Genomic DNA, 57671 nt, shown 5'->3' on the forward strand with positions numbered 1-57671 from the left:
CTGGCCGAAGCCGCGTGTCGTCGAGACAGGAGAAGCAGCATGAAAATCTTTTATGATCTGAACTTCTTCGTAAAGCTCGCGGCAGCATTTCTGGTCATGCTTGCGGCCTGGCTCGTGCCAGGCTGGAAATATGGCGTGCCATTGGCGCTGGTTACGGTTGCCTTTCTGGTGCTGGTCAAGGTGCCCGGGTTGCGTGGCTATCTTAAAGGTGCCGTGCTTCTGACGCTCCTTGTCATGGCGAGCTGGATTCTCAACCTCGTCCTGCAAGGCATGGCCTTTGTTGATACCTTGCCCATTGCAGCCGGTATGGCGGCGCGTCTGGTGACAACGACTGCAGCTTTCTATTTCGTGATGGAAACCAGCACGCCCGGCTCTATTCTTGCTGCTGCGAGTGCTGCACGCCTGCCGCCCATGGTGACACTCGTCTTGTCGCTCACATTCGGCATTATTCCGATGCTGCGCGAGGATTTCGAGCGTATTGCAGATGCTCAGCGCGCGCGTGGTATGGAAATTGACGATGTTTCCTTCCCCATGCGTCTGCGTTTTGCGCTGGCGCGCGGGGTGCCTCTGCTGGTTCAGGCTATCCGTATGGCCCATGCGATTTCGCTGTCCCTTGCCATTTACGGCTTCGACACTAAGCGCAAGCGAACAACATGGCGTAATGTCGGCCTGTTGGTCGAATCGAGACTTACAGCGGTTCCAGCCAAGAATGAACCGTTGAAACCGTTGTAACTGTTTGTTTTTTCGCATTATCCGACGCAAAACCGCTTCGCACTTTTGCTGGAAATGCTATAATCCCAAGGATGCAAAGCGATGACTGAAGACAGCGCTAAACTTTCTGGAAACGGTCAGGTCTGGACCGTTGATGTGGCGGGGCGCAAGGTCGATCTGCCGATCGTGCCGATCAATCCGAACTTCGCCATATCCTTGATGATGGTCATCGATCTTGGTGTTCGCTTCGGCGAACATGTGGGCAAGGCGCTGGCCGAAAAGCTGGCCCCACTGAAGCCTGATGTGATCGTCGGTGCTGCGACACTTGGCATTCCGGTGGCGATTGAAGTGTCACGGGCTCTTGGCCTCGATGACTATGTGATCTTGCAGAAATCGCCAAAGATTCATCTTGGCGATGCACTCGTTCAGACGATCTCTTCCATCACCTCCAAAGGCGAGCAGCGCCTGCTTCTTGATCGTCAGGCAATCCCACTTCTTAAAGGCAAGCGTGTGGTTGTGGTAGACGACGTCGTTGCTTCCGGGTCAAGCCTCAAGGGATCGGTCGAGCTGGTGCGCAAGGCGGGTGGCGAAGTTGTGGGTGTTGGTGTCATCCTCACCGAAGCAAGGGACTGGCAGGAAGTTCTTGGCGATGATGTGAAGCTGCTTCACAGTCTCGCGCATATTCCGCAGTTCGATAATCAGGATGGCGAATGGAAGCCTATCCCGGATAGCTTTCTGTAACTCGGCTCCATCGTGAAGATTGAAACGCCGCGCTTGTCGCGGCGTTTTTTGTTTTTCGCTTTATTGCTTACGAAGGCTGCTATCCGCAATTGTCCTTCGTCAAAGCGCATAAATCTTTTCAGAAAACATATAGAAATTTTTATTGACCAATTTTGTATCCAGGATATTGTACCCGAAAAGTTGGGAGGCTTTTCTTTTGGCAGCTTTTGAATGGCGTAGTCAGACCCGTTTGCTGGACGAAGTTGCGGAAGCGCTTCGCGAGAGAATCTATGCGGGCGTCTATGCGCCGGGTGCCATTCTCCGACAGGAACATATCGCTGCCGAATTCGGTATTAGCCGCACGCCTTTGCGCGAAGCTTTGCGTGTTCTGGAACGTGATGGGCTGGTGATTCACTTGCCGGGCCGGGGCGTTCGCGTGGCCTCCGCTGATCTCACACGCCTGATTGATGCATATGCAGTGCGGGAAGTTCTCGACGGCGTTGCCGCACGCTTCGCTGCTGAGCGTGCAACAGACGAGGATATCGCAAAACTGCGGACCCATGTTGCCGGGCAGGGTGCAGTCGTCGATCCTTGGGATCCGAAGGCCTATACCCAGACGAATGTCGATTTTCATATGGCCGTGATGAACACAGCGGCCAATGCCTCGCTGATTGCATTCGTTCCGCTGTTGCGCATGACGTCACAGGTTTTCGCGCCGTCCTTTTCCCTGTCCGTTGATAGAGCGCGCGATGCAATCCGTGAACATGCTGAAATTGTTGAAGCCATCGCTTCGCGTGATGGGGAAGAAGCCGAGCGGCTGGCGCGGGCACATATCCGCGCAACCACGGCAAGACTGGAGGCGGAAATGCCTCTGCGGGAGAATGAAAATGAAGCATGAAAACAAATCGGGCGGTTCTGGCCTTCTTCGTTATGGCAATTTTATTGCTGGCCAATGGCAAGACGCCCTGGGCGGTGAGCATATTACGCTCCGTAATCCTTCCGATGGTAGCGATCTGGCTCTCATCGCGCGCGGCACGAAAGCGGATATCGATCTGGCTGTAGCTGCAGCGCGCACCGCACTTTCCGGTGAATGGGGCAAGCTGACGGCGACCGAGCGCGGTCGGGTGTTGCATCGCCTTTCAGAAGAGGTGCTGAAAAACATTGACCTGTTGACTGATCTTGAATCGAAGGATGTTGGCAAGCCTGTAACTCAGGCGCGCGCCGATGTTGTGGCGCTGGCGCGGTATCTTGAATTCTATGGCGCGTCCGCTGACAAGGTTCATGGTGACACGCTGCCTTATCAGAACGGTTTCACGGTTCTGTCGATCTATGAGCCGCATGGCGTCACGGGCCATATCATTCCGTGGAACTATCCAATGCAGATTTTGGGTCGCAGCCTCGGCGCAGCACTGGCCATGGGTAATGCCGCCGTGGTCAAACCCGCAGAAGAAGCCTGCCTGACCATTCTGGAATTTGCGAAGATTGCTGAGAAAGCCGGTCTGCCGAAAGGCGCACTCAATGTCGTAACCGGACTTGGCGCAGAAGCGGGTGCAGCACTTTCGGAACACCCAGACGTGAACCACATTTCTTTTACCGGCTCGGTGCGTACAGGCGAAGCAGTGCAGGCGGCAGCTGCAAAGAACACCGTTCCGGTGACGCTGGAACTTGGTGGCAAGTCTCCGCAGATTGTTTTTGCTGATGCTGATCTCGACCGTGCCATTCCGTTCCTCGTCAATGCAGGCATTCAGAACGCCGGTCAGACCTGCTCCGCATCCTCGCGTATTCTGGTCGAACGCAGCGTGTATGAAGATGTTGTGGCGCGCATGAGCGAACGCTATCGCGCATTGAAGGTTGGCCCGGCGGGTGATGATCTTTCTGTCGGTCCCGTTGTATCGCAGCGCCAGAAGGCGATTATTGACGGCTATCTTGATCTTGCAAAGGAAAGTGGTCTGGCGATTGCAGCGCAGGGCGTGCTGGTGGACGATGCGCCGGAAGATGGTGCTTACGTGCTGCCCACGCTCATTCGTGATGTGCCTGCCGATCATCGTCTGGCTCAGGAGGAGATTTTCGGTCCAGTTCAGGTCATTTTGCCCTTCGACACCGAAGAAGAAGCCATAGCCATTGCAAATGGGACTTCATATGGCCTTGTTTGCGGCATCTGGACCAATGATGGCGGGCGCCAGTTCCGTTTGGCCCACGCCATCCATTCAGGTCAGGTTTTCATCAATAATTACGGCGCCGGTGGAGGTATCGAATTGCCGTTCGGTGGGGTGAAGAAATCCGGTCATGGTCGCGAAAAGGGTTTTGAGGCGCTTTACGGTTTTGCCTCGCTGAAGACCATTTCGGTCTGGCACGGATAAATTTAGCATTTGGGAGAATTGCAGTGTCGCTTGAAGGTAAGGTCGCGCTCATCACTGGAGCAGGTTCGGGGTTTGGCGAAGGCATGGCAAAGCGCTTTGCTAAAGGCGGTGCCAAGGTGGTCGTTGTGGACCGCGACAAGGCAGGCGCTGAGCGCGTCGCAGGCGAAATCGGTGATGCGGCGCTGGCTGTCGCTGCCGATATTTCCAGGGAAGCCGATGTTGATGCAGCGGTAGAGGCCGCACTGTCGAAGTTCGGTAAGGTCGATATTCTTATCAACAATGCTGGGATCGGCCACAAGCCGCAAAATGCTGAGCTGGTTGAGCCGGAGGAGTTTGATCGCATTCTTGGCGTCAATGTGCGAGGCGTTTATCTGATGACGCGCAAGCTCATCCCGCACTTTAAAAGCAATGGTGCCAAGGGAGAGGAATGCGTCATTCTCAATGTCGCTTCGACTGGCGCAGGCCGACCTCGTCCGAATCTCGCCTGGTACAATGCGACCAAGGGCTGGGTGGTTTCTGTGACCAAGGCGCTCGCTATCGAGCTTGCACCGGCAAAAATTCGTGTCGTTGCGCTGAACCCCGTTGCGGGCGAGACACCGCTACTCACCACCTTCATGGGTGAGGATACCGAAGAAATACGCAAGAAGTTCCGCGATTCCATTCCGATGGGCCGCCTGTTGAAACCTGATGATTTGGCTGAAGCTGCGGCATTCCTTTGCTCACCTCAGGCTTCAATGATCACAGGGATCGCTCTTGATGTTGATGGTGGGCGTTCAATCTAGTGAGTAGCTCCCAAAAATTATGAGAGATGTTAAACAGGATTATGCCTACAAGTAACAAGTCAAAAATACTTTAGGGCAATTTCGAGGGAAGCATATGATCAGGGGAGCCAAGGGGAAGCGATGAGTAAACTGCTGAAAGCCGGGCTGATTACAGCCACGATGCTTGCATCGATCAACGGTGCCTTCGCAAAGGATACGCTGGTGGTCGGTGAGGTGCTTGAACCGCCGGGCCTTGATCCGACGGCAAATGCTGCTGCCGGTATCCGGCAGGTTACTTATGCCAATCTCTATGAAGGTCTGGTTCGTATCGTCGAAGACGGCACAGTAAAGCCACAGCTGGCAGAAAGCTGGACAGTTTCTGACGATAAGAAGACTTACACCTTCAAGTTGCATCAGGGTGTGAAGTTCCACGATGGGACGACGTTTGATTGTTCGGTTGTAAAATTCTCCTATGAGCGTGCGGTGGCTCCCGATTCCACCAATGCGCAAAAGGGTCTATTTGAACCAATCGCCAGCACCGAATGTCCTGATCCAGCTACTGCCGTTGTTACGTTGAAGCGGCCAACCTCGAACTTTCTGTTCAATATGGGGTGGGGCGACGCGGTTATGATCGCTCCGAATTCGGCAGCCGATAACAAGACCAAGCCTGTCGGTACGGGTCCATTCAAGTTCAAGCGTTGGGTGCAGGGCGATCGTGTCGAGCTCGACCGAAACCCGGACTATTGGGGCGAGCCCGCAAAGCTTTCTGCGGTGACCTTCCGCTTTGTGAGCGATCCTTCGGCAGCAGCCGCTGCAATCCTTGCTGGCGACATTGATGTCTTCCCGATGTTCCAGGCGCCGGAACTGATCAGTCGCTTCAAGAGCGATGATAAGTTGCAGGTCGAAGTCGGTGATACTGCAGGCAAAGTTCTGCTTTCGCTTAACAATGCCAAGGCTCCCTTCGACAATGTGAAGGTGCGTCAGGCACTGGCCCATGCCATCGACAGCAAGGCGCTGATCGAAGGTGTCTATTCCGGTTTTGGCACATCAATCGGCTCGCATTATGCGCCGGTCGATCCGGGTTATGTCGATCTTTCGGAAACCTATCCGTATGATCCGGCAAAGGCGAAGCAGCTGCTGGAAGAGGCGGGTGTTCCGGCTGGCACGTCAATCACCATCACGCTTCCACCTCCGGCCTATGCGCGTCGTGGTGGTGAAATCATCGCAGCCATGCTGGCGGAAGTGGGCATTCAGGCCAATCTCGTTCCAATCGAGTTTGCACAATGGCTGGATCAGGTATTCAAGCGCTCGGATTTCGATGCCACGATCATTGCACATACCGAAGCGCGTGATCTCGATATCTATGCCCGCGACAAATACTATTTCAACTACAACAACCCGGAATATAAGGCGCTCTATAAAGCCTATGCCGAGGCCGGTAGTGACGAAGAACAGCTCGAACTGGTGAAGAAGCTTCAGGAAAAGCTTGCTGCAGACGAGCCGAATATCTTCCTCTATGCGCTGCCAAAAATCGGCGTTTGGAATAAGAACGTCCAAGGTCTGTGGAAGAACATGCCGATCCCGGCTGATGATCTGACACAGGCTTACTGGGCCGAATAAGAACATTTCCGCTCCGGCTTTTTTTGGGCGGGGCGGTTTTACGCAAATAGCCGTGCAGCGATAACAATCAAGGGGCTGCGGCACGGCCAGAAATGGAATGTGGAGTGAATGGCGTGAAGCGCTCATTCCTGCATTTTTATGATGCACAATCTTGTCTGAAAGCCGGACAAGTTTTCGGGATTGTGCTTAGGAGGTCGCCTTGCTGGCTTATATTTCCGGGCGAATAGTTTCGCTCTTGCTTACGACGCTTGCGGCCTCCGTCATCGTCTTCCTGTTGATGCAGGTGCTGCCGGGCGACCCTGCCGCAGTCATCCTCGGCATCAATGCGCAGCCTGAAACTCTGGCAGCACTTCACAAACAGCTCGGCCTCGATCAGCCGCTTTGGTGGCGGTATATTTCGTGGATTGGTGGCTTTCTGAAGGGGGACTTCGGGACCAGCTACACCTATTCCGTGCCGATCAGTGAATTGCTCGGACCACGCATTATGGTCACGCTGCCGCTGGCGCTTTTGTCCATGGTTCTGTCGGTCGCGGTAGCTATTCCCGTGGGCGTTTATGCGGCCTCCAAACGCGGCAAAACCGGCGATGTGCTTTCCATGGGCGTGGCGCAGGTGGGTGTGGCTATCCCGAATTTCTGGCTCGGCCTGCTTTTGATCCTGTTGTTTGCTTTGCAGCTCGGCTGGTTTCCAGCTTCTGGCTTTGCTGGCTGGGAAGGTGGATTCTGGAACGGTATCCGCTCGCTGTTTCTGCCCGCGCTGGCTCTTGCCCTGCCGCTTGCCGCTATTCTTGCCCGCGTGACGCGTTCCGCCGTCATCGAAACGCTGGGTGAGGATTTCGTGCGGACAGCGCGCGCAAAAGGTCTTACCCGTAACGCGGCACTTTGGCGTCATGCGGTGCCAAATGCGCTGATCCCGGTTGTCACGATTATTGGCCTGCAATTCTCATTTCTGTTGGCTGGAACCATCATCATCGAAAATGTCTTCAATCTTCCCGGCCTTGGAAGGCTGGTGTTTCAGGCAATCGCCCAGCGCGACCTGATAACGGTGCAGTCGCTGGTGACACTGCTTGCGGCTTCCGTGATTACGGTCAATTTCATTGTCGATCTTGTCTATGGCTTCATTGATCCGCGTCTTTCGACGGGAGGCGGCCGATGAGTGACGTTCAGACAATTGCAAAGCCAAGCCGCTTTCGGACGCTGTTTTTAAGCCGCAGCCTTGTGATCGGTTCGCTTGTTACCGCTATTCTGGTAGCTTTGGCTCTCGTCTCCTATTTCTGGACGCCTTATTCGCCCACCGCCATGAATTTCCGGGACAAGCTGCAAGGCCCGAGCTTCAGCCATCTGTTCGGAACGGATAATTTCGGTCGTGATGTGTTTTCCATGATCATGGTCGGTGCGCGCAATTCAATTGCCGTGTCGATTATTGCTGTGCTTGTTGGTGCGGGTATAGGTATTCCTCTCGGTGCCTTTGCTGCAGCGCGCGGTGGATTGGTCGATGGCTTTGTCATGCGTATGACCGATCTGGCCTTTGCCTTTCCGGCGCTACTGACCGCAGTCATAATCACGGCCATTTTCGGTCCCGGTGCGGTCAATGCCATGATTGCAATCGGTATTTTCAATATTCCGGTCTTCGCCCGTGTCACACGCGGTGCATCTCTCGGGCTTTGGAAGCGCGAATATGTGCAGGCAGCGCGTTGCGCAGGGCGCGGCGATATCTCGATCACGCTGCTACATGTTCTGCCCAACATCAATCATGTGCTGATCGTTCAGGCGACGATCCAGTTCGCACTCGCCATCGTGGCGGAAGCAGGCCTCTCCTATGTGGGGCTTGGCACACAGCCGCCAATGCCGAGCTGGGGCAAGATGCTCAACGATGCACAGACCTTTATTTATGATGCGCCATGGCTGGCGATCTTCCCCGGTCTTGCAATTACACTCGCAGTCCTTGGCCTCAACATGCTGGGTGACGGTCTGCGCGACATACTTGATCCCCGCGTAAGGAGGCAGAGATGATAAAAGCTTTGCCAAAAACACCTCTTCTTGAAATGGACAATATGTCTGTCGAGCTGCCATTTGGCACGCGCACTGCAGATATCGTCTCTGGCATTACATTAACCCTCAACCGTGGTGAACGCCTGGGCGTTGTGGGTGAATCTGGCAGTGGCAAGTCGATTACCGCACTTGCTGCCATGGGCTTGCTGCCTGACCGGATGCGTGTGCGTGGAACCTTGCGTTTTGATGGGCAGGATCTGGCAAACAAGCCGGAGTCCGAACTCTGCAAAATGCGCGGCCGTCGTATGGCGATGATCTTTCAGGAGCCAATGACAGCGCTCAATCCTGTTAAGACCATTGGTGCGCAAATTGCCGAGGGCCGCCGTTTGCATCTTGGCGAAAGCCGCACTGATGCCGAACGTAAGGCGCGTGAGTTGCTGGATCGCGTGGGGCTGCCTGCGCCGCGTTTTAACCTCGATCTGTATCCGCACCAGCTTTCCGGCGGGCAACGCCAGCGCGTGATGATCGCCATGGCGATTGCCTGCGAGCCTGATCTGCTGATTGCTGATGAACCGACCACGGCGCTTGATGTCACCGTGCAGGCACAGATTCTTGATCTCATGGATGAGTTGATCGACGAAACTGGAACAGCGCTGATGCTCATTACCCATGATCTTGGTGTTGTGTCGGAAATGACTGATCGTATCGCAGTGATGTATGCCGGGCGGATCGTCGAAACGGGGCAAACCGAAGCCGTGTTCAATCGTATGGCGCATCCTTATGCGCGCGGGCTGTTTCAGGCTTCTCCACATGGCGCTAATCTGGTTCGCGACCATGCGAAGCCGCGCCAGCGCCTCGCGGCTATTCCCGGTGTTGTGCCGGATCCGCTGGCCCGCCCGCCATACTGCAGCTTTGCGGATCGCTGCGCATTCGTTGAAGGCGATTGTCGAAAGCTCATTCCGCCGCTCGATCTAATCGGTGAAAGCGAAGGTATCGCCCATCGCGCTGCCTGTCTGCATCCACGCGATGGCGGGGTGCTGGCATGAGCAAGATGATTTTGCAGGTTCGTGATGTCGTGCGTGAATATCAGCTCCCGCGCCCATCTTTCCTTTCAAAGCCGGGGTCGTTGCGCGTTCTCCACGGTGTGAATGTCGAGATTGAAGCAGGGCAAAGCCTTGGTATCGTCGGCGAAAGCGGTTCGGGCAAATCAACACTTGCGCGTGCTGTGATGGGGCTGGAACGACCGCAATCTGGCCAAATCCTTATCAATGGTCAGGACATCTACGCGCTCGACCGTTCAGGCCTGCGTGAAGCGCGTAAAGGTTTCCAGGCGATCTTTCAGGATCCTTATGGCTCGCTTGATCCGCGCCACACGGTAAAGCGGATCATTTCGGAGCCGATTGTTTCACTGGAGCGTGGGACAAGCAGCAAGGAACGGGATGAGCGGGTGGCAGAGGTGCTGGAAGCTGTCGGCCTCCCAAAAGCATCTGCCGAAAAATATCCGCATGAGTTTTCCGGCGGGCAACGCCAGCGTATCGCTATTGCCCGAGCCCTGATCACCAAACCGGCGCTCATCGTTGCTGACGAACCCGTTTCAGCTCTTGATGTCTCCATTCAGGCGCAGGTTCTCAATTTGATGATGGATCTGCAGGAAAAGTTCGGCCTTTCCTATCTTTTCATCAGTCACGATCTCGGCGTCGTGCGCGCAATTACCGATCGTGTAGCGGTGATTTATCACGGCAATATCGTCGAGCAGGGAGAGACCAACGCAGTCTTCGATAATCCGCAACATGAATATACGCGCGCATTGGTTGATGCTGTGCCGAAGCCGTTTTCAGGGCGGCGCAAACGTGCCCGCAAGCTCAATTCTACAATCAAACTGCCAGAATGAAATAAGGGAACACCATGTCTTCACTTGCCGATTTGTCAGCTGTCGATCTTGTTTCTGCCTATAAGGCGAAATCGCTTTCGCCGGTTGAAGTTACGGAAGCTGTAATTGAGCGCATTGAGGCCTATGAGGCGAAACTGAATGCGCTTTGGTCTTTTGATCCGGAAAACGCGAGGGCATCTGCGAAGGCATCGGAAGAACGTTGGGCAAAAGGTGAGCCTGCTGGCCCCATTGACGGTGTGCCGCTGACGATCAAGGAAAATATTGCCACGCAAGGTACTGCTGTTCCGCTTGGCTGTGCGGCACTTCCTCTCAATCCTGCAGCCGTTGATGCGCCGCCCGCAGCCCGCACCCGCGAGGCTGGCGGCGTGCTTCTGGCTAAAACAACCATGCCTGATCTCGGTATGTTGTCCTCTGGGCTTTCGAGCTTTCATAAGCTTGCACGCAACCCGTGGGACTTGAACACCAATCCGGGCGGTTCAAGTGCTGGTGCAGGTAGCGCTGGTGCTGCTGGTTACGGGCCACTGCATATAGGCACGGACATTGGCGGCTCCATCCGCCTGCCTGCCGGGTGGTGCGGTCTGGTTGGCCTGAAGCCGTCCTTCGGGCGTATTCCGATCGATCCTACGTTTCTCGGTCGCGTTGCCGGCCCGATGACGCGTACGGTTGCCGACAGTGCACTTTATATGTCGGTGCTTTCGTGTCCTGATCGCAGAGACCCAATGAGCCTGCCATATCAGGATATCGACTGGATGAACCTTGATATCGATGTAAAAGGTCTCAAAATCGGCCTTTGGCTCGATGCCGGTTTTGGTGAGCCGACGGGCGATGAAACACGCGCGGCTGTGGAAGTTGCAGCGAAGCTGCTCGCGGATGCTGGCGCGATAATTGAGCCGGTTGCTCCATTCCTCAATCGAACCATGATCGATGGGCTTGATCGCTTCTGGCGCGCACGTTCCTGGGCCGACGTCTCTAAGATGACGCCGGAAAACCGTGCGAAAATCTTGCCATACATCTATCAATGGACTGAAACCGCTGAGGGTTTGACTGGCGAGGAAGTCTATTCCGGCTTTTCCCAAATAGATGCGATGCGCCATGCAGCCCTTACGGCGTCGAAGGATTTCGATTTCATCATTTCCCCGACCGCTCCAATGCCGACCTATCCGGCGGAATGGGCCTCTCCGATTAATGATCCGCAGCGGCCCTTCGAGCACATTGCGTTCACTGTCGCGATGAACATGTCGGAACAGCCAGCGATTTCGATTAATTGCGGCTATACGTCAAAGGGCTTGCCGATTGGTTTGCAGATTTTCGGCCAGCGCTTTGACGATCTGGGCGTGCTGCGACTTGCAAAGGCCTATGAGGATATGCGGCCAGAGCAAAGGCCATGGCCGACGGTTTCTTGATATAAAAAGGCCGCTCGATGCGGCCTTTTCTTTATTTTGATCTGAGTGGCGCGCGTTCTTTATAGCGATCGACGGCAGTGAGTTTCTGAATCAGTGGCTCTGCATCGCGCCAAGGATAAATCTCTGTGCGCAGATATTTGAGTTCGGCTTCGAGTTCATCTTCGTCAATTTCTGTCCACCATGATTTCGGACGCCCGTCGCTGCCATCAGACCAGCGGTAGCGGCGCTCCTTCAGCTTGTCCTTCATTTCAAAAGGGCTGTTTTCTGCATAAATGCGCAGACGCGATTTCTGGCTTGCCTTCAGCAATTCTGCAAAAGGTGTCGTCTTGCCGGATTGTTCCTTCAGCACCGCGAGCAATGCCTGACAGTCGTCCTCTGCGCGGTGGCCATTATGGAAATAGCCGCTCTGGCCGATCAGATAACCAAGCTTGGTGCCTTCAAAGCCGCGGGCCGTCCAGTCAATCTCCTTGACCGAACAAGCCCAAGGCTTGTTTTCAAAGACTGGTGAAAAACGTTCCAGAAAGGGCCGATCAAAACCTGCATTATGTGCGATGATGAGATCTGCATTGCCGATCAGTGCTTCAAGCTTCGCCCGCGGAATGATCTGTCCGGCGACCATTTCATCGGTAATGCCTGTGATACGCGTAATATCGGCTGGAATTGGCTTTGAAGGTTCCTGCAAGGCGCCAAAAGTTGCACAAACATCGCCAATCGAGCCATCGTCAGCATAGCGGAACGCAACGGCGCCAATCTCGATAATTTCTTCCTGCGCAGCACTCAAGCCCGTCGTTTCGGTGTCAACGACTACCCCAAGCCGAGGAAATGCAATCGTGTCTGCATCCGGTACTGTCGGCGGTGGGTCAAGTCGCTGCAAGATACGATAGCGTCCGCTGTCTTTCAGATGTTGCACCATCTCCGCTTCGTCAGGACCGTTCGTCTTTCTGGATTTTGGGCGCGCTGGGCGTAGTTCTGCCTTTTTCTCCCCGGTGGAGACGGGGGGAGCAAATAGGTCGAACTGATGGCGCATATGTTTTCTCCGCATTGGGGCTGTGCGTAGCCCTAAAATGGCACTTTGAGGCACGAGGTCCAACCCCTGAATAATTTTAGTAACAATTAATGCAGCTTTCAAAGCTGCTTAAATAAGCTGATCTCCAAACAATTTTCGCCCGCCATTAAGAGGAAGTGGGCGAGAATATTTTTGTCTCAATGCCCGGTGTAAAGACTTTGGTTACCATAATTCTTCATATTCAAAGCACTCTCTAATTCGCGTCTCTGGTCATGATTAGTTCGTGTTTTCGCCGAACTCTCGTGCAATGCGGTGGCGTGAGCCCTTATTTTACTCAGGACGATTAGTATGGCGTTCGTCTCAGATTTTTATGGTTTGCAATCCAGCCCATCGTTCAGGGTAGCGCTGCCTTTTCATCTTAAAGGTATTGTACGCTTTGCGGCTATGGCAACTGGCGCTATAATGGTTGCTGGTTGCATGGTGGTCACGTTGGGAATGGTTGAGGCTGTGCTTCCCGCTTTTATGCCCCTGGCTCCTGTCATGCGCCGTTTGCCGGCGAAAACACCGCAACAATTGACTGTAGTTGACCAAAAAATCGGAATGGGGCCTGCTATTCGGCAGGGCTTTATTCAGGCTTATACGGCGGATGCACCATATTCGAATTTGGATTGGCGCCGAAATAATTTGAAAGATGCTGATATCATTGCGGATATAGGACCAGAGGCGGTAATTGAAGCTTCGGTTGAAGTGCCATCACATGTGGTTGAGCCGCGTGAAGAGCGCGTCACACCGTTTGCGCAAGTTCAATTTGTGGTGTCGCCGGATGTGATCGATACTGCTGCAAATGCGGCTCAATATGCATCTCGTGATTTCCTTGCATTAGATAAGATTGCACTGCCTACAGCACGCGTTACGCCCGTGCCTTCGATTAATCCTGCTGCCAAAATTGCCGATGCGAGTGTTGTAGCCGAAACAGCAGTAGCTTTACCTGATGTTGTGCCTTTCCCTGGCAACAGGCCAAGGATAAAGACTTCCGAGAATCCGAAGCAACCACAACTCGCTTATGCACCTGCAAACGGTCAGACTGAAGATGTTCAGCGCGGCCTCGTCCAGCGCTTATTCGGTCATACTGCCCGCAACAAAACTGCGATTTATGATATTTCTGCTGCTACCGTTTATATGCCCAATGGTGAAAAGTTAGAGGCCCACTCTGGTATCGGCTATATGCGCGATAATCCTAAATTCGTTGATCAGAAGATGCGCGGCGCAACACCGCCGAGCACTTATAACCTTCGTATGCGGGAAAGCCTTTTTCATGGAGTGGAAGCTGTTCGTCTGCTCCCTGCCAATGGACGCAATCCCCACAATAGAGATGGTCTGCTTGCGCACACCTATATGTTGCGCCGTCCCGGCGATTCCAACGGTTGTGTCGTATTTAAGGATTATGCTCGCTTCTTGAGGGCTTTCAAAAGAGGTGAGATTGATAAAATGATAGTTGTCGAAAGTAGTTCTAATATTTCTAATAAAAGATATATGTAGTATATTAACATTAATAATATTTGTTAAAATATATTGTTGATTTTGGAATCATAATTCTGATTTATTATTCAAATTGATATTTTGAATTTATTTCAGAAGGATGCTGTCGTGAATATCAAGAAAGAATCTTTAGGGGTTTATGGTATATTATCTCGCCGTTCCTTCTTGAAGGCGAGTTGTACCGTGCCTGTCGGAGGTGCTTTATTCGCGTGTGGCTGTGTCCCGCATCAAGTTTTTTCCGCGGAAGAAACGCAGTCTGATGTATTGACGACCCTGGATAAGTCTATTGTGCCTGGTGAATACCTGACTAAGGGCAAGCGCTACAGGCAGCTAGCATATGATAACGGTTTACCACTAATTGTGCGGGAAGACTTAGCATCTGCACTTGATAAGCGCGATTCTAGTAGAAAAGCTCTTGTCGCCTTTGCACAGATTACAGACTTGCACATTATCGACGCAGCTTCGCCTGCTCATGCCGCGTTTATGAGGCAGTATGGTGGGCCAAACGGAAATCTTGATGGCGCTCCATTGGCCAATGCCTGGCGCCCGCAAGAAACGCTGACCATTCAGGTCTTGGATGCTATGATCCGGCGCATTAATCAAATAGGTGCTGGCCCAGTATCAAAGCGTAAATTTGATTTTGCAATATCGACTGGCGATAGCGCTGATACGCGCGCAATGCATGAACTGATGTCTGTACTCACCGTTTTAAATGGTGGCTCTGCGACAATGTCTGCCAGTGGTGCTGCTTATATAGGTGTTCAAGACAATAATGTTTTTTCTGACCAAACTTACGATGCTTATTGGCATCCTGAGCCGATCACTGGAAATGTAAAGGCGGACATTTGGAAGCGAGCTTTTGGCTTCCCGGAAGTTGAAGGATTTCTGTCTTCTATTAGTCAGCCAATAAAAGCCGAAGGCTTGAAAATGCCGTGGTACTCAGGTTTTGGAAATCACGATGTACTTGATTACGGTGTCTTTGGCGGTGGGGGCATTTCTGATTTTATATCAAAAATTAGCACTTCTAATCGAGTTCTGATGGGGTTGCCTGGAGGAATGCAGCCAGAGGTTTTCCTAGGTGAGTTGAGCAAAACTGCACCAACGCAATTAACTCAGTTAATGGCAGAAGTGCCCAGTATTCAAACTACCCCTTCAGAGTTGCGCCGTCCGTTTACAAAATCGGAATTTATTCAGCAGCATCTGGCCTCAAAGGGCCCCTTTGGTCCAGACGGCCATGGCTTTACACAAGAAAACTTTGATCAACAAAACGCCTATTATAAGTTCGATATGGCGGATGGTGTCGTAGGCATCATGCTTGATACGACTAACCCAAACGGTGGCCCGGATGGATCTCTGGATATAGATCAAGCTAAATGGCTTGAAAATCAGCTTCAGAATTATTCATCATCTTACTATTTAGATGATGGTTCAATTGTCAAAACCGGTAATCGAGATTCTCTTATTACAATTTTCTCTCATCATAATTCTATTACTTTCGATAACTTGAAGCGTGCGCCCGCAGGAATGCCGGATTCGGAACGGCTAGGGTCAGCGGCCTTTTTAAGTCTGATAACGCGTTATCCAAATGTTGTTCTTTGGGTGAACGGGCACACGCACTGTAATCGTATATGGAGCCATTATGACCCGTTGAATAACGGTCATGGCTTGTGGGAGATTAACACTGCCGCACATATCGATTACCCGCAGCAATCCAGGTCGATTGAAATACTGGATAATTGCGATGGCACATTGTCGATCGTAGCAGTTGTTATTGATCACTCTTCGCCAGATTCGATCAAACGGAACGGTTTACAGACATCACAATCGCTAGCGGCATTAAGCCTAGAGCTGGCCATGAATGACCCGGCACTTGATCGTGCATTTCGTTTGGGTGCTCCAGAAGATTTAAATGTGGAACTTATTATCAAAAAGCCTTTTGTTTGACTATGAATGGGTGAATTTCATACTTCACGCTTATCTAGCCTTCCTTTATGTAGATATCGCAAAGACCGTCTATTTGGATTATTGATTATCTACATTGTGCTTTTTATTCTGTTGTAGGCTTTCGCTGCTTTGGGGAGAGTTTTGCAAACACGGTAAGCAGGTAAGAATGCGTGGTTTGAAAGTGAGTTGGAATAAGTCTTATCTGGCTCATCGTCAGGCAAGCTTTCATGAAAATTCTCGGGTAGTTGCTGAAGAAGTGCCTGTCGCCATGAGCTACAATGGCACAACCCACGCTGTGATGATGGCGACGCCTGCTGATCTGGAGGATTTTGCTGTCGGATTCAGCCTTACGGAAGGTATCATTTCCAACATCTCCGAAATCGAAGAGCTGAGCATTGAGGTTTTTGAAGCAGGCATTGATGTGCAAATGCGACTGTCTGCGGAGCCGGGGGATGCGCTGGCCGCGCGACGCCGGTTTATGGCCGGACCTGTGGGCTGCGGCTTGTGCGGGATTGATTCAATAGGTCAGGCTCTACGGCCACTTTCAGCGCTTTCTCCTGACAGCTTACAGTTTAAATCCGGATCAATCACTGATGCTATGAACGCTTTGGCCGGCGCGCAAAAGCTGAATGCAGAAACACGGGCCGTGCATGGTGCGGGCTTCTATATTCCGGGTGAGGGGCTTTTTGCCGTTCGCGAGGATGTAGGGCGACACAATGCTTTGGATAAGCTCATTGGTTCAATGGCGCGTGCTGGCCGACCTGCGATGCAGGGCCTGGTGGCGATAACCAGCCGCGTATCTGTCGAAATGGTGCAAAAAGCCGTCATTCTTGGCGTGCCTTTGTTGGCCGCAATTTCGGCGCCGACCGCATTGGCAATCCGCACAGCAGACGAGGCCAATCTGACGCTCGTAGCGCTTGTTCGGGGCAACGACTTCGATGTCTACACGCATCCCGAACGTATTTTAAGCGAGTAACCGACCTCGCAAGGGCAAGGTCGGTTATCTTGATTATGCGTCTACTTTGCTGAGTGCCGCGATGCGTGCGCGTTCGCTGACGATTTGCAACGCCGCATGTGCAGCTTCCACGCCCTTCTTCTTGAAATGGTTGAAGAAAAACTCGTGGTGCTCTTTGCTGTCATGATAATGATGCGGCGTTAGTGAAACGCTGAGAACTGGAACTTCGGTCTCCAGCTGCACCTGCATCATTCCATTGATAACGGCAGTCGCTACGAAATCATGACGATAAATACCGCCATCGATTACGAATGCGGCACCAACGATTGCCGCATAGCGACCGGTCTTGGCGAGTGTCTTGGCATGAAGCGGAATTTCATAAGCGCCGGGAACATCGAAGACTTCAACTTCGACACTGCTACCGGTTTTGGCTTCCAGTTCAGCGATAAAGCTCTTGCGTGCTTCATCGACGATGTCGGCGTGCCAGCGCGCCTGAATGAAAGCGATTTTGAAGGATGTCTTGTTCGGATAGCTCTGGTTCATAGGTTCCTCGCGAAACTAGAATCAGGGCGCACAAAGGAACGCAATCCCGCACAAAAGCGAGATTAAACGCTCTTTCGCTCTCTTCCATCCGGACTGTAACCGTCGGCTCCGGCATCTCACCGGATCTGCTGACCCTGAAAACACACGCCAAATGACGCTTGTTACAGGCGCTCGCGGGCTCGAAGATCGCTCTTCATACCGCCGGTGGGGAGTTTCACCCCGCCCCGAGAACAAACCCGCACACCATTGTACGAGCAGCTGGAAATTATGCATTTCAGAGCGCGATGTCCAGTGCACTCACAGGAAATTTATACTGCTGCGAGTACTGCATGCTGGCAGTTTTTGGCCAATTTCCAATATATGACAAACGCTTGCCGTCAGAAATATTTCCATCGAATTAAGTCACTATTTTTGCTTGATTAATTAGATGAAATTTTCAGCTTCGGTTTCAATGGAAGGGTTATTGGGCTGGTGAAATGACGTTCGCCATCGGCTCGGAAGTGCTGACCGAACCCGATGGTGCGGTTCAGAGGAAAGAAAATTGTGATGTCTTGTCCAATGCTGCAGGCCTTGCCTTCCATCTCCACATGGCGATAGCTTCGATCCCAAAACCCAAGCTTGCATGCTTTGAAGAATGAATTGTGAAGAAAGGGAGGGGATATGCGACACTATTTGCGAAGAGAATGCTGGTATAACTCAATGAAAAAGGCGTTCCCAAACGAATAGGAACGCCTTTTTTCATATTTGCCTGGAGGGCAAAATTAAACTGCAATTGTTTCGCGCTCAGCGTAGGAAGTCTAGCCCAAGAAGACCAATCGCCAGCGCCGTATTCAATGAAACGATCATCATTCCATAAACGAGTGCGGTTCTAGTAATGTCATTCATTTTCTACCTCCTTGAACCACGACGCTGCTACATCGGATTCTAAAGCTCGAGAACTATAACGAAATGTAACAGCCCGTTACGCATTGCGCAACCCATTTTACAGAAATGTGAATGAATGTAATGTGGCGTGAAATGAATGGCTTTCCCACAATTGAGTATGAAACGCATTGTGACGCAGGATGAGCTGATCAATTATTTTCCTGCATTCCATAAAAAGCGAGATATAATCTGCCAGCAAAGACGTGTGTAATTCCCTGCTTTTATTCGGATTTCCCGTGAATCGCATTGTTCCCCTTGTGCTGGCTATTGCTCTTTTCATGGAGCAAATGGATTCGAATGTTATTTCGACCTCACTGCCGGCGATTGCTGCTGATATCGGTACAAGTCCCATTGCGTTAAAACTTGCGCTTACAGCCTATCTTGTCGCACTGGCGGTTTTCATCCCGATAAGTGGGTGGATGGCTGACCGATTCGGTGCCAAGAACGTCTTCCGGGCCGCGATCGCAGTGTTTGTGGTTGGTTCAATTGCCTGTGCAGCTGCAAATTCACTGACAGCTTTCGTTGTTGCGCGGTTCTTGCAGGGCATGGGCGGTGCGATGATGACGCCAGTTGGTCGGTTGGTACTCATTCGCTCGACACCACGCAGTGAACTCGTTTCTGCGATGGCATGGCTGACCATACCAGCAATGGTGGGTCCCTTGGTGGGTCCGCCGGTTGGTGGTTTCATAACGACTTTTTTCTCGTGGCACTGGATATTTCTCATCAATGTACCGATCGGTGTCGTCGGCATTTGGTTCGCCACGCGATTTTTGCCAGACAATGACGAGCGTATTAGAAAGCCGCTGGACTGGCCGGGCTTTGTATTGTCGGGTGTTGCAATGTCGGGCGTGGTGTTTGGTTTGTCGGTGGTCAGTCTGCCAGCGTTGCCGCCGGTTGTGGGTACCATCATCGTGGCCGTGGGACTTGTTTGCGCTGCCCTTTATATTATTCACGCAAGGCGCATTTCCGATCCGCTTCTCAATCTGAAACTCTTCGACAATCAGGTTTTCCGGTCGGCTGTATTCGGTGGCAGCGTATTCAGGCTGGGCATTGGTGCAATTCCGTTTTTGCTTCCCCTGATGTTTCAGCTTGGATTTGGAATGACACCTTTTCAATCGGGCATGATGACTTTCGTCTCTGCAATAGGTGCCATCAGCATGAAGTTTGGAGCAAAACAGGTATTTAATCTGTTTGGCTTCCGAAAAACGCTGATGTACGGATCGTTGATCTCAGGGGGCTTCATCGCAGCCAATGGGCTGTTTTTCCCGCAAACGCCCTACGGTGTGATCATAGGGTTCTTATTGATCGGTGGCTTTTTCCGTTCGCTTTTCTTCACCGGCGTCAACGCTCTGGCTTTTGCTGAAATTCCAGATAGCAAGACTAGTCAGGCGACACCAATTACAGCGGTCGCACAGCAGGTTTCAATCGCAGTTGGCGTTGCGCTAGCGGGTGGAATTTTGGAGCTCAGCACGGCTTTTCGAGCGGCACCCCTTCAACTCGCCGATTTTCACATTAGTTTCTTTATTGTGGCCTTTGTATCAGCGACAGCTTGCTTCTGGTTTGCGCGACTGGCGCCGGATGCGGGACATGAGCTTTCAAGCTCTGGAAAATTCAAGCAAAAAAGTAATGAAACTGTAGTCTTGGAAGAAGCCGGTATTTCAAACGATAAATAATAAAGAAGGCTATGAAAGCCAGCTTTACAACCTGTATGAGCGCGCGCCCCGACAAGTGCGAAACGCTCATGCAGGGAAATCATAACACTCGTCCGATTGCTGGCGCGCTTCGATCAGATAAAGATGCACACTGAAACAGATAATTAGAGCGCCATTCTGATCCGATCAGATCGAAACGCGATCTAGCCTTTGAAATCACGAGCGAGCAGATAAAGTTCTACGGATTCTGCACGTGATGCCGGCGGTTTGATGTGGTGCACAGATTTGAATTTCTGCTTGAGCATGGCCAGAAGTTCATTCTCGGTGCCGCCCTGGAATGTTTTGGTCAGGAAATGGCCGCCCGGCTTGAGAACCGATACGGCGAAGTCCGCTGCAACTTCACAAAGATGCACGGTGCGCAAGTGGTCGGTGCGGCGATGACCCGTAGTCGGGGCTGCCATATCTGAAATCACCAAATCAGGTTTGTCGCCCAATGCTTCCATGAGTTTCTCGGGCGCTGTGTCGTCGAGAAAATCCATCTCAAGCAGAATGACACCCGCCAACGGATCAACGTGCAGATAATCGATTCCGACAACCTGCGGATTTTCGTCGGTCGAGCCGACAATCTTGGCTGCAATCTGCGACCAGCCGCCCGGTGCGGCACCCAGATCAATAATCTTCTGGCCTTTTTTGAGAAGGTTATAGCGATCATTGATTTCGATAAGCTTGTAAGCTGCGCGTGAACGATAGCCATCTTTTTTAGACTGATGAACATAGGGATCGTTCAGGTGGCGTTGCAGCCACCGACGTGACGATTCCTTGATCGTTCCGGCTTTTTTCTTAACGCGAACGCGAAGATTGCTGGTTCCGGCACCGCCGCGTCCACCTGTTTTCGTGCCGCCTTTGTTTCCGCCTGCTTTACTCATCTTAGTGCCTGTTTCTTACGTCGGTTTTGCCACCAGCTTTGGCGGTTGGCGCGCGGTTTTGGCGCCAAGCACCGTCACGCGACATGAGTTCGGTCAATATGCCCTCGCGTAAACCGCGATCAGCAACGAGAAGTTTTTCACTTGGCCATACGTTACGTATAGCATCCAGAATGGCACAGCCTGCAAGCACCAGATCAGCACGATCAGATCCAATGCAGGGATTGGCGACGCGTGCTTCAAAGTCCCATGACAGCAGACGTTGCGTCATTTGTGTTACTTCGTTGGCTCCCATCCACATACCATCGACACGCCGTCTGTCATAGCGCTCAAGCCCGAGGTGGATGCCCGCGAGTGTCGTCACAGTGCCAGACGTGCCAAGCAGATGAAACCGTGAACTTGTAGCCAGATTTCCAAGGCTGTTACGTTCTGCAAATCCAGACAGCAGTTCCGTCACATGACCGACCATGGCGTCAAAACTTTGCTGCGTAACATCGCGGCCACCGAAACGTTCTGCGAGCGTTACAACGCCGACGGGCAGGGAGGTCCACGCCATAATATGCTCTGCAAGCCGTGGGGAACGGCGTTGTGAGACGTCGATCAGTGCAATCTCGGAAGAGCCGCCACCAATATCGAACAACACCACCGCATCTGTTTCACGCGTAACAAGAGTTCCACAACCAGAAACGGCAAGCCGGGCTTCCGTTTGGCGGTCAACAATCTCCAGTTCCAGACCTGTTTCTGTGCGAACGCGCTCCAGGAACTCTTCGCCATTGGAAGCTGAACGACAGGCCTCGGTTGCGATGAGACGTGAACGTCTGATCTTGCGGGCCGCCAGCTTGTCGTGGCAGATTTTCAACGCCTCGATAGCGCGTTGCATGGCTTGATCGCTCAATCGTCCAGTTGAACTCAAGCCTTCGCCAAGCCGTACAATCCGTGAAAACGCATCAACAACACGGAACTGGCCTGGACGGGTTGGTGAAGCAATAAGCAGTCGACAATTATTCGTGCCAAGATCAAGTGCAGCGTAAAGCGGCACTTCCTGAGTATGATTACGCCCGTGTTGATGGTCGACAAAATGGCGTTTTGGTAGTGGGGAAGCGTTGCCAGTCGTTTCCGTCCGGGCAGCACTGTTTGGCTGCTTTATTGCGGTATCGGCATGAACAGGCGCACCTGTCTGTTGGCGAGCCTGCTTTTTCTTGCGAGCACGCCTGCGGCGATTCGATATTTTACCTGACGGCTTTCCATCCGCAGGCCTGACCTCTGAGGCTGTTGCTTCAACCGCTGCCGGCTTTTGACCATGCACATCGGCGCTGCGGGATGTTTTGCCCCGGTTTCGACGGCGCGCACGTTTCCGCTGGCTTTGTGAGCCCTTGTTTTCGGTGTCTGAGCGTCCTGGATCGGAGGCATTCTTTGCCTTGCCGACTTCTGGAACGGCTTGCTTGCGTGACTTACGCTTGCCGTTCCCGGACGGATTCCGGGCTTGCTGATTGCCCGATGATCCGCCAGACGCCCCTTGTTGCGCCATTCCTGCGGGGCGCTCCTCGGGGTTTTTCAAGGTTTTTATCCTTATGGCGCCGCGCGAACCTGTAAAGGACGCAAGCAATGCGCTTCAATTTTTACGTTGCCCTTAATGTAGCAGCGCTTTGGATATTTACCAAGGGGCAGGCGAGAGGCAGCCAAGGGAAAATTGACAAACTACGCATGATTCTTGAAAGGCGATTATGAAAAGGGGCTCCTGCTGTTCGCAGAAGCCCCTGTGACAAGAATCAAAACCGATCACCAGTGGTCAGATGTCGTAGCTATGAGCAGCGTTAATCGTTGCTACAAATTGCTTTGTTCTTTCTCGCGTGGGATTGACGAAAATATCATGCGCGCTGCCTGTTTCGACAATATTGCCTGATTCCAGAAACACGACATTTTGTGCAATTTTTGAAGCAAGGCGCAGGTCATGCGTCGCAATAACCATGGTTGTGCCTTCCTGTGCGAGCTTGCTCAGTACGTCAACAACTTCAGAAGCAAGCTCAGGATCAAGAGCCGATGTCGGTTCATCACACAGAAGCACACGCGGAGAAGGTGCCAGTGCGCGTGCAATAGCAATGCGCTGCTGCTGTCCACCCGAAAGGGTCGATGGCCACGCATCGGCTTTATGTGCCATGCCGACTTTTTTCAGTAACTCCATCGCGCATTCTTGCGCTTTTGCCTTGGGCCATTTGAGAACCGTGACCAATCCTTCCATAACATTCTGGATAGCGGTCTGATGCGGAAAAAGCTGGAAATTCTGAAATACCATGCCGGTTTGACGGCGGATCGACTGGATTGCTTGCCAGCTTGGCTTGCGGTCGGGATCGAGTGTTATGCTCTGGCCGCCGAGCGTCAGTGTGCCGGAGGTGGGGATTTCGAGTAGATTGATGCAGCGCAGCAGCGTGCTTTTACCACCACCTGACGGGCCAACCAGCGCTGTGACAGTCCCTTCGGCAATCTTAACATTGATATCATTGAGAATTACAACATTATCAAAGCTTTTGAAGATGTTTTTCAACTCGATCATGAATTTGTCTCCAGTGTTCCGCCATAGCGTCTAAAACGCTTTTCAAGCCGTCCCTGAAGGTTGGACAGGATCGTGCTGAGCACCAAATAAATGAGCGCGGCTTCAATATAAAGGACAAGCGGCTCATAAGTGGTTGCAACGATACGCTGCGCTGACTGGAACAGTTCAGGCACCGTAATTGCTGCAGCAAGGGATGTATCTTTTACCAGCGAGATGAAGGTGTTTGACAATGGCGGAACCGCGGTGCGCGTCGCCTGAGGTAATACTGTGCGTGTTAGCGCCTGACGCCAGCTCATGCCGATCGAATAAGCCGCTTCCCACTGACCTTTCGGAACAGCAGAAATTACCGCACGAATGACTTCAGAACTGTAAGCGCCAACATTGAGGGAGAAGCCGATGACGGCCGCAGTGAAGGCATCAAGATAAATACCGGCGCTCGGTAGTCCGTAGAAAATGACGAAGAGCTGCACCAACATCGGGGTGCCGCGGAAAATCCAGACATAAAAACGCGCGACAAGCGATGCCCAGATGGGTGCAAACAACCGTACAAGTGCTGTAAGCAATCCGAGTGACAGCCCAAAAATGAAAGACAAAATTGTCAGTGGGATGGTGAACTTGATCCCGGCCCAAAGCAGGGTGGGCAGGGAATCCGCCATGAGTTGAAGCCAGTAGGGCACGTCTCGAATTCCTTAGTTGGAATAGGTCCTGAACACTGAATTATCAGGAAGTAACATATACATCATGAAAGAAAGCCGGAAACGGGTTCCGGCTTTCTTTAAACGCACTATCCAGAGCTTACTTTGAAACGTCTTGACCAAAATATTTCTGCGAAATCTTGTCGTAAGTACCCTCAGCTTTGATTTCGTCGAGAGCCTTGTTGATGGCACCAACGAGATCGTCATCGCCCTTGCGAACGATAATACCGGAAGCAGTAGCATTTTCCTGTTCGGCAACGACTTTCACAGGAGCATCTGGCTGCTGCTTCTTGAAGTCCAGGAAGGAAAGGCTGTCATTAAGCGTCGCATCCGCGCGGCCAGTCAGAACAAGCTGAATAGACTGGTCGAAGCCGTCTGTTGCTACCAGTTCAGCACCGGCTTCAGTTGCAAGCTTGCCGTAGTTGCTTGTTAGTGACTGTGCGGCTTTCTTGCCCTTCAGATCAGCAAAATCCTTTATGGTATCGTTCTTGTCGTTGACGATAAGTACGACCTTGGAAACGATATAAGGATTTGAGAAGTTGAACTTCTTTTGACGTTCTTCAGTGATGCCGACCTGATTGATCACAGCATCATAACGGTTGGCGTCCAGCCCAGCAATCAGGCCGTCCCACTTGCCTTCTACGAACTCAGGCTTAACGCCAAGCTTGGCAGCGACAGCTTCGCCGATCTCCACATCAAAGCCCACGAGCTTGTTGTCTTTGTCGTGGAAGGTGAATGGCGCATAGGTGCCTTCTGTGCCGATCTTTAGAACGCCCGCTGACTTGATGGCGTCAAGATTCTCGCCTGCCATAGCGGTAGAGAAGAGTGTTGCCTGGAGAACGCCGACTGTTGCGAGGATTTTTGCGAACTTCATTTGTAAGGTCACCTGTAAAAAATATTCGATGAGATTAAAATACAGGAATTATTTTCTAATGATGCGTCGAAAATGACTGAATGAACACTATTAGGAAAAATTCCTTCTAAATTTTCAAATTTAGAAGGAATATGAATCCGTATAGGGGTGAATTGTAATTTTTGGTTCTAGTCGGGTTTAAAGATAGTAAATGCAGATGCGATTGCCGCCAATGGTTTCGACGGCAATTTCCATCTCATAAATATCGCGCAGAATGTGCGGCTGAATGAGTTCTTCCGGCGATCCCTGATGCACCACCTTGCCCTTGCGCATGGCAACGATATGGTCAGAATAGCAGGATGCGAAATTGATGTCGTGCAGCACCAGTACGACGGTCTTGCCCAGTTCATTCGCCGCACGCCGCAGCAGTTTCATCATCGAAGCCGAGTGCTTCATGTCGAGATTGTTGAGCGGCTCGTCTAGCAGTACATAATCTGTGTTTTGGCACAGAACCATTGCAACGAATGCGCGCTGTCGTTGCCCACCGGAAAGCTCATCGAGAAAGCGGTCGCCTAATTCTTCAAGTCCGAGATAGCCGATTGACTGATCAACGTGGGTAAGGTCTTCGCGTGTCGGGCGGCCTTTTGAATGCGGATAACGCCCAAAAGTCACGAGATCCCGCACGGTGAGACGCGAATTAATGGCATTGTCCTGCCTTAAAATTGAAAGCCTTTTTGCTAGCACATCACCCGATGTAGTCGATACATCCAGCCCATCAATGATGACGCGACCCTTATCCATGGGAAGCAAACGGCTGACCATCGAAAGCAGAGTGGATTTTCCGGCACCATTGGGTCCGATAATCGAGGTAATGCCGCGTGCAGGCAATTCCAGCGTTACATCATCAACGACGACCGCATCACGATAGGATTTACTGACCTGGTTTATTTCGATCAACGTGCGTTTCCCCTGACGAGAAGGATGATAAAGACGAGCCCGCCCAGAAACTCGATAATGACACTGAGCGCGGTATTGAACGAGAAGACGCGCTCAAGAATGGTTTGTCCGCCGACAATGCAGAGGATTGCCAGCAATATGGCAATGGGCAGCACGATTCGATGCTTGGATGTGCCCGCAATCATGTAAGCCAGATTGGCGACGAGCAGGCCGAAGAAGGTGATCGGGCCAACGAGGGCAGTCGAGACTGAAACTAGGATCGTGACGATCAGCAGAATGCGATGCACAACACGGCTATGATCGACACCCAAATTTATTGCAGGATCGCGTCCAAGCGATAAAACATCAAAGACATTGAGAAAACGCAGGCCGTAAAGCGTGACCACCGCCACGATAATTGCTGCGAGCAATAAAATATCGGCGTTGACGCTGTTGAAGCTTGCAAAAAAGCGGTCCTGAAGTACGGCGAATTCGTTCGGATCGATCATGCGCTGCATGAGGTTCGACAGGCTTCGGAAGAAGACACCAAACACAATGCCGACGAGCATAACCAGATGCAGACTGCGCGCAGCACCCGAAAACAGCCAAGCATAAAGTGTGCTGGCAAACATCACCATGATTGCCGTCTCGGCGAAGAAGCGGCCATTCGGACCGATCCCGTTTACATGGATAGCGCCAAAGGCGAAAACTGCAAAAGTCTGGATCAGGATATAAAGCGCATCGAACCCCATGATGGAGGGCGTGAGAATGCGGTTATTGGTGACGGTCTGAAACAGCACTGTTGAGACAGCAATCGAATAGGCGACCAGCACCATAGCCGCAAGCTTGATCCCTCGGAAGGTAAGAATGAAAGACCAGCTGCCTTTTGCTCCCAGCGTCATGAAGGCTGCGCAGGAAATAATGACGAGGATTGCAAGAAGCGTGATGGTGACGCGGGGACGTTTAAGCAAGGCGTGATCCCCGACGCAAAAGCAGATAGAGGAAGATCGCGCTGCCGACCACGCCCATCATTGTGCCGATGGGAATTTCATAGGGAAAGCGGATGAGGCGTCCGACAATATCGCAGGCAAGCACAAGTCCAGAACCCAGCACGGCCACCCATGGCACAGCACGGCGCATATTATCGCCAATGAACATGCTGACTACATTGGGCACAATAAGGCCCAGAAACGGTATCATGCCAACCGTCACAACGACGCTGGCGCTGACCATAGACACGATCACTAGCCCGAGCGTTACGACACGGCGATAGTTTAGGCCCAGATTGGTTGTGAAATCTTCGCCCATGCCTGCAACCGTGAACCGATCAGCCGCAATATAGGCAATGACGGTGAGGGCGAATGAAAGATAGAGCAGTTCATAGCGTCCACGCAGGACGCCCGAGAAATCGCCCGTTGTCCAGGAATTGAGTGCTTGTAGCAGATCATAACGATAGGCGATGAAGGTCGTTACGGCGCTGATTACGCCGCCCAGCATGATGCCGACAAGTGGCACCACGAGTACCGAACGCAATGGAATGCTGCGCAGGATGCGCAGAAAAAGGGCTGTACCAGCAAGGGCTGTAACGGATGCCACCAACATCTTACCGAAAACCGATGTGTCGGGCGCAAACAGAATGACCAGCAGAATGCCGAGACTTGCAGATTCAACCGTACCGGCTGTTGATGGCTCAACAAAACGATTTCGGGTCAGCATCTGCATGATCATTCCCGCCACCGCCATCGACATACCTGCAAGAATGATCGCAAGCGTACGCGGTATGCGGCTGATCAACAGAACTTCTGCCGCACGATCGGTGCTACCCGCGCTAAACAGCGTGCTGAGCGATACATCGCTGACGCCGATAAACAAGCTGATAAAAGCCAGTATGACGACAACAACTATAGCTGCGGCGAGTGCCTTCACGCTTAATTCCCGTTCTCTTGCCTTGTCGTGAAGTCGGGCCACAAATTGTGCGGCCCGAAATGACTGGGTCAGAAGATACTATTTCGATTTGTCAAAAGCCGCTGAAAGCTGCTGGATCGTGTTGTGCAGTGCACCAAGGCCGCCGCCGACGAGATACCAGTTCTGCGCGTTCAGATAGACGACCTGATCGTTCTTCCAGGCGTTAGTCTGGCGTACGAGTTCATTATCGAGCAATTGCTTGGCGGAAGTGCCTTCACGACCGATGGCTGCATCGCGGTCGAGTACGAAAAGCCAATCAGGATTGGTTTCAAGAATGAATTCCGAGCTGACTGGTTGACCGTGATTGCCGACGGAAAGATCGGGCGCGGCGGGGTCAACGCCGAAACTGTCATGCAGAACACCAAAGCGTGAACCCGGACCATAGGCGCTGATTTTACCGCCGGAAGTCAGGATCATCAGACCCTTGCCTTTGCCCTTGGTCTTTTCTTTCAGTGCTGCGAGTTCGCTGTTGAGCTTGTCCACCTCAGCCTTGGCTTCCGTTTCCTTGCCAAAAATCTGACCCAACTTTTCGATATTGGCTTCGGTGCCGGAAATGAATTCCTTGGCTGGAACAGTCAGATCGATGGTCGGTGCAATCTTTGCGAGCTCACCATATTTAGCAGCCGAGCGGCCTCCGACAATGATCAGGTCTGGTTCGGCTGCATTGACAGCTTCGTAGTCAGGTTCAAAAAGCGTGCCGACTTTGGTGTAATCTGCGCCGTCGTATTTCTTGAGGTATTCTGGATAAGCGATGCTGCCGGGGACGCCAATGATCTTCACACCAAGACGGTCAAGATTGTCGAGCGTCGCGAAATCGAACACCACGACTTTTTCAGGATTTGTCGCAACCGTTGTTTCGCCTTGGGCGTGTTTGACTGCCACATCAGCAGCGTTCGCGCTCGAGGCCAGAGCTGTGGCAACAAGCGCTGCGCCAAACACACGGGAAAAATGTCGGCTGAATTTCAGCATGGCGTTCAATCCTTTCGTCAATCCTGTGCTTTATAGTCCGGTTTTCTTGTAGTCAAAGCCGGGAGACCACAATTCAGTTATCTTGTTCGTCCGGGCTCTCTTTGAGCAGGATGAATTTCAAGCTGTCTTCGACCGCGAACGGGATCATTGAGCCGTGGCTTTCATTCTCAAAGCGGCGATAAGCAACCTCAAAGCCCGGAAGTTGTTTTAACTCGGTCTGAATATCGGCCCCAGACGGTCCGCCGCGCAACTTCTTCAGGCGTTCAGCATCTTCCTTTGACTGGCCTGGGCGTTCGCCGCGCTTGCCGGATGATTCAACAAGCAGTCGCATTGGCTTCGGATCGGCCTTGAACGTTTTCACAAACCGATCCTTATCGGTGAGAATCGAGCGTCCGTTCCACCAGATCGATGGATCTGCAGCAGCATAAGTCTGAAATGAATCCGGATGATTGAAGAGTGCGTAAAGCGTGAAAAGGCCACCAAGAGAATGCCCGAAAAGAGCCTGCTTGTTCTTGTCGATATCAAAACGTTTTTCGACTTCGGCTTTGACCTGATGGTCGATGAAATCGAAGAACGCGTCGCGACCGCCAGTTTTCGGAATATTGGTCTGAACAGGGATCAAGTCGTCAGGCGTCGGAGGCGTAAGATCAAAATAGCGCAGGCGGACGATTTCGTCCTTGTCTTCAGTCGGGTAGCCAATACCGACAAACACTGCGTTGAGCTGAGGGTTATCTTCCATCAGTTTCGCTGCGATGGGCAGCATCCGATTGCCATCGCTCATATAGACAACGGGAAAACCATTGGCAGGCGCCTTTTCAGCGGGTGCCGCCACGAAAATCCGATAGTCGATGCCGTTCGCCTGCATGTCAAAAGAGTCGACTTGCGGCTGTCCAGCATATGCAGAGGCGTTCACGAGAATGCTTCCGAACATGAAGCAAACCTTCAACAATACGTTCTTTGTCTTGCCCACGCGAGCACCCATTCCATAAAGAAGTGACGCCAACCAAGATCAGCTGGCGTCATCAGGTATCTTAGAAGCGCGATGTCATGCCGAGCCAGAGACGACGGCCTTCGACCACGTTGTTGGTTTCATCCACAGTGACCTTCTTGTCGAAGATATTGTAGACAGCAGCATTGAGCGTCACGTTTTCGCTGAACTCGTATGAACCACCGAAATCAAGCGTGGCATATCCCTTGTATTTGCGCGCAATGACTTGTCCGCGGCTGTTGTAGGCATAAGGTTCGCCGACTGTGCCGATACGAAGACCGGCATTGATTTCTGCACCGTGGTAATTCGCAGCCGTCCAAGCCGTTAAGCCATCTACGGGGGTATCCCAATCCGCGCGGATGCTACCCATGTGCTTTGGTGTGCGGGCCAACGGTAGGCCTGCATATTCACCAGTTTTCTGTTCGGAATGGGTGTAAGTATAATTTGCTCGCAGCTTGATCGTGTCTGTCGCTTCCCAATCCGCCGTCAGTTCAACGCCCTGAATGACAGCTTCATCGATGTTATAGCTGTAATAAAGAACGTAGTTAGGATCCTGATCCCAACGCAATGGCAAGCCTGTGTCGGGGTCATACTGGATGTTGCTGGCGATCTTGTCTTTGAAATCGGTGTAGAAGTAGGTCGCACCGAGGCGCAGTCCCTGTTGATTGTCCCAAAGCGCACTGGCTTCATAGCTTGTGCTCTTTTCCGGCTGAAGGTTTGGATCGCCGATAATCACGCCACAATTGCCGGTCGGGCCGTAAACACAGTTACCGCCACCGGTGGTGTAAGCGTAACCGGGCGCTATGGTGCGCAGTTCGGGCGCACGGAAACCAGTTGAAATACCGCCCTTAATGGTCAGCTGGTCAGTGGCGTGCCAGACGGCGTAGCCGCGAGGGCTCCAATGCGAACCGTAGATTTCGTGGTGATCCATACGCAGACCGCCGGTAAGGGCGAAATCCGGTGTGATCCACCATTCATCTTCTGCAAAAAGCGCCCACTGCTTGATTGTGAACTGCTCGTCCAGACCCGTGCGTCGGCCCGGGTTCTGGTCTGTCAGTGTGCCTTCGATGAATTGGCCACCCGTTACGAGCGTATGGTTACCATATAGCTCGAACGGAGTGGTGAATTTGCCATCAAGCGTGGAATTGCGGATATGTGGCGAACGCAGGTTTTCTACGAATTCGCTACGTGCATTATTCCAGCTAAAATTTGTTCTTTCGGCCGTTTCTTGCATGAACGAGAATTCGGAAGTCGTTGGACCCCAACGGCCAGTATGACTGATAGACCAATGGTTGCGGTCATTAAGATTGTAAGCATCAACAGGCGCAGTACTGTTGTTGGAGACTGGATTGATCGTGTTTCCGACCGAAGAGTCACGGCGCAAACGTGTTTTGCCTGCTTCAAAGACAATGTCGTGATCAGCATTTGGCGTGATGGTCACGCGACCAGTAATGTCTATATCTTTTTGCTCAGGCGTACCACTGATGATCTGGTCTTCCTGACGCTTCATTCCGCGTCCCCAGAGCTGTACGCCAACGAGGTTCGGTACAAGCGGGCCGGTTATGTAATAGGAGCCCTGATAGGAATTACCATACTTTGAATGCTGCTGAACAGTCGTATCGACGCTCAGCGAACCACTCCACTTGTCTGCGACTTTTTTGGTAATGACGTTGATAACGCCACCCATCGCGTCCGAGCCGTAAAGCGACGACATTGGACCACGAATGACTTCAATACGCTCAATTGCGTTGGCTGGCGGCAGGAAACTCTGTTCGAAACCGGAATTGCCGTTGGTGCGCGCATCACGCGTGCTTTGGCGCTTTCCGTCAACGAGGATCAGCGTATAGGTTCCGGGAAGACCGCGAATGAAAATGTCGCGTTCAGCAGCGGCACCGGTGACAGCTACTCCCTGAACATCACGCAGCGCGTCACCAAGATCACGATAAGCGCCTTTTTCGAGTTGTTCACCAGGCACGACCGAAATGCTGGCTGGCGCGTCAGTTATGTTCTGCTCAAAACCGGTAGCCGATACGACGATCTGGTTTAGTGTGATGCCACCCTCAGCATTCACCTGTTCAGCGGCTTGCACTTCCGCCTGCTTCTTCTTCGCAGCCTCTTCTTCTGTTTTTGTTGCGGTTTGCGCAACGGAAACCGTCCCACTCAGAATAAGTGCCGTAGAAAGACAGGTGCCTGCCAGAATGGCTTTTGCGAAAAGCGATTTGCTGGCCAATTGCCTGTTCTGCGAGCCAATGACGCGCGATCCCCGAAACAAGCTGGTCATATATTCCACCGTTTAAGTTGAGTTTTCCGCTCCCCTTATGTATGGCAATAAGATGAGGTCAACGATCATCTTTTGTAACAATTCTAAATTTCAGAAAACGCAACTGAATGGACAAAACAGCGATGGCTGGCAAGCATATGAAAACACAGAAAGAGGTTGAAAATGTTGACGGTGAAAGCCTGAAACTCGGTCAGCTTCGCTTGTTGATTGCGCTTGATGCACTTCTTGTGGAGGGCAGTGTCGGTGGAGCTGCAAAGCAGATGGGGTTGAGTATTGCCGCGATGAGCCGGTTACTCGGACAGATACGCAAAAAGTTTGACGATCCCATTTTTATTCGTTCAGGCCGCAACATGATTGCGACGCCAAAGGCAGAAGCATTACGTGGACGACTTCGCCGACTTGCAAACGAAGCGGAAGCGCTGATGAATTTTGATGGTCGCGATGCCACCCAAATTCCTGGCAAAAAAAAGCATGGTTGGGAGAGGGAAAGTGCCATCCTGGCAACGCCACCTCTTGGTATCAGGAAGGTTGTCGAGCTTGAGAACCACCCAACGCCCGAACAGCTCGCGGCGCAATTGGCCAATGTTCAGGATGAGAATGATCCCGCTCTCCGATTGGCAAAATACATCTCTATTATTGGTCGCAAGGTTGGTTATACCCGACCGCTGGAAATGCATGAGGCGGAAGACGCTTTCACCACGATTTTTGCAGGGGAGGCTGATCCCATGCAAATCAGTGCTTTATTGCGACTTATTCATTATAGAGGTGAAACTGCCACGGAGCTGGCGGGTATGGCGCGGGCTGCTCATCGTTATTATTCATTGGATTCGAAGATAAGGATGCCAGCTCTGGACTGGCCCGCATATCTCTCGCCCAACTCGCATCAGTCGCCATGGTTTATGCTGGCGGCAATTCTTGTTGCACGCGCTGGTTATCCCGTTGTCTTACATGGCAATTGCGGAATGGGAGAACTCTCGGGCAAGCTGGAGCTCGCTGCACAAGCGGTGAAAATCCCGATTGCGACTTCGCTGTCACTTGGACAAAGTGCTCTGGCTGCACATGGTATTTGCTTTATGCCGCTGGCTGGATTTGCGCCGCAGGTCCACTCCTTGCTGGCTTTATATCCCCTGTTCAATTCGCGCTCTTCCATCAATAGTCTTGCCCATCTTCTTAACCCGATGGGGCTTTCAGCGTCATTTGTCGGCGTAACACAGCCCGCTTATCGCGAACTTCATCGTGATGCTGGAGCACTTCTGGAGTTGAAGTCCGTCTCGGCAGTTTCAACAAGCCGTGACGTTGCTGAACTGGCTCCCCATCACGCACACACAATTTACAGATGGCTTGGTGATCAGAAAACAGAGGTTCATCTGCCCACCTTGTCAAAGGCCCCGATGGATCGCCATACGAGTCAAAGTACATTCGAATATTGGCTGGCAGTGTGGTCGGGGGCGGCGATCGATGAGCGCGCCGAATTGACCGTTATCGCGTCAACGGCATTGGCATTGATGACAGCGCTTGCCGCAGAGAATGACAGTTATGGCCATTTTTACAGGCAGGCTGAGGTGCTGTGGAAGTCACGTCATCAAAGCTGATACGACCGCTCGTAAATCTACTCAGAGCCACCCAAGCACAGCGGGCGGCGCCTGAGTGAAGTAACCTGTTCCTTGAAGGTGATGCTGGTGATGTTTTTACTCCGCCAAGGAACAGGTTCGGGGGTAAGGAGATATCATCTGCCTATCAAGTGTTTTAAAATAGCTGGCAAAAATACCATAAAAAAACGCCGGAAAACCGGCGTTTCAATTAAGTTAATTATAATGTAATCAACCGCTTATAAGCTTTACTTCCATAAAGTCTTCAAGCCCCCACTTGCCGCCCTCACGACCATTGCCGGATTGCTTATATCCACCAAAAGGGCTGCCCGGTGCACGCGAGGTGCCGTTGATCTGGATCATGCCGGCGCGGAGCTTTCGCGCAACGCGTTTGGCACGTTCGGGGCTGCCGGTCTGAATATAGGCAGCAAGGCCATATGGCGTATCATTGGCGATGGCAATGGCCTCTTCTTCCGTGTCAAAAGGGATCATCGCGAGTACTGGGCCAAAGATTTCTTCGCGAGCAATAGTCATATCGTTGTCCACATCCGCGAAAATCGTCGGCTTGACGAAGTCGCCTTCAGATATGCCATCGGGGCGTCCTGTGCCACCCGCAACCAGACGCGCGCCTTCATCGATTCCTTTCTGGATCAGTGCCTGCACCTTGTCGAATTGAATCGAAGACGATAGCGGGCCGATATGATCGCCATCTTTGGATGGATCATCGACAGTGGTCTTTGCGGCAGTCTTCTTGGCAAAATCAACAGCCTGCTCATAGATCGAACGCTCAACCAGCATACGCGTCGGAGCATTGCAGGACTGGCCGGTGTTCTCGAAGCAATGATTCACACCGCGCTCGATTGCCTTTTCCAGATCGCTGTCGGCAAAAACGATGTTGGGTGACTTCCCACCGAGTTCCAGAGAAACACGCTTGACGGTTGCAGCCGCAGCTCGCGAGACAGCGGTGCCTGCACGTGTTGAGCCGGTGAACGACATCATGTCGATATCCGGATGTTTTGACATCGCTTCGCCGACAACCGGACCTTCACCATTGACGAGATTGAACACACCTTTTGGCAAGCCAGCTTCATCGATGAATTCTGCAAAAAGCATGGCCGACATTGGCGCGATTTCGGATGGCTTGAGTATGACTGTGCATCCCACGGCAATGGCAGGAATGACCTTGAGCGCAATCTGGTTCATTGGCCAGTTCCATGGTGTGATCAGCCCGCAAACACCGATAGGTTCATGCACAATGGCCTGATTAGGATACTTGGGTGATAGAATTTCTTCGAATTCAAAGTTCTCAAAGGCGGCAATGAAAGCTTTGGTATGCGACAGGCCCGCTGCAGCCTGAGATTCTCGCGCCAATTTGATCGGCGCACCCATCTCCTTGGAAATGGCCTGCGCCATTTCTTCAAGGCGACGCTCGTAGATTTCAACAACACGGCGTAGATACCCAATGCGTTCTTCGGCGGGCGTGTCGCTCCATGTCGGGAATGCCTTGCGTGCCGCTGCAACTGCCAGATCAATATCGGCCGCTGAGCCAGCGGAAATCACCGCGTAAGGTTTTTCATTGGCCGGATTGATAACTTCAATCGTCTTTGCTTCGAGCGGAGCGCGCCACGCGCCGTCAATGTAGAAATCTGTTTTCTGATCCAGATTTTTCTGAAGCATGATGAAATCCTCCAATGCTTTGTTTTGAGTTTCCCGGTTCGCCGCGCAGACTACGCGTCCACTATGACAACGTCAAAACAGAACGATCAATGGAAACATCAATTTTTCTTATTCGTTATCGTAAGCTTCAAACTCGACGCCAAGGGTTTCCAAACCTTCTTCAATATAGTCGCCAAGAAGCGGGATGCCGAGCAAATATTTCGCTTCCCTTCCATTGTGACGATCACTTGCCGTCGAAAGTGCATCATCCCATTCTTCAACACTGAAATCACCACGGCCTACCCATACCAAAGCAAGCAATTCAATCCGCTCATCTTCATTGAGAGAACGTATAGCTGCTACCAACTCTTTTCGGGTTGGGTTGGTGATAGAGGCATCCAGAATATCGATGTCGCCATCATCGGATGCATTGGAACCAGAATTCTCATCCACCGCCGGAACCTGCGCGTCATATTCACGGGCTTTTGCAATGATGAACTCTAAATTTTCAATGTTATTGACCAACTCAACCATAGTTTGTGTCTCCGTAACGTCATTAATTATCGAACGCGGTGAAATGAGTTCTGGTTCCGTATTAATCGGCTTCTTAAAATATTATTTCAATGCATTTTTTAGAGCGCGTTTTGATCTGGCAGATTTTCTGTTTTAACGCGCATCTTTTTCTGGGCCCGCATGGGTTTTTCACGCTTTTGGGGGGGCACTCAAGTATTTAGAGGCACTGCGGATATTGATTAGATTAGTTGAGAAATATTGATTTTGGTGGGTCTCTGTTTCTCGATGTTCAGATAGAAAAAAATGGGATGAGCCAATCGGCGACAAGCTTGATCGACAAACCAAACAGCGTGAGTTGCACCAGCAGGAAAAACGGCCCATCCGGCATGATACGCGTTAGCTTGGCTCCGACAAATGTGCCGATGATAGCAGCAGGGAGAAGCCAGAGGCCGAGGGACCAGTCGAGGTTGGAGAACTGTTGAAGCTGCCAGTAAGGGATCAGCTTAACCGCGTTGACGATTGCAAAGAGAATGGTCGATGTGCCAGCAAAGACAAGTTTTTCAAGATGTTGGGGTAAGACATACATCTGAAATGGCGGTGCACCGGAATGGGAAACAAAACTTGTCAGGCCTGTTATAATCCCCCAGAAGGCGCCCCCGGGAATATCTGCTTTGCGGGCTTTACGGCGATATTTTGCACCGACCCAGACATTAAAGCAGAAGAAGAGGCCGACAAGCCCGACAAGCATTCCAATGAATGTACTTGAAAGATGAGAGCTGAAAAACCAGCCAAGACCAATGCCCACGATGGCCGCAGGGGTAAGTATCGCCAGATTTCGCTTCGAGAAGTGGTGGCGATAGAGGTAGAGGCCAAACATATCGCTAACGACGTAAATCGGCAGCAGAAGCGCGGCAGCCGTTACAGGTGAAATCACCAGAGCCATTAAAGGCACAGAAAGCGTGCCCACAGATGGCAAGCCACCCTTTGATAAGCCAACCAGAAAGGCTGCAATAACGGCTACTGTCATAAATAATGGGGTATGCTCAAGCATTCAGTCAGTAACCGTTATTGGGATCTAATGAGGGATAGAGCAGTTTTACTCAGCCGTGTGCCCATTCCCAGTAAAGCGAACGTGCACGCTTTGTTACAGCCCCGTATTCGAGCTTGCGTTCGTCAAAGCCGATAATTGGAACAACTTTGCTTATGTTACCGGTAGAGAAGATTTCGTCTGCTTCACGAAAATCTTGAAGCGTGAGGGATGTTTCGTGAACACTTACGCCAGCTGTGCGCAGAAGTCCGATCACTCGTTGCCGCGTGATGCCGTTCAGGAATGTACCGTTAGGAACCGGCGTGAAAACTTCTCCGCCACGAACCATGAAGACGTTTGAGGTTGCAGTTTCTGCGACATTACCCAGAACGTCTGTAACAAGCGCGTTATGAAAGCCCTTGGCCTTCGCTTCGCGCAGCATCCTGCCATTGTTTGGATAGAGACAGGCGGCTTTGGCATTGACAGGCATGACTTCGAGATAAGGGCGATGAAACGATGTCGTTGTAACCGTAAAGCCCTTCGGTTCCACCATCGGGATTTCTTCCAGGCAGAGCGCGAAATCTGTGGATTCCGGTGCTGGTGCAACTGTTGTGTTGTCGCCATCTTCAGCCCAATACATAGGGCGGATATAAACATCGGTTCCGGGAGCGAATTTTTTGAGGCCTTCACGTGCGAGAGCTTCGATATCGCTGCCGCTAAGCGTGGGCGCCAAACCGAGAGCACGTGCTGAATCATTCGCACGCGCTGAATGCCTGTCAAGATCCGGGGTTACACCTTCAAACAGACGAGCACCGTCGAATACAAGAGAGCCGAGCCATGTTGCATGGGAGGCGGCGCCAAGAATACGCACATCTCCTTCGTGCCAATCACCCTTGTAATATGTCCACATCGCCCGCTTCTCGGCCATTGTCGCATCCTTCATGAATTTCATTGTCGTGCCAAATCCCGCGCAAGATGCTCTCTCGATGTGTCGATGAAATAGCCGGCAGAAACCTGTGCGGGATATAAACGACGGCTCTTATAGCACGTCGTCCGAAACTGAAAACAAGTTTCATGATCGATGTAGACCGATAATTTTCAAACAGGCGAAGGGCTGGAGCATAAGTCCTGTCAGAGTGAAACGAGGATTGATAAGACTATGCCTAAAGTAAAAGGGTTTAGAGCGCGGATCTAAATCAAGCAGATCGAAACCCGCTCTAAAATTACTCTTCTTCGGCCAAAGCAGGAGATGGGTCAGAGGTCGCTACGGCTGCTGGTCCCGGAACACCCCGCTGACGCTCGCGCACAAAGGTGAAGAGACCCGAAATTGTGATCAGAACGATGCCAATCAGCATCGGCAGGTCGATGTGATCATGAAAAACGAAGTAGCCGAACAAAATGGCCCAGATCATCTGGCTATATTGCGGAGAGGCGATTGCACTTGCAGGTGCACGCTGTGCGGCAAACATGAGCAAGATGTTTGCGAGTGCTGCAAGCAGGCCATAACCTGCAAGGTAGACCCATTGAACCGACGAAGGTGTCTCATAGCTTGGAACCATTAACAGGCCGCAGATAAGGATCGGGCCGATAAGTCCGGCAGTATAAAGAGAGATACGCTTCTCCTGCTTGCCCATTGCGCGAAAAATCACAATGCTGAATGCGCCGCCAAGTCCACCGCAAAGCGCACCGAGATGGCCAATTGATAGTTCGCGGAAGCCTGGGCGCAACACCACGAGCACCCCAATAAAGCCGATAATAACTGCAGTCCAGCGACGCCAACCAACCTGTTCCTTGAGAAAGAGAACAGAGAGAATTGTTACGAATGCTGGAAGCAGGAAGATCAGCGCAAATGCTTCAGCCATCGACAGGTGTGTAAAGGCCACGACGCTGCCGATGATGCCCATTGTGGCAGTGATTGTGCGAAGTAACCAAAGCTTTATATTTGTGGTTCGAAACATATCGAGCCACTGATCTTCTGGTTTCTTGATGAATGGAATGGCAAGCAAGCCCAAAAATGCACCATAAAATGCGATTTCGTAGGGTGACAAAGTGCCGTCAAGAAACTTGACGCAGGCATCGCTTACAGCGAATGCAGCATAGGACGCAAACGCGAGGAAAATACCGTAAAGCATGGTGATATCCGCAAGGGGCTAGAGATAAACTCCTCCGCCGTCCCGATTAATCGATTAAAGCCGGTTTGGCAAAAGGCAAATTCCTTAAAAATTAAAAATCAATTGCCGCTACCTCCTGTGACGTAGGCGATTGCGGCCTTTTCAAGGATGCGAGCTCTGCCGAAAACGCATGCCTCATTTGCAATCATATCCGTGGTGTAATTTTGTGCAAACGACTATTTAAAAGGCATCCAACGAGGAGAGAAGAAATGAACATTCGTCAGAAATTCCAGCAATACGTTTCCCGTCGTCGCGCAATCCGTGAACTCGGTGCAATGGACGATCATCTTCTTGCCGATATCGGCGTATCGCGTTCGCAGATTCAGAGCGCTGTTTTCGGTAAGTAATCACTGATGGTGTGGTTGATAAGTAATCGCCCTGAAAGTGAAACCTTTATAATGTAACAAAGCGTCGGTGCTCCAGTCCCGGCGCTTTTGTTTTATGAATGTATTTGCGTATTCATTAGAATATAAAATTAACATTGTTTTCCATGAATTTCTGATGAAATTAGTAATGTTTTTTGTCCCGACTTTGAGACGATTCACTTGTCGATTTGAGACATATCGCGCTTGTTAACTCTAAGTCATCTTGTATTATTTTTTTGCGGGGGCCGGCGATGAAGAGCGCCGTTTAGGTTTGTCAAGTTGATTACAACCTTCATCGCCGCCAAGCTGACTGGTTTCATTCCGTAAATATGTTCTAAGCATGTTATATGTGATATTAATGCAAGTAATGTGTTGAGGGGGCAATTTCCCGATAGATTATTAGATCTTGCGTATTGGGTAGCCACAAGGTTATGTGGCTACCCAATACTTTTAGGATCTGTAAATGCTTGAGCTTATGATTAAGGGAATTGCGATTGGAATCGGCGCAACTGTTGTGATGGACGTGTGGGCTATGGTTTTTGCTCGCTTCCCGGGACAATCCCGCCCTAATTGGGGTCTTGTAGGGCGCTGGTTCTGGCATTTACGCCACGGACAGATTTGTCACGACGATATTTCAAAATCTCCGGCCTTTAGCCACGAAGTGGCGCTGGGATGGCTCGGACATTATGTCGTTGGCGTGCTTTATGGTATAATTTTTGCCATGTATGGCGGCAGTGCCTGGTTTGCGAATCCACTATTCCTTCCTGCATGGATTTTCGGTATTTTGACTGTCGCTGCAGGCTGGTTCCTTTTGCAGCCAGGATTAGGAATCCGTTGGGCGGCATCGCGTTTGCCAAATGCCAACAATGTTCGTATTCTTAACGTTGTGGCACACACATTTTTCGCGTTGGGCATGTACGCAACAGGAATTTTGCTAAAAAACATAGCTTGATCATGTAGATAGAATGGTAGCGTGTAATTTTAGGTGGCTACCATTTTTGAAGCTCTTTCAAAAATTAAAGCCTGAATAGGCATCTGGCGTTGGCGTCAAAGTCGAGCCAAACTAAATCACGTTAATAAACAGGCATTCTTGCGGCAGAACTGTGTTTTTGATCGCGTTGGGTGTATGGGGAACAAATCCGCTCGCGTAAACGCGTCTGCGGCTAACAAATACGGCAATCGCAACAGATTGCACCAATATCAATCGGCTGGTTACATGCGGTAGCACTTGGCTGTCCATTGGTGCATTTCGATGTGCGCTTTTTGCCCTGGAGGGATCATGCTGGAAAAGCTGTTCAAATTGCAGGAACATGGCACGTCGGTGAGAACGGAAGTGATCGCTGGTGTGACCACCTTCCTGACGATGTCTTACATTATCTTCGTCAATCCTGATATTTTGTCCACCACGGGCATGGATCGAAATGCTGTTTTCGTTGCAACCTGTCTTGCGGCAGCATTAGGTTCTATCGTTATGGCACTCGTTGCCAACTGGCCGATCGGTATGGCTCCGGGCATGGGGCTTAATGCGTTTTTCGCTTTCACCGTTGTCGGCGCCATGGGCTTTTCCTGGCAGCAGGCGCTCGGCGCGGTCTTTATTTCCGGCATCATCTTCCTGATTTTAACGGTCACGGGCGTCCGACGCTGGCTGGTTGAGGGCATTCCACAATCGCTACGCAGTGCTATTGCAGCCGGTATCGGTATGTTTTTGGCGCTGATTGGTCTCAAGAATGCAGGGATTGTCGTTGATAATCCAGCGACGTTGGTTGGTCTGGGCGATTTACATGGCGCCGGTCCGCTTCTGGCGATTGCAGGTTTTTTCATCATCGCAGCGCTCGATGCGCTCAAGATTCGCGGTGCAATCCTCATCGGTATTCTTGTTGTCACAATCGCATCGATTTCTCTCGGTATTACTCAGTTTAACGGTGTATTCGATAGACCTCCAAGCCTGATGCCGACATTCATGCAACTCGACATCATGGGGGCACTGCATACAGGTATTTTGCATGTGATCCTCGTATTCGTGCTTGTTGAAGTGTTTGACGCAACCGGCACGCTGATCGGCGTTGCAAAGCGCGGTGGTCTGATTGAACCGGGTAAGCCAAACCGTCTCGGCAAAGCCTTGTTTGCTGACAGCACGGCCATTCTCGGTGGCTCGCTGCTTGGTACGTCTTCGACGACAGCCTATGTGGAAAGTGCATCTGGCGTTCAGGCTGGTGGCCGCACAGGTTTAACCGCACTTGTTGTCGCTGTGCTGTTCCTCGCTGCACTCTTCATTTCGCCGCTGGCGGGCTCTGTGCCTGCCTATGCAACGGCACCGGCGCTTGTTTATGTCGCATGCCTGATGATGCGTGAATTGTCGGAAATCAAGTGGGATGAGATCACGGAAGCAGCTCCGGCGGCTCTTACAGCGTTGTCCATTCCGTTTACCTACTCGATTGCCAATGGCCTGGCTTTTGGCTTCATCAGCTATGTTGTGCTCAAGGCAGTCACCGGAAAGGCGCGCGAGGTGCATCTGGCAACGTGGATCGTAGCGGCACTGTTTGTGATCCGCTTCGCATTCTTCCCAGAATAAAACGAAATGCCGGGGCTATACCCCGGCGTTTTTCTTTCTTGCCTAAGGGAGTTAAGGTCATGAAAACGGACGAATTGACACTGCTCGAAAAACTAATTGAGGTTGTCGAAAAAGACATCATACCCTTGACTGAACAGGGGGTTGCAGAAGGCAACAAGGTTTTTGGTGCAGCTCTGCTGAACAAGTCCGATTTATCTCTGGTGCTGGCCGAAACTAATAATGAGACCGAAAATCCGCTGTGGCACGGAGAGGTCCATACGTTGAAACGCTTCTATGAAATGCCGGAGCAGGGCCGCCCGAATACGAAGGAAATGGTTTTTCTCTCTACTCATGAGCCATGCTCCATGTGCTTGTCCGCGATAACCTGGAGCGGTTTCGATAATTTCTACTATTTGTTCAGCCACGAAGATTCACGCGACGCTTTTTCGATTCCGCATGATCTGAAAATTCTCAAGGAAGTATTCACGCTGGAGCCAGGCGGTTACAACCGCAATAACAGTTTCTGGCACAGTCATTCGATTCCGAACATGGTGGCGTCTTTGCCGGAACCCGACCGCTCAAGATTGGAAAAGCGCCTTGATGCTATTCGCAAAAAATATGACGCGATGTCGGGTACTTATCAATCTTCCAAAGATGGCAATGCTATTCCATTAAGCTAATATGAAGGCCGCTTATCATTTGATATGCGGCCTTTGACTATTAAATTCTGTCGAGCAGGTTGCGCTTCTGCAGGTTATGGATCAGCGCGCGAACACCGAAAGTCCATTCAGCACAATTGTCAGTGCGATCCACCCAGTTGACGAGACGTCCGAGTTTTGGTGTGGAAATCTCCACCTTGTCGCCTATTTCGTGCGTAAAGCCCTGACCAGCACCACGACGATCTTTAACCGGCGCAAACATGGTGCCAAGGAAAAGAACCGCGCCATCCGGATATTGATGGTTACGATTCATCATCTGCCCCGCAAGGTTTTCCGGATCGCGGCTGATCGCCTCCATTGGACTTTCACCAGTCATTTCGAAGCCGTCAGTACCGGTTACTTTCAGCGACAGCTTGAGCTTACGCAAAACATCCATTGTGAAATTGTCGTCAAAGAGGCGGATGAATGGGCCAATAGCGCATGATGCGTTGTTGTCTTTGGCTTTTCCCAGCAGCAGTGCGGAGCGGCCTTCCACGTCACGCAGATTAACGTCGTTGCCTAGCGTCGCACCAACGATGCGACCATCAGCTGCAACAGCGAGCACGACCTCCGGCTCAGGATTGTTCCATTGTGAAATTGGTAGAATGCCGACAGTATCACCACAGCCCATTGAAGACATTGGCTGCGACTTTGTGAAGATTTCTGCATCGGGGCCTATACCAACTTCAAGATACTGTGACCATAGTCCCATTTCCTGAAGCAGTGCCTTGACTTGAGCTGCCTTTTCAGAGCCGGCAGCCACACCACGCAGGCTGTCGCCGATGACGGGTGCGAGACGATTGCGAACTTCGCGCGCCCGACTTGGATCGCCCTTTGCCTGTTCTTCGATCACACGTTCGAGCATACTATCGGCGAAGGTGACACCGGCAGCCTTGATGGATTGGAGATCAACTGGCGCAAGCAATTCACCCTTTTCGCCAGAAAGGTAATCATCAAGCTTACCAAGATCGGCAAAATTTCCCGCATCTTTCAACTCGGCAACCAGATCCTTACGCTCCAACAGGCCTGATACTGTTGCGGATAGGTTTGAAAGATCATGCACATGACCATTCACAACCAGCACAGGGCAGGGGCCATCTTCAGCTTTTGACCAGACGCGCCCAATGAGCACCGCTACATTGATGTCTTCAGGCAAAATTATTGACGCGTTCAAACTATGTTTGTTTTGCACGGATGTTCCTCCCGGCTTGTTTAGTTCAAGATGTGAATAGAGGCCTTTGGCGCTGAGATGCGACGATGCGCAAATCAGATACGGATAAATTTCCGGCTATCCTGACAGCTCACAATCTAACTCCTCCAAAACTATATTGTTGGGTTGTCTGATAACTCTATATTCTATGCTTGAAAACTCTTTTATGCATTTGAGGATGCAATTAGGGCGGGTTGCAGTCTGATTGGATCAGATTGTCGTTTTAAATCATTGTTTTAATGTGCATCTTTATCTGGTCGAAGCGCGACCATAAATCAGTCCTGTGGACTGATTTCCACGCATAGGTCTTTCACCCTTTCCTGAATGCGCTATAGCGTAAGAAAGCGACGGTAAGGACAATGCTTGGACCAGATGAACAGTCCTGAACGATTCCGCCGTGAAACATCATGTTTCTTGTGCTTGACTCGGATCAGAACTCGCGACAAATCAAATGACAAGAATGAAAAGGAGCGGGTCGTGTTCGGTGAAATCAGACGCAATGAACATTTACCGTCGCGTATCGCTACCGAGATAGTTCGGCAGATCACGGAAGGCAGTTTTCTGCCCGGGGAGAAGTTGCCAACCGAACATAGTCTTGCGCAGAGCTTTGGCGTCAGTCGTTCAGTGATCCGCGAAGCTATTGCACAGTTACGAAATGAAGGGCTGATTGAGACCCGGCAAGGCGTCGGTGCATTTGTCACAGAGCCTGACCGTCGTCACGCACTCCGCATTGAACCGGAGACCCTTGCAAACCGCGATCATTTTCAAAGCCTGTTTCAACTCCGAATGGCACTCGAAATTGAGGCTGCTGGCCTTGCCGCTGTCCATCACACCCTAGACGACATGCGCAGGCTGGACGACGCTTTGGCGGAAATGACGGGCAGAGAAAAGTGGACAGATGAAGGTATTGCAGCTGATCTTGCTTTCCACCGCGCACTCGCAACTGCCACCCATAACGAATATTTTCCACTTGTGCTCGGCTTCATAGCGGAGCGCATCTCTCAGGCAATTCGTGCTGCGCGCGCCCGTGCTGTGCTTGAAGAAATTGTTGAAATCACTATCGATGAACATCAGGCGATTCGTGATGCCATTGCGCTGCGTGATCCTCTGCAAGCGCGTGAAGTTATGAAAAATCACATCATGGGAGCTGCCAGCCGCGTTAATCTCCAACTTGAAACATTTTGAGGGCAGTGAATTTGCATATCATCGTGATGGGTGTTTCCGGTTCTGGAAAGTCGACGGTTGGCGAAAAGCTCGCAGAGGCTCTTGCCCTGCCTTTCCTGGAGGGGGATAGCCTTCACCCGCAATCCAATGTCGATAAAATGGCGTCCGGTATTCCTTTGCAGGATGGCGATCGCTGGCCATGGCTTGATAAAATCGGCGAAAGTCTCAGGGCTGCCGGGGAGGGACTGATTGTTTCGTGTTCATCGCTGAAAAAGAGCTATCGGGATCGACTGCGTTCAGCAGTTGGTGGCAAACTGGCTTTCGTGTTTCTCGATGGTAGCTTTGAAGTATTGCATGAACATATGGGACAACGTACTGGTCATTTTATGCCTGTAACAATGCTCGAAAGTCAGCTTGCAACCCTTGAAAGCCCTATTGGTGAGCCATTGGTTTTCCGTGCGGATGTCGCGGATCCAGTTGAACAGATCATTGCGGAAAGTCTCGCCTGGATTCACTCTGTAGAGGCTGAGTTATTGTAAAGGCCAAAAGAACATCAATGCAGGTACTGTCACCAGTGCAATGATGATCGAAAGAGGCAACCCGAGTCTTGGATAATCGCTGAATCTATAGCCACCCGGTCCCATGACGAGTGTATTGCATTGGTGTCCGATAGGGGTGAGAAAATCACAACCAGCGCCAATCGCCACTGCCATCAGAAAGGCCTCCGGTTTAAAGCCAAGACCGGAAGCGAAGCTGGTGGCAATTGGAGCCATGACCAGAACAGTTGCAGCATTGTTGAGAAACGGTGTCACCATCATAGCTGTTATGAGAATGAGTGCGAGTGCACCATATGGCGGTAATTGATGGCCGATGCTTGATAGCCATTGTGCGATGAGTTCGGTGCCGCCTGTTGTCCGCAATGCATCGGAAACGGGAATAAGCGCGGCAAGCATCACCAGAATTGGCCCGTCGATTTCGTCATAGACCTCGTTGATGGGAATGACTTTAAACAGCAGCATGGCCACCGCTGCCGCAAAAAATGCTATAGCCACAGGCACAAGGCTGAAAGCTGTTGCGCCAATCGCGGCGATTAAAATTAAAAGGGGAATGAGTGCCCTCCTGACGCTGCCGAGCATGAGCTTACGACGTGCCAATGGCAGCAGCTCAAACTCTGTCAGGAAACTCGAAAGATTGGCTTGCCTGCCTTGCAGAACGACGACATCGCCAAAGCTGAGACGTACTTCACTCAGTCGTTCTGAAATACGCTGTCCCGGACGGCTGACGGCCAGCAGATTGACTTCATAACGAGCATAAAGATCAAGCTGTTGTGCATTGAGGCCTTCAAGGCGAGAGTTGGTGCCGATAACAGCTTCAACAGTTTCAATTTCTGTTGAGCCACTGGTTTCTGACGGGTTGCGGTTCTTGGAAAGAGTAAGTTTTCCGGAACTTACAACCGTATCGAGTGCTTTCGGATCGCCCTCAAGCAAAACAACATCATTTTCTTTCAGCCTGGTGTCAGGCAAAGGCGTTATGCGACTGTTCCTGCGAACGATGGATGTTACCATCGCTTCGCCTTCGGCAGGCTTGATCAGATCGCTTATCCGCTTGCCAATTACCGATGAATTGGCAGTTACGCTTGCCTCGGAAGCATAGTTTTTGATTTTAATGGCTTCATCCAGCGAAACATTTTCGCGCGTTCGCTGTGGTATGAGCCAATAGAAAGTCACAAGGTAAATCAGACCGACAACGGCTAAAACCGCGCCCACTGGTGTGAAGTCGAACATCGTAAATGGTTCGCCGACCATTTCGCCGCGTATACGTGAAACGACGATGTTTGGTGATGTGCCCACCTGTGTCATCAGGCCGCCAAGCAGTGCGCCAAAAGCCATCGGCATCAGGAAGGTTGAAGGCGATACATTGGAACGGCGCGCAAACTGAAACGCGACAGGGATCATGATTGCAAGAGCGCCAACATTTTTCACGAATGCTGATAAAACCGTCACGATTGCGACGAGAACGGCAAGCTGTATGCGCACATTGTTCAGGTCGGGAAGAAAGCGTTGTACGGCCTCCTGCATGAGGCCCGATCGCGCCACGCCTGCACTCACAATGAGTGCGCTACCAACGATGATAACAATGTCATCGCTGAAGCCGGTAAATGCGTGATCGAACGGAACGACTCCAACGGCGACGGCCAGCAGCAGCGAACACAGGGCTACGATGTCGTAGCGAAACTTACCCCAGATAAATGCCCCCATCATGAGAATAATCACTGCGAAGGACAGTATCTGCTGATGGGTCATGTAATGCGCATTCCTCGAGAATAGAAAAATATTCTATTTTGTGTAGCGCATAAAAAAGAAAACGAAAATGACTAAATCAAGCGAGTTCTCATGTATCGGGCGCTCAAAATCCGAACGCCCGATAATGAAATTAGTTGCTAACGCGGCGGCCATCCGCGCCGAAAATATGGACATCTTTCGCAGATGCACCAATCTTCACAACCTCATCAATTGAATGTTCTGAACGACCCTGAACGCGGAAGATCAGCGGCTTTCCATCAGAGAGTGAACTGTGAATATAACTTTCAGCACCAACAAGCTCGATAGCTTCAATACGGACTTCTGCATTGAAACCGTCGGCTTCCGCTTCGCCATTTTCGATAATGCGAATGTCTTCCGGTCTTACACCGAAGGTGTACTTGTCCGAAGGAAGTATCACGGAATTGCCCGGCTTCCAGACATTTTTCTCGTTACTCTCGAGCAGGTTCATGGATGGTGAACCAATGAAAGTTGCAACGAAAGTCGAGGCAGGCTTTTCGTAAAGCTCGATGGGCGTGCCGACCTGTTCGATATTGCCAGCGTTGAGCACCACAAGACGGTCTGCCATGGTCATGGCCTCCATCTGGTCATGGGTCACGTAAACGCTTGTTGTGCCAAGCGCACGCTGAAGACGCTTGATTTCAACGCGCATCTGTACGCGCAGCTTCGCATCGAGGTTTGATAGAGGCTCATCGAACAGGAACGCAGAGGGTTCACGAACAATCGCACGACCCATCGCGACGCGCTGGCGCTGACCACCCGAAAGCTGGCGTGGCTTGCGATCAAGGAACTGCTCGATTTCAAGCGCTTTTGCAGCTTTGGCAATACGGCGCTCAATTTCGTCCTTTGGTGTTTTGCGGTTTTTCAAGCCATAGGCAAGATTATCGCGCACAGACATATGCGGGTAGAGCGCATAGTTTTGAAACACCATTGCGATGTCACGTTCGGCTGGTTCTACGTCGTTAACAACGCGCTCACCGATGGAAATTGTTCCGGCTGTGATGCCTTCAAGACCTGCAATCATACGCAAAAGGGTAGACTTGCCACAGCCTGACGGGCCGACGAGGACGACGAACTCGCCGTCCTGAATATCCAGCGAAACGCCTTTGATGACTTCAACACCGCCGCCATAGCTCTTGCGGACATTATCAAGAGTGATCTTGCTCATTATTTTTCCGTTTCCACGAGACCTTTGACGAACCAACGCTGCATGAGAACAACAACGAGGATCGGCGGTATGATAGCCAGAATGGCCGTAACCATGACGTAGTTCCACGGTGTGGAAGCATCAGCGAAATCCACCATACGGCGTAGACCGATGATGATCGTGTTCATTTTCGCATCATTGGTGACGAGCAGCGGCCACAAATACTGGGTCCAGCCATAAATGAAGAGAATGACGAAGAGGGCAGCAATATTCGTCTTTGACAGCGGTAGCAGGATGTCGCGCATGAAGCGGAATGGGCCTGCATTGTCGATGCGCGCAGCTTCGACCAATTCACCGGGAATGGTCAGGAAGAACTGGCGGAAGAGGAATGTTGCTGTGGCCGATGCCATAAGCGGCAGTGTGAGGCCTGCATAAGTGTCGATCATACCCAGATCGACAATAACCTTATAGGTCGGCAGAATACGCACTTCGACCGGCAACATCAGCGTGACGAAGATCATCCAAAAGAAGAACATGCGGAACGGAAAGCGGAAAAATACAATCGCGAAAGCCGACATGAAGGAAATGATGATTTTCCCGACAGCAATAAGCATTGCAACCACGAACGAATTCCAAAGAAGCCGCTCAAGGCTCACACCGACCACACGCTCGACGCCGCCGAAAATGGCTTCATTGTAGTTTTCCAGCATATGACCGCCAGGCACTAGCGCGATCGGTGGGCGTATAATCTGTCCTGATGTCATCGTAGAAGCGATGAAAGTATAATAAATCGGAAAGGCAACAACGATAATCCCGATGATAAGGATCAGGTGACCTAACAGATTGGAGACTGGGCGCTTTTCAATCATTTTCGCCTCACTCACGAATAATGTACGCGCTTCTCAACGAAGCGGAACTGGAATGCGGTCAGGGCGATCACGATAATCATCAGAATAACGGACTGCGCCGATGAAGAGCCGAGGTTAAGATTGACGAAGCCGTCGTTATAAACCTTGTAGACCAGAGTTTCGGTTGCTTTGGCAGGGCCGCCACCTGTTACGGAGTGGATGATACCAAAGGTGTCGAAGAACGCGTAAACCGTGTTGACCACCAGCAGAAAGAAAGTGGTTGGTGCCAGAAGCGGGAACACGATCGACCAAAAACGCCGTGCGCCGCGTGCGCCATCTATGGCGGCCGCTTCAATCAGCGATTTCGGGATTGCCTGAAGGCCTGCGACAAAAAACAGAAAATTATAGGAAATCTGCTTCCATGCTGCCGCACCCACAATCATAGCCATGGCCTGATTGCCATTAAGCAGCGGATCCCATGCAAAGCCGGCACTGCGCAACATATAGGCAAGTGTACCCATCGCAGGGTTGAACATGAACAGCCAGAGCATGCCAGCTACGGCCGGTGCCACGGCATAAGGCCAGATCAGAAGTGTTCGATAGAATGTCTTACCCCGAATGACACGGTCGGCAGCGGTTGCAAGCAACAAGGCTGCGCCCATGGCAACGAATGCTGTCAGAAGATTGAAAACAATCGTCACCTGCACGGAATGCAGATAGTTCGGATCCGATAGCACATTGGTAAAGTTCGCCAACCCGACAAAGGTGGACTTCAGCCCAAAAGCGTCTTCACGCATGAAGGACTGATAAATTGCCTGACTTGCTGGCCAGAAGAAGAAAATCACAGTCAATATGATCTGTGGGGCCAGCAGAAAGTAGGGTAAGATCTTGTTTGGAAACGTGACACTTTGCACCGGAATTTCCTTACGATAGCAATGCCGCCAAACCCGTTTTGGGAAGGCGGCACACTTTAGTTCATCAAATTATTGTGCTGCAGCAATAGCTTCGTTGGCGCGTTTTACAGCGTTGTCGAGAGCAGTCTTTGCATCCTGCTTGCCTCCGAGCATCGCTTCATACTCTTCATTGAGAATGTCACGAACCTGCGGCAGATTGACGAGGCGCACACCCTTCGAATTTTCTGTGGGGGCTTTGCCCATCATCTGAAGGATTGGCGTCTCACGGCCCGGATTCTTTTCATAGAAGTCCGAGTTCTTCGTTGCTTCATAAGCGGCCATTGTCACAGGAAGATAGCCGGACTTTTCATGCAGCTTCTGCTGAATATTGGTCTGCGAGAGGAAGTTGAAGAACTGTGCGATGCCCTTGTATTGATCGTCGCTGAGGCCAGCAAAGACCCAGAGGCTTGCTCCACCTGGAATCGTGTTCTGTGGGCCATGCCCCTCATAATAGGGCAACTGGCCGATGCCGTAATTCATCCCAGATTTCACCACGTCGCCAAGGCCACCGGAGGATTCGGTTAACATTGCGCATTCGCCAGACGTAAAGAGCTGCTTGGCTTCAGATGTACGACCGCCATAGCGGAAGGTTCCATCTTTGGCGAGGTCGGCAATTGCCTGAAAGTGTTCAACGAAGAGCGGCTCATTGATTTTGAGTTCAACGTTGGTGCCGCCAAGACCATTTTCATTGGTGCCAAAGGAAACATTGTTCCAGGCAGAGAAGTTTTCAGTCTGAATCCATGTCAGCCATGTCGTAGTAAAACCACATGGCGAAGCGCCACTTGCCTTGATTTTCTTGGCTGCTTCAAAAACTTCCGGCCAGGTCTTTGGTGGATTGTTCTCGTCGAGGCCAGCTTTCTTGAAAGTATCTTTATTATAATAAAGGATCGGCGAAGACGAGTTGTATGGGAACGACAACATGGTGCCGTCTGGCTTCGAGTAGTAAGCGACAATACCTGGCAAATATTGAGACTTGTCGAATTTATAACCACCTTTTTCAAGTACGTCCGCAGCAGGAACAATTGCTCCTTCAGCCGCCATCATGACACCGCTGCCGGCATCGAAAACCTGAATGATTGCAGGTGGCTGCTTGGAACGGAAAGCGGCAATGCCAGCATTCAACGTTTCTGGGTAGCTGCCTTTATAGACCGGAACGATTTTATATTCGCTTTGACTTTCATTGAACTCTTTTGACAGCTCATTGACCATCTCGTTATTGGCACCGGCCATGCCGTGCCACCAAGACAACTCAGTCTGAGCGAAAGCCTGTGAACCAACAGTAAGGGCGAGGGCGCCGGTCAGCGCGGAAGTCGTGATCAGACGGGTAAGCATATTTCCTCCTCGGAAATGAGGTTTCGTGAAGTTCAAGAATGGACTCGATCCAATCTCATGCTCCGATACCTGCATTATGGTTATTACACTTATATGACTGCTATTTCGCTATAGGGCAACTTTTCTCTCCCTAAATAGAATAAAACCGAAAATGTTAATTGGTGAAAGGAAAAAAAACGAAAAAGAATCGATAATTATGTGTAGAAGATGTGGATAGTGTTCCGATCAGTCGTTCCATAGGTTCAGCATAGTGATTTTTGATCGCAGCTGACCACTTTGCATATTATTAATATGAAATATTCATTTCATTAAAAAAATGAGCAAACTCATGGCCTTGCGCTGCCATTCGAATCCCAATTTAAGTGAGTTGTCTTAAAAGCTGTTGATATGAATTTTTTAGGCAGTTTTGATCGCACGCTACTATTTTGAACGTAGGCAAAGCATTGCCAAAATATCTTACGGAGTTTTTATGCCCATCCATATCGACTGGAATGCAGCGTCTCTGTCTGCAAAGCTTCATTCCAGAAAGTGGGCCAAAGATGAACCCGGTGGTGTCATCATCGGTTTTGATTTGGGCGGTGTGAAGTTTGCCTATGCGGGAGGGCTTGAGAGCCTTTCTACGGGCATACCATTTACGGCAAATACGGTCGTTCGCTACGCTTCCATCACCAAGCATATTTTCTGCGCAATGCTTTTGCGTCATTCTGATGTGATTGCTCTTGGTGATCGTCTCGGTGAACACCTCCCGGAATTGCAGATGCCGTTAGCGGATGTAACCATCGCCGCTGCGCTGGATATGACAGGTGGTTTACCAGATGTACGTGAGTGCCTGACTTTATTGGGCCTGTCGGTTTACTCTCATACAAATTCCGAAAGCCTAATCGAGTTTCTTTCGACTTTGACGCGTCTCAATTTTTCTGCGGGGACTGAGATCTCCTATTCCAATACGGGTTATCGACTGGTTGAAGAGGCACTTAACCGTAAAGGCATATTTTTAAAAGATTTTGTACGTTCAGCGATAAGCCAGCCGCTCGATATAGGTATGGATGTTCCAGATATGTGGGCAGATCCTGTCAAAGGACTCGCGCCCGGTTATTGGAAAAACGGAGATAAATGGCAGGAAAGCTCGGCAGGCCTTCATCTTTCTGCATCTGGGAGCCTTGCTGGCAGCGGCATGGCGCTTACGAAATGGGCGCAGGCACTTCTTGCCGGTGGGGAGGGCTTCCGTGGATTGCTGTCGGAGCTGTCGGCGGAACATTTTCTAAGCGATGGTCGTGCGACAGGCTATGGGTTCGGCCTGCGCTGGAACGAAGTGGACGGGAAACGTCTTGTCGGCCATGGTGGATCGCATCCCGGATATAAAAGCTATTTCCTTCTCGACCCTGCTGACAAGACGGGCATAATCGTAGTTTCAAACCGCGAAGATGCAGATACATATAAGATCGCCCGTGACTGCATGGCCGCGCTCAATGGACTTTCGCTTCCTGCTGCGACCGACTCCATCCCGGATGGATTATATGTCGCTGATGATGGCCCGTTCTGGCTTGAGGTATGCGACGGTGTTGCCAATTATCTGGGTGCAGAAGATCGGCTCTATGATATTGGAGAAGGCTGGGCTTCTTCATTGTCGCCATCTTCACCAATGAGGTTGCGGTGGAACGGTGAGGTGCTTCAAGGCGAGATCGGCCATGCGCAGCGCGAATTGTATCCAGTTCAAGCGAGGCCAGTCGATAACGAGTTTGACGGTCATTGGATCGCTCCACTGTATGGTGCGTCGTTCACTATCGACAATGGTCACATTATTATGGGTATCGGTCCCGCGCGTCAGGTGATGCCACTCGAAGATCTTGGCAATGGCAGAGCTTTATTCACGTTGCGGGATGGCCCATGGAACAAACGCATTTGCGTCCATCTGCTTGGCGGCAATAGACTTGAATTGGTACTCAACCGCAGCCGTATGATTGAATATCAGCGTTGAAACCGCTTCATTATGTTATTTTCGGGAAATTGATTCCGAAAATGATTTGAATGGAGTGAGCCGATGCTTGAACAGATGATCGATCAGGGTGCCGGTCGTGAGCCCGCCGATATCGTGTTGAAAGGTGGCCGCTTTTTCGATCTCGTAACCGGCGAACTGGTTGAAAGCGACATAGCGATCAGCGGTGATCGTATTGTGGGAACATTCGGTACCTATCAGGGAAAACAGGAAATCGATATTTCCGGTCGCATTGTCGTGCCGGGTTTCATCGACACGCATCTCCATATTGAATCGTCGAATGTGACGCCACATGAATTTGACCGGTGCGTGCTGCCACAGGGCGTTACCACAGTTATTTGTGATCCCCACGAGATAGCTAATGTTCTTGGCGTAGAAGGTCTGCAATATTTCCTCGATAGTTCGCTGGAGACGATCATGGATATCCGGGTGCAGCTTTCAAGCTGTGTGCCTGCTACCCATATGGAAACATCCGGTGCCGAACTGCTGATCGATGATCTGCTGCCTTTTGCCGACCATCCGAAGGTCATCGGTCTCGCCGAGTTCATGAATTTTCCCGGTGTTCTTTCAAAAGACCCTGAATGCATGGCAAAGCTTAAAGCCTTTCAGGGGCGACATATTGATGGTCACGCACCGCTTCTGCGTGGACTGGATCTGAATGGCTATATTGCAGCTGGTATTCGCACCGAGCATGAAGCGACCAGTGCCGAAGAAGCGCTGGAAAAGATGCGTAAAGGTATGCATGTGTTGGTGCGTGAGGGCTCCGTATCCAAAGACCTGCATGCCTTGATGCCGATTATCACTGAGCGTCACTCGCAATTTCTGGCGCTTTGCACCGATGATCGCAATCCACTCGATATCGCCGATCAAGGGCATCTCGATTATCTCATCCGCACGGCGATCGCAGGTGGTGTTGAACCGCTTGCTATTTATCGCGCGGCAAGTGTTTCGGCAGCGCGCGCTTTCGGGCTGTTTGATCGCGGTCTGGTTGCGCCGGGACAGCGCGCCGATCTCGTGGTCGTCGACAGTCTTGAAGGTTGCAATGCTGAAATCGTTCTGTCTGCGGGCAGGGTGGTTTCGGAAGAACTTTTCTCAACGCGTGGATCAGTTGCGGAAGTCGGGCGCAACAGCGTGAAAGCGCCCACTGTCAGTGCATCAAGCTTCAGATCACAATCCAACAGCGGCAAAACCCGTGCAATTGGCATTGTTCCGGGAAAGATCATCACGGAAAGCTTGGAGTATGATCTTAAAGTTGGTCCGCATGGCGTGGAACCCGATCTTGAGCGCGATGTGGTCAAAATCGCAGTCGTCGAGCGACATGGCAAGAATGGCAATATTGCCACTGGATTCGTACATGGTTTTGGCCTGAAAGCCGGAGCCATTGCGTCAACTGTCAGCCATGACAGCCACAATATCTGCGTTGTTGGCACTTCCGATGAAGATATTGCAGCAGCCGCCAACCGCTTAGGCGAAATGGAAGGTGGATTTGTCGTGGTGCGCGATGGAAAAGTGCTCGCAGAAATGCCTCTTCCTATTGCAGGACTGATGAGCGTTGAACCTTATGAAACCGTGCGCGAACAACTCCGCGCACTTCGCCATGCCGCCGAGGAGCTCGGTTCTGTGCTAGAAGAGCCGTTTCTCCAATTGGCTTTTGTTGCCTTGCCAGTGATCCCGCATTTGAAGATCACAGATCGCGGACTTGTCGATGTCGACAAGTTCGAATTTGTGGGCAATTGAACAGACTGACTATAGCGTCATAATTGCATTAATCTGATTTGCTAACGCACTGGCATAAATCGGATTTTGACCATGCAATTTTTGAACACCTTTGATCTTTATCCATTCCTCGACACGGCGGTGAGCTTCACCGCCGCGTTCATCTTTGGCACGATGATCGGTGCCGAACGTCAATATCGCCAGAGAACTGCGGGATTGCGTACCAACGCGCTTGTTGCGCTGGGGGCAGCTGCATTCGTTGACCTAGCTGCGCGTCTTGCAGGTAGTGCCGAAGCGTTGCGTGTTATCGCTTATGTCGTTTCTGGCGTCGGGTTTCTGGGCGCTGGCGTCATAATGAAAGAGGGCATGAACGTCCGTGGGCTGAACACAGCTGCGACGCTCTGGTGCTCAGCAGCCGTTGGTGCCTGCGCAGGAACAGACATGCTGGCGGAAGCAGCGCTTCTAACCCTATACGTTTTGCTGGGAAATACGTTATTGCGACCGCTCGTTAATCTCATCAACCGCATTCCAATTGATGAGCAGGCGTTGGAGCAGACCTATGAGGTGCGCGTGATTGCCTCTCATCAGGCCATGGAAGAAATGCGCGAATTGCTAGTCGAGAAGCTCGACGAGGCGAAATATCCCGTCGGCAATGTGGAGATTTCTGATCGTAATGCTGAGACGGTTGAAATTCTCGCAACCCTTGTGAGTACGTCGATTGACCCGGAAGAAATCGAAGCCGTCACGCTTTTCATGGAAAAGCACCCGGGCGTGTTTTATGCAGGCTGGGAAGGCAGTTCGAAGGATTGATTATCGATCAATCCGCGTCGACAAAATGATAGACGACATGGTGCGTTCGACGCCTTCTAGCGCACCAATTTTGTCGAGGATAATATCCAGTTCCTGAATTGAAGGCGCTTCGACGACCACGATCATATCGAAATGACCGCTGACCGAGTGCAGCGTTCGCACAGCCATGATGCCGCGAAGTGCTGATTCAACCTTTGGGGCAAACTTTGGCAGTGCCGTAACCAGCACATGCGCACGCACAAGATCACGCTCGAATTCCGGAGCGATTCGAACGGTATAACCTTCGATTACACGGCGCTTTTCCAGCTTTTCCAGCCTGCTTTGTACGGTTGTACGCGACACGCCAAGCCTTCTTGCAAGGTCAGCAGTTGAGGCGCGAGCATTTTCGCGTAGCAGGGCAATAAGGGTAAGATCGGCATTTGTCGTCATAATGCATATTAGATACGTTAAATTGCACAAACAAACAACGTGAAATCGTCAGTTTAAATGCTTCTTTTCGCCGAAATTTGTGAAATTCTTTGTATATTGAAATTGCAATACCCAAACAGAATTATAGGGGAAAAGACATGAAAGAGATCGTTGTTGTAGGCGCGGGCAAAATTGGCGCGACCATTGCCGATCTTCTGGCTTCGACGGGTGACTACGCTGTGACGGTTGTTGACCGTTCGCAGGCACAGCTCGACGCGCTGGACACTGGTGCGGAAGTCAAGACGCAGGCTCTCGATATTGCAGATGCGAAGGCCCTTGAAGCTGTTTTGACCGGCAAGTTTGCAGTTCTGAGTGCTGCTCCATTCCAGCTCACCACACTGATCGCAGAAGCAGCAGCCAAGACTGGCGTGCATTACCTTGACTTGACCGAAGACGTTGCCAGCACCAAGCGCGTTATGGAACTTGCAAAGGATGCTAACACTGCATTCATCCCACAGTGTGGTCTGGCTCCGGGCTTCATTTCGATCGTTGCCTATGACCTTGCGAAGCGCTTTGATACGCTAGAAAACGTGCGTATGCGCGTTGGCGCTCTGCCAGAATTCCCATCGAATGCGCTCAACTATAATCTGACCTGGAGCACAGATGGTCTTATCAATGAATATATCGAACCATGCGAAGCCATTGTAAACGGCAAGCTGACGAAGGTTCCAGCTCTTGAAGAGCGTGAAGAATTCTCGCTTGATGGCGTGACCTATGAAGCATTCAATACGTCGGGCGGTCTCGGTACGCTCTGCGATACACTTGAAGGTAAGGTTCGCACACTTAACTACCGCACAATCCGTTATCCGGGCCATGTTGCTCTGATGAAGGCGCTGTTGAACGACCTCGGCCTGCGTCATCGCCGTGAAGTGCTGAAAGACATTTTTGAAAATGCGCTGCCAAGCACTCTTCAGGACGTTATCGTCATTTTCGTAACTGTTTCGGGCACCAAAAATG

53 protein-coding genes and 1 riboswitch (2 of these 54 only partly in view) are annotated in these 57671 nt (G+C 51.3%); of the genes, 28 read left to right on the forward strand and 25 right to left on the reverse strand.

The features are described 5' to 3' along the window. The 12 genes from H5024_RS16565 to H5024_RS16620 form a co-directional block, all read left to right on the forward strand. Window positions 1-43, forward strand: partial view of an ATP-binding cassette domain-containing protein gene (locus H5024_RS16565; protein WP_187548214.1) — the final stretch only. It extends 1484 nt beyond the left edge of the window; the window shows 43 of its 1527 coding nt (coding positions 1485-1527); its start codon lies beyond the left edge, outside the window; its stop codon occupies window positions 41-43. After that, window positions 40-732: an energy-coupling factor transporter transmembrane component T gene (locus tag H5024_RS16570; RefSeq protein WP_187548215.1), complete on the forward strand. Its 693-nt coding sequence runs from the start codon at window positions 40-42 to the stop codon at window positions 730-732. The genes H5024_RS16565 and H5024_RS16570 overlap by 4 nt, the downstream gene beginning before the upstream one ends. Before the next feature lie 81 nt (window positions 733-813). After that, window positions 814-1452 carry a phosphoribosyltransferase family protein gene (locus tag H5024_RS16575; RefSeq protein WP_187548216.1) on the forward strand — a complete coding sequence of 213 codons (639 nt, stop codon included), beginning with the start codon at window positions 814-816 and terminating at the stop codon, window positions 1450-1452. 196 nt (window positions 1453-1648) lie between these two features. Then, a complete protein-coding gene (locus tag H5024_RS16580; RefSeq protein ID WP_187548217.1) occupies window positions 1649-2329 on the forward strand; it encodes a GntR family transcriptional regulator in 681 nt (226 codons plus the stop codon). After that, window positions 2319-3791, forward strand: coding sequence for an aldehyde dehydrogenase family protein (locus H5024_RS16585; protein ID WP_187548218.1), 1473 nt, complete (start codon window positions 2319-2321; stop codon window positions 3789-3791). Before H5024_RS16580 ends, H5024_RS16585 begins: the two co-directional genes overlap by 11 nt. A 23-nt stretch (window positions 3792-3814) precedes the next feature. After that, on the forward strand, window positions 3815-4573 hold the full coding sequence (locus tag H5024_RS16590) for a glucose 1-dehydrogenase (RefSeq protein ID WP_187548219.1): 759 nt from the start codon (window positions 3815-3817) through the stop codon (window positions 4571-4573). A 120-nt stretch (window positions 4574-4693) separates the two neighbouring features. Next, window positions 4694-6172, forward strand: coding sequence for an ABC transporter substrate-binding protein (locus tag H5024_RS16595; RefSeq protein ID WP_187548220.1), 1479 nt, complete (start codon window positions 4694-4696; stop codon window positions 6170-6172). Between the two features lie 199 nt (window positions 6173-6371). Continuing rightward, entirely contained in the window at window positions 6372-7325 is a 954-nt protein-coding gene (locus H5024_RS16600) for an ABC transporter permease (RefSeq protein ID WP_187548221.1), read from the forward strand. Then, window positions 7322-8182, forward strand: coding sequence for an ABC transporter permease (locus tag H5024_RS16605; protein WP_187548222.1), 861 nt, complete (start codon window positions 7322-7324; stop codon window positions 8180-8182). The genes H5024_RS16600 and H5024_RS16605 overlap by 4 nt, the downstream gene beginning before the upstream one ends. After that, window positions 8179-9207 carry an ABC transporter ATP-binding protein gene (locus tag H5024_RS16610; RefSeq protein ID WP_187548223.1) on the forward strand — a complete coding sequence of 343 codons (1029 nt, stop codon included), beginning with the start codon at window positions 8179-8181 and terminating at the stop codon, window positions 9205-9207. Before H5024_RS16605 ends, H5024_RS16610 begins: the two co-directional genes overlap by 4 nt. After that, entirely contained in the window at window positions 9204-10052 is an 849-nt protein-coding gene (locus H5024_RS16615) for an ATP-binding cassette domain-containing protein (protein ID WP_007878963.1), read from the forward strand. Before H5024_RS16610 ends, H5024_RS16615 begins: the two co-directional genes overlap by 4 nt. 14 nt (window positions 10053-10066) lie before the next feature. Then, window positions 10067-11455, forward strand: a complete 1389-nt coding sequence (locus tag H5024_RS16620) for an amidase (protein ID WP_187548224.1) — start codon at window positions 10067-10069, stop codon at window positions 11453-11455. A gap of 31 nt (window positions 11456-11486) precedes the next feature. Here H5024_RS16620 and H5024_RS16625 read toward each other — a convergent pair whose 3' ends face one another. Next, complete coding sequence (locus H5024_RS16625) at window positions 11487-12482, reverse strand: 3'-5' exonuclease (RefSeq protein ID WP_187548225.1); 996 nt, start codon at window positions 12480-12482, stop codon at window positions 11487-11489. A gap of 327 nt (window positions 12483-12809) precedes the next feature. Here H5024_RS16625 and H5024_RS16630 point away from each other — a divergent pair, with 327 nt between their 5' ends. The 3 genes from H5024_RS16630 to fdhD all read left to right on the forward strand — a co-directional run bounded on the left by H5024_RS16630 (window position 12810) and on the right by fdhD (window position 16920). Next, on the forward strand, window positions 12810-14000 hold the full coding sequence (locus H5024_RS16630; protein WP_187548226.1) for a DUF2778 domain-containing protein: 1191 nt from the start codon (window positions 12810-12812) through the stop codon (window positions 13998-14000). Between the two features lie 108 nt (window positions 14001-14108). Then, window positions 14109-15944: a TIGR03767 family metallophosphoesterase gene (locus H5024_RS16635; protein ID WP_187548227.1), complete on the forward strand. Its 1836-nt coding sequence runs from the start codon at window positions 14109-14111 to the stop codon at window positions 15942-15944. Between the two features lie 166 nt (window positions 15945-16110). After that, entirely contained in the window at window positions 16111-16920 is an 810-nt protein-coding gene (fdhD, locus tag H5024_RS16640; RefSeq protein ID WP_187548228.1) for a formate dehydrogenase accessory sulfurtransferase FdhD, read from the forward strand. A 33-nt stretch (window positions 16921-16953) separates the two neighbouring features. Here the strand turns inward: fdhD and H5024_RS16645 are convergent, their stop codons facing one another. Next, on the reverse strand, window positions 16954-17442 hold the full coding sequence (locus H5024_RS16645; RefSeq protein ID WP_187548229.1) for a 6,7-dimethyl-8-ribityllumazine synthase: 489 nt from the start codon (window positions 17440-17442) through the stop codon (window positions 16954-16956). A 72-nt stretch (window positions 17443-17514) separates the two neighbouring features. Continuing rightward, window positions 17515-17678: riboswitch (FMN riboswitch) on the reverse strand. A gap of 240 nt (window positions 17679-17918) precedes the next feature. Between H5024_RS16645 and H5024_RS16650 the strand changes: the two genes are divergently transcribed. Beyond that, on the forward strand, window positions 17919-18080 hold the full coding sequence (locus H5024_RS16650) for a hypothetical protein (protein WP_187548230.1): 162 nt from the start codon (window positions 17919-17921) through the stop codon (window positions 18078-18080). Window positions 18081-18602: 522 nt separating this feature from the next. Then, entirely contained in the window at window positions 18603-20039 is a 1437-nt protein-coding gene (locus H5024_RS16655) for a DHA2 family efflux MFS transporter permease subunit (protein ID WP_187548231.1), read from the forward strand. A gap of 182 nt (window positions 20040-20221) precedes the next feature. Here H5024_RS16655 and H5024_RS16660 read toward each other — a convergent pair whose 3' ends face one another. From H5024_RS16660 to H5024_RS16710, 11 genes are all read right to left on the reverse strand, one after another. After that, window positions 20222-20944 (reverse strand): RlmE family RNA methyltransferase, encoded by a 723-nt coding sequence (locus tag H5024_RS16660; RefSeq protein ID WP_187548232.1) that lies wholly within the window; start codon window positions 20942-20944, stop codon window positions 20222-20224. 1 nt (window position 20945) lies between these two features. Beyond that, a complete protein-coding gene (locus H5024_RS16665; RefSeq protein WP_187548233.1) occupies window positions 20946-22499 on the reverse strand; it encodes a Ppx/GppA phosphatase family protein in 1554 nt (517 codons plus the stop codon). Window positions 22500-22730: 231 nt separating this feature from the next. Then, window positions 22731-23492, reverse strand: coding sequence for an amino acid ABC transporter ATP-binding protein (locus H5024_RS16670; protein WP_187548234.1), 762 nt, complete (start codon window positions 23490-23492; stop codon window positions 22731-22733). Then, window positions 23489-24169, reverse strand: a complete 681-nt coding sequence (locus H5024_RS16675; protein WP_187548235.1) for an amino acid ABC transporter permease — start codon at window positions 24167-24169, stop codon at window positions 23489-23491. Before H5024_RS16675 ends, H5024_RS16670 begins: the two co-directional genes overlap by 4 nt. Before the next feature lie 118 nt (window positions 24170-24287). Further along, complete coding sequence (locus H5024_RS16680; RefSeq protein WP_187548236.1) at window positions 24288-25061, reverse strand: amino acid ABC transporter substrate-binding protein; 774 nt, start codon at window positions 25059-25061, stop codon at window positions 24288-24290. 177 nt (window positions 25062-25238) lie between these two features. Further along, the gene (locus H5024_RS16685; RefSeq protein ID WP_187548237.1) at window positions 25239-25997 is read right to left on the reverse strand and encodes an ABC transporter ATP-binding protein; all 759 of its coding nucleotides are present in this window, start codon (window positions 25995-25997) and stop codon (window positions 25239-25241) included. After that, window positions 25994-26947 carry an iron chelate uptake ABC transporter family permease subunit gene (locus H5024_RS16690; RefSeq protein WP_187548238.1) on the reverse strand — a complete coding sequence of 318 codons (954 nt, stop codon included), beginning with the start codon at window positions 26945-26947 and terminating at the stop codon, window positions 25994-25996. The genes H5024_RS16685 and H5024_RS16690 overlap by 4 nt, the downstream gene beginning before the upstream one ends. Then, window positions 26940-27902, reverse strand: a complete 963-nt coding sequence (locus tag H5024_RS16695; protein WP_187548239.1) for an ABC transporter permease — start codon at window positions 27900-27902, stop codon at window positions 26940-26942. Before H5024_RS16695 ends, H5024_RS16690 begins: the two co-directional genes overlap by 8 nt. 78 nt (window positions 27903-27980) lie before the next feature. Next, window positions 27981-28910, reverse strand: a complete 930-nt coding sequence (locus H5024_RS16700) for a siderophore ABC transporter substrate-binding protein (RefSeq protein ID WP_187548240.1) — start codon at window positions 28908-28910, stop codon at window positions 27981-27983. A 73-nt stretch (window positions 28911-28983) separates the two neighbouring features. Further along, a complete protein-coding gene (locus tag H5024_RS16705; RefSeq protein ID WP_187548241.1) occupies window positions 28984-29841 on the reverse strand; it encodes an alpha/beta hydrolase-fold protein in 858 nt (285 codons plus the stop codon). Between the two features lie 100 nt (window positions 29842-29941). Next, complete coding sequence (locus tag H5024_RS16710) at window positions 29942-32179, reverse strand: TonB-dependent receptor (RefSeq protein ID WP_247875315.1); 2238 nt, start codon at window positions 32177-32179, stop codon at window positions 29942-29944. A 107-nt stretch (window positions 32180-32286) separates the two neighbouring features. Here H5024_RS16710 and H5024_RS16715 point away from each other — a divergent pair, with 107 nt between their 5' ends. Beyond that, complete coding sequence (locus tag H5024_RS16715; protein ID WP_247875316.1) at window positions 32287-33771, forward strand: glycosyl transferase family protein; 1485 nt, start codon at window positions 32287-32289, stop codon at window positions 33769-33771. 228 nt (window positions 33772-33999) lie between these two features. Here the strand turns inward: H5024_RS16715 and H5024_RS16720 are convergent, their stop codons facing one another. The 5 genes from H5024_RS16720 to H5024_RS16740 form a co-directional block, all read right to left on the reverse strand. After that, window positions 34000-35445, reverse strand: coding sequence for an aldehyde dehydrogenase family protein (locus tag H5024_RS16720; RefSeq protein WP_187548242.1), 1446 nt, complete (start codon window positions 35443-35445; stop codon window positions 34000-34002). Window positions 35446-35553: 108 nt separating this feature from the next. Next, window positions 35554-35958, reverse strand: coding sequence for a DUF3775 domain-containing protein (locus H5024_RS16725; protein WP_187548243.1), 405 nt, complete (start codon window positions 35956-35958; stop codon window positions 35554-35556). A gap of 268 nt (window positions 35959-36226) precedes the next feature. After that, the gene (locus H5024_RS16730; RefSeq protein WP_187548244.1) at window positions 36227-36988 is read right to left on the reverse strand and encodes a sulfite exporter TauE/SafE family protein; all 762 of its coding nucleotides are present in this window, start codon (window positions 36986-36988) and stop codon (window positions 36227-36229) included. 49 nt (window positions 36989-37037) lie between these two features. Beyond that, window positions 37038-37892 carry a branched-chain amino acid aminotransferase gene (locus H5024_RS16735; protein ID WP_187548669.1) on the reverse strand — a complete coding sequence of 285 codons (855 nt, stop codon included), beginning with the start codon at window positions 37890-37892 and terminating at the stop codon, window positions 37038-37040. Window positions 37893-38187: 295 nt separating this feature from the next. Then, window positions 38188-39096 carry a DMT family transporter gene (locus tag H5024_RS16740; protein ID WP_187548245.1) on the reverse strand — a complete coding sequence of 303 codons (909 nt, stop codon included), beginning with the start codon at window positions 39094-39096 and terminating at the stop codon, window positions 38188-38190. Between the two features lie 248 nt (window positions 39097-39344). Between H5024_RS16740 and H5024_RS16745 the strand changes: the two genes are divergently transcribed. The 4 genes from H5024_RS16745 to H5024_RS16760 all read left to right on the forward strand — a co-directional run bounded on the left by H5024_RS16745 (window position 39345) and on the right by H5024_RS16760 (window position 42731). Beyond that, window positions 39345-39482 (forward strand): DUF1127 domain-containing protein, encoded by a 138-nt coding sequence (locus H5024_RS16745; RefSeq protein WP_007879385.1) that lies wholly within the window; start codon window positions 39345-39347, stop codon window positions 39480-39482. A 481-nt stretch (window positions 39483-39963) separates the two neighbouring features. Next, complete coding sequence (locus H5024_RS16750) at window positions 39964-40452, forward strand: DUF2938 domain-containing protein (RefSeq protein WP_187548246.1); 489 nt, start codon at window positions 39964-39966, stop codon at window positions 40450-40452. 327 nt (window positions 40453-40779) lie between these two features. Further along, a complete protein-coding gene (locus H5024_RS16755) occupies window positions 40780-42072 on the forward strand; it encodes an NCS2 family permease (protein ID WP_187548247.1) in 1293 nt (430 codons plus the stop codon). Window positions 42073-42131: 59 nt separating this feature from the next. Then, entirely contained in the window at window positions 42132-42731 is a 600-nt protein-coding gene (locus tag H5024_RS16760) for a nucleoside deaminase (RefSeq protein WP_187548670.1), read from the forward strand. Window positions 42732-42771: 40 nt separating this feature from the next. On the opposite strand, the gene H5024_RS16765 is transcribed toward H5024_RS16760, so the two are convergent. Further along, a complete protein-coding gene (locus H5024_RS16765) occupies window positions 42772-43941 on the reverse strand; it encodes a fumarylacetoacetate hydrolase family protein (protein WP_187548248.1) in 1170 nt (389 codons plus the stop codon). Between the two features lie 495 nt (window positions 43942-44436). Here H5024_RS16765 and H5024_RS16770 point away from each other — a divergent pair, with 495 nt between their 5' ends. Further along, complete coding sequence (locus H5024_RS16770) at window positions 44437-45144, forward strand: FadR/GntR family transcriptional regulator (RefSeq protein ID WP_348770708.1); 708 nt, start codon at window positions 44437-44439, stop codon at window positions 45142-45144. Window positions 45145-45170: 26 nt separating this feature from the next. Further along, window positions 45171-45662: a gluconokinase gene (locus H5024_RS16775; RefSeq protein WP_187548672.1), complete on the forward strand. Its 492-nt coding sequence runs from the start codon at window positions 45171-45173 to the stop codon at window positions 45660-45662. Here the strand turns inward: H5024_RS16775 and H5024_RS16780 are convergent. The 5 genes from H5024_RS16780 to ugpB all read right to left on the reverse strand — a co-directional run bounded on the left by H5024_RS16780 (window position 45654) and on the right by ugpB (window position 51724). Further along, the gene (locus tag H5024_RS16780) at window positions 45654-47426 is read right to left on the reverse strand and encodes an SLC13 family permease (protein ID WP_187548249.1); all 1773 of its coding nucleotides are present in this window, start codon (window positions 47424-47426) and stop codon (window positions 45654-45656) included. The genes H5024_RS16775 and H5024_RS16780 overlap by 9 nt on opposite strands. 130 nt (window positions 47427-47556) lie before the next feature. After that, complete coding sequence (locus H5024_RS16785) at window positions 47557-48612, reverse strand: sn-glycerol-3-phosphate import ATP-binding protein UgpC (RefSeq protein ID WP_187548250.1); 1056 nt, start codon at window positions 48610-48612, stop codon at window positions 47557-47559. After that, the gene (gene ugpE / locus H5024_RS16790) at window positions 48612-49460 is read right to left on the reverse strand and encodes a sn-glycerol-3-phosphate ABC transporter permease UgpE (RefSeq protein WP_187548251.1); all 849 of its coding nucleotides are present in this window, start codon (window positions 49458-49460) and stop codon (window positions 48612-48614) included. Before ugpE ends, H5024_RS16785 begins: the two co-directional genes overlap by 1 nt. Window positions 49461-49471: 11 nt before the next feature. Further along, window positions 49472-50353 (reverse strand): sn-glycerol-3-phosphate ABC transporter permease UgpA, encoded by an 882-nt coding sequence (ugpA, locus tag H5024_RS16795; protein ID WP_187548252.1) that lies wholly within the window; start codon window positions 50351-50353, stop codon window positions 49472-49474. A 69-nt stretch (window positions 50354-50422) separates the two neighbouring features. Next, window positions 50423-51724, reverse strand: coding sequence for a sn-glycerol-3-phosphate ABC transporter substrate-binding protein UgpB (gene ugpB, locus H5024_RS16800; protein ID WP_187548253.1), 1302 nt, complete (start codon window positions 51722-51724; stop codon window positions 50423-50425). A 469-nt stretch (window positions 51725-52193) separates the two neighbouring features. Here ugpB and H5024_RS16805 point away from each other — a divergent pair, with 469 nt between their 5' ends. The 3 genes from H5024_RS16805 to H5024_RS16815 all read left to right on the forward strand — a co-directional run bounded on the left by H5024_RS16805 (window position 52194) and on the right by H5024_RS16815 (window position 56246). Further along, window positions 52194-53702: a serine hydrolase domain-containing protein gene (locus H5024_RS16805; protein WP_187548254.1), complete on the forward strand. Its 1509-nt coding sequence runs from the start codon at window positions 52194-52196 to the stop codon at window positions 53700-53702. A 63-nt stretch (window positions 53703-53765) separates the two neighbouring features. Beyond that, window positions 53766-55457 (forward strand): adenine deaminase, encoded by a 1692-nt coding sequence (ade, locus tag H5024_RS16810; RefSeq protein ID WP_187548255.1) that lies wholly within the window; start codon window positions 53766-53768, stop codon window positions 55455-55457. Window positions 55458-55529: 72 nt separating this feature from the next. Next, window positions 55530-56246, forward strand: coding sequence for an MgtC/SapB family protein (locus H5024_RS16815; RefSeq protein ID WP_187548256.1), 717 nt, complete (start codon window positions 55530-55532; stop codon window positions 56244-56246). On the opposite strand, the gene H5024_RS16820 is transcribed toward H5024_RS16815, so the two are convergent. Beyond that, entirely contained in the window at window positions 56247-56675 is a 429-nt protein-coding gene (locus H5024_RS16820; RefSeq protein WP_187548257.1) for an Lrp/AsnC family transcriptional regulator, read from the reverse strand. A 137-nt stretch (window positions 56676-56812) separates the two neighbouring features. Between H5024_RS16820 and H5024_RS16825 the strand changes: the two genes are divergently transcribed. Next, a protein-coding gene (locus tag H5024_RS16825; RefSeq protein ID WP_187548258.1) for a saccharopine dehydrogenase family protein crosses the window boundary here: on the forward strand, window positions 56813-57671 show its 5' portion. Its footprint extends 245 nt past the window's final position; 859 of the gene's 1104 nt are visible here — the first part of the coding sequence; its start codon is at window positions 56813-56815; the stop codon falls past the right edge of the window.

It is taken from the genome of Ochrobactrum sp. Marseille-Q0166, assembly GCF_014397025.1.
GTDB lineage: Bacteria > Pseudomonadota > Alphaproteobacteria > Rhizobiales > Rhizobiaceae > Brucella.

Excerpts from the sequence above, each read along its gene's own strand:
- H5024_RS16570 (WP_187548215.1), top strand. The coding sequence starts at position 40 with ATGAAAATCTTTTATGATCTGAACTTCTTCGTAAAGCTCGCGGCAGCA.
- H5024_RS16575 (WP_187548216.1), top strand. The coding sequence starts at position 814 with ATGACTGAAGACAGCGCTAAACTTTCTGGAAACGGTCAGGTCTGGACC.
- H5024_RS16585 (WP_187548218.1), top strand. The coding sequence starts at position 2,319 with ATGAAGCATGAAAACAAATCGGGCGGTTCTGGCCTTCTTCGTTATGGC.
- H5024_RS16595 (WP_187548220.1), top strand. The coding sequence starts at position 4,694 with ATGAGTAAACTGCTGAAAGCCGGGCTGATTACAGCCACGATGCTTGCA.
- H5024_RS16605 (WP_187548222.1), top strand. The coding sequence starts at position 7,322 with ATGAGTGACGTTCAGACAATTGCAAAGCCAAGCCGCTTTCGGACGCTG.
- H5024_RS16610 (WP_187548223.1), top strand. The coding sequence starts at position 8,179 with ATGATAAAAGCTTTGCCAAAAACACCTCTTCTTGAAATGGACAATATG.
- H5024_RS16615 (WP_007878963.1), top strand. The coding sequence starts at position 9,204 with ATGAGCAAGATGATTTTGCAGGTTCGTGATGTCGTGCGTGAATATCAG.
- H5024_RS16620 (WP_187548224.1), top strand. The coding sequence starts at position 10,067 with ATGTCTTCACTTGCCGATTTGTCAGCTGTCGATCTTGTTTCTGCCTAT.
- H5024_RS16625 (WP_187548225.1), bottom strand. The coding sequence starts at position 12,482 with ATGCGCCATCAGTTCGACCTATTTGCTCCCCCCGTCTCCACCGGGGAG.
- H5024_RS16630 (WP_187548226.1), top strand. The coding sequence starts at position 12,810 with ATGGCGTTCGTCTCAGATTTTTATGGTTTGCAATCCAGCCCATCGTTC.
- fdhD (WP_187548228.1), top strand. The coding sequence starts at position 16,111 with ATGCGTGGTTTGAAAGTGAGTTGGAATAAGTCTTATCTGGCTCATCGT.
- H5024_RS16645 (WP_187548229.1), bottom strand. The coding sequence starts at position 17,442 with ATGAACCAGAGCTATCCGAACAAGACATCCTTCAAAATCGCTTTCATT.
- H5024_RS16650 (WP_187548230.1), top strand. The coding sequence starts at position 17,919 with ATGACGTTCGCCATCGGCTCGGAAGTGCTGACCGAACCCGATGGTGCG.
- H5024_RS16660 (WP_187548232.1), bottom strand. The coding sequence starts at position 20,944 with ATGAGTAAAGCAGGCGGAAACAAAGGCGGCACGAAAACAGGTGGACGC.
- H5024_RS16670 (WP_187548234.1), bottom strand. The coding sequence starts at position 23,492 with ATGATCGAGTTGAAAAACATCTTCAAAAGCTTTGATAATGTTGTAATT.
- H5024_RS16680 (WP_187548236.1), bottom strand. The coding sequence starts at position 25,061 with ATGAAGTTCGCAAAAATCCTCGCAACAGTCGGCGTTCTCCAGGCAACA.
- H5024_RS16700 (WP_187548240.1), bottom strand. The coding sequence starts at position 28,910 with ATGCTGAAATTCAGCCGACATTTTTCCCGTGTGTTTGGCGCAGCGCTT.
- H5024_RS16705 (WP_187548241.1), bottom strand. The coding sequence starts at position 29,841 with ATGTTCGGAAGCATTCTCGTGAACGCCTCTGCATATGCTGGACAGCCG.
- H5024_RS16710 (WP_247875315.1), bottom strand. The coding sequence starts at position 32,179 with ATGACCAGCTTGTTTCGGGGATCGCGCGTCATTGGCTCGCAGAACAGG.
- H5024_RS16715 (WP_247875316.1), top strand. The coding sequence starts at position 32,287 with ATGGACAAAACAGCGATGGCTGGCAAGCATATGAAAACACAGAAAGAG.
- H5024_RS16720 (WP_187548242.1), bottom strand. The coding sequence starts at position 35,445 with ATGCTTCAGAAAAATCTGGATCAGAAAACAGATTTCTACATTGACGGC.
- H5024_RS16725 (WP_187548243.1), bottom strand. The coding sequence starts at position 35,958 with ATGGTTGAGTTGGTCAATAACATTGAAAATTTAGAGTTCATCATTGCA.
- H5024_RS16730 (WP_187548244.1), bottom strand. The coding sequence starts at position 36,988 with ATGCTTGAGCATACCCCATTATTTATGACAGTAGCCGTTATTGCAGCC.
- H5024_RS16735 (WP_187548669.1), bottom strand. The coding sequence starts at position 37,892 with ATGGCCGAGAAGCGGGCGATGTGGACATATTACAAGGGTGATTGGCAC.
- H5024_RS16740 (WP_187548245.1), bottom strand. The coding sequence starts at position 39,096 with ATGCTTTACGGTATTTTCCTCGCGTTTGCGTCCTATGCTGCATTCGCT.
- H5024_RS16745 (WP_007879385.1), top strand. The coding sequence starts at position 39,345 with ATGAACATTCGTCAGAAATTCCAGCAATACGTTTCCCGTCGTCGCGCA.
- H5024_RS16750 (WP_187548246.1), top strand. The coding sequence starts at position 39,964 with ATGCTTGAGCTTATGATTAAGGGAATTGCGATTGGAATCGGCGCAACT.
- H5024_RS16755 (WP_187548247.1), top strand. The coding sequence starts at position 40,780 with ATGCTGGAAAAGCTGTTCAAATTGCAGGAACATGGCACGTCGGTGAGA.
- H5024_RS16760 (WP_187548670.1), top strand. The coding sequence starts at position 42,132 with ATGAAAACGGACGAATTGACACTGCTCGAAAAACTAATTGAGGTTGTC.
- H5024_RS16775 (WP_187548672.1), top strand. The coding sequence starts at position 45,171 with ATGGGTGTTTCCGGTTCTGGAAAGTCGACGGTTGGCGAAAAGCTCGCA.
- H5024_RS16780 (WP_187548249.1), bottom strand. The coding sequence starts at position 47,426 with ATGACCCATCAGCAGATACTGTCCTTCGCAGTGATTATTCTCATGATG.
- H5024_RS16785 (WP_187548250.1), bottom strand. The coding sequence starts at position 48,612 with ATGAGCAAGATCACTCTTGATAATGTCCGCAAGAGCTATGGCGGCGGT.
- ugpE (WP_187548251.1), bottom strand. The coding sequence starts at position 49,460 with ATGATTGAAAAGCGCCCAGTCTCCAATCTGTTAGGTCACCTGATCCTT.
- ugpB (WP_187548253.1), bottom strand. The coding sequence starts at position 51,724 with ATGCTTACCCGTCTGATCACGACTTCCGCGCTGACCGGCGCCCTCGCC.
- H5024_RS16805 (WP_187548254.1), top strand. The coding sequence starts at position 52,194 with ATGCCCATCCATATCGACTGGAATGCAGCGTCTCTGTCTGCAAAGCTT.
- ade (WP_187548255.1), top strand. The coding sequence starts at position 53,766 with ATGCTTGAACAGATGATCGATCAGGGTGCCGGTCGTGAGCCCGCCGAT.
- H5024_RS16815 (WP_187548256.1), top strand. The coding sequence starts at position 55,530 with ATGCAATTTTTGAACACCTTTGATCTTTATCCATTCCTCGACACGGCG.
- H5024_RS16820 (WP_187548257.1), bottom strand. The coding sequence starts at position 56,675 with ATGACGACAAATGCCGATCTTACCCTTATTGCCCTGCTACGCGAAAAT.